At 69.8% G+C, this 56643-nt stretch carries 54 protein-coding genes (2 of these 54 running past the window's edge); 31 read left to right on the top strand and 23 right to left on the bottom strand.

The features are described from left to right. The 5 genes in view from AB7I40_RS02235 to AB7I40_RS02215 are tightly spaced (at most 10 nt apart) and all read left to right on the top strand, a layout consistent with a single transcriptional unit that may run on beyond the window. Nucleotides 1-1976, top strand: partial view of an aerobic carbon-monoxide dehydrogenase large subunit gene (locus AB7I40_RS02235; RefSeq protein ID WP_428343410.1) — the 3' portion only. 433 nt of this gene lie to the left of the window's left edge; 1976 of the gene's 2409 nt are visible here — the last part of the coding sequence; its start codon lies off the left edge, out of view; its stop codon occupies nucleotides 1974-1976. A 9-nt stretch (nucleotides 1977-1985) separates the two neighbouring features. After that, complete coding sequence (locus AB7I40_RS02230; RefSeq protein WP_428343409.1) at nucleotides 1986-2876, top strand: XdhC family protein; 891 nt, start codon at nucleotides 1986-1988, stop codon at nucleotides 2874-2876. A gap of 10 nt (nucleotides 2877-2886) precedes the next feature. Next, on the top strand, nucleotides 2887-3462 hold the full coding sequence (locus tag AB7I40_RS02225) for a nucleotidyltransferase family protein (protein ID WP_428343408.1): 576 nt from the start codon (nucleotides 2887-2889) through the stop codon (nucleotides 3460-3462). Next, nucleotides 3459-4331, top strand: coding sequence for an AAA family ATPase (locus AB7I40_RS02220; RefSeq protein WP_428343407.1), 873 nt, complete (start codon nucleotides 3459-3461; stop codon nucleotides 4329-4331). The genes AB7I40_RS02225 and AB7I40_RS02220 overlap by 4 nt, the downstream gene beginning before the upstream one ends. Then, a complete protein-coding gene (locus AB7I40_RS02215; protein ID WP_428343406.1) occupies nucleotides 4331-5548 on the top strand; it encodes a vWA domain-containing protein in 1218 nt (405 codons plus the stop codon). Before AB7I40_RS02220 ends, AB7I40_RS02215 begins: the two co-directional genes overlap by 1 nt. Here the strand turns inward: AB7I40_RS02215 and AB7I40_RS02210 are convergent. After that, nucleotides 5532-6488 carry a LysR family transcriptional regulator gene (locus AB7I40_RS02210; RefSeq protein WP_428343405.1) on the bottom strand — a complete coding sequence of 319 codons (957 nt, stop codon included), beginning with the start codon at nucleotides 6486-6488 and terminating at the stop codon, nucleotides 5532-5534. The two genes, AB7I40_RS02215 and AB7I40_RS02210, sit on opposite strands and share 17 nt — an antisense overlap. 42 nt (nucleotides 6489-6530) lie before the next feature. Beyond that, nucleotides 6531-7163: a class I SAM-dependent methyltransferase gene (locus AB7I40_RS02205; protein WP_428343404.1), complete on the bottom strand. Its 633-nt coding sequence runs from the start codon at nucleotides 7161-7163 to the stop codon at nucleotides 6531-6533. A gap of 104 nt (nucleotides 7164-7267) precedes the next feature. Here AB7I40_RS02205 and AB7I40_RS02200 point away from each other — a divergent pair, with 104 nt between their 5' ends. The 3 genes from AB7I40_RS02200 to AB7I40_RS02190 are packed head-to-tail and all read left to right on the top strand — an operon-like array spanning nucleotide 7268 to nucleotide 10737. Then, complete coding sequence (locus tag AB7I40_RS02200) at nucleotides 7268-8269, top strand: YhjD/YihY/BrkB family envelope integrity protein (RefSeq protein WP_428343403.1); 1002 nt, start codon at nucleotides 7268-7270, stop codon at nucleotides 8267-8269. Between the two features lie 28 nt (nucleotides 8270-8297). After that, nucleotides 8298-8801 (top strand): hypothetical protein, encoded by a 504-nt coding sequence (locus tag AB7I40_RS02195; protein WP_428343402.1) that lies wholly within the window; start codon nucleotides 8298-8300, stop codon nucleotides 8799-8801. Nucleotides 8802-8805: 4 nt separating this feature from the next. After that, entirely contained in the window at nucleotides 8806-10737 is a 1932-nt protein-coding gene (locus AB7I40_RS02190) for a thioredoxin domain-containing protein (protein ID WP_428343401.1), read from the top strand. A gap of 159 nt (nucleotides 10738-10896) precedes the next feature. Here the strand turns inward: AB7I40_RS02190 and trhA are convergent, their stop codons facing one another. After that, the gene (gene trhA, locus AB7I40_RS02185) at nucleotides 10897-11616 is read right to left on the bottom strand and encodes a PAQR family membrane homeostasis protein TrhA (protein ID WP_428343400.1); all 720 of its coding nucleotides are present in this window, start codon (nucleotides 11614-11616) and stop codon (nucleotides 10897-10899) included. Between the two features lie 83 nt (nucleotides 11617-11699). Between trhA and AB7I40_RS02180 the strand changes: the two genes are divergently transcribed. From AB7I40_RS02180 to AB7I40_RS02170, 3 genes are all read left to right on the top strand, one after another. Next, entirely contained in the window at nucleotides 11700-12488 is a 789-nt protein-coding gene (locus tag AB7I40_RS02180; RefSeq protein ID WP_428343399.1) for an isoprenyl transferase, read from the top strand. A 314-nt stretch (nucleotides 12489-12802) separates the two neighbouring features. Beyond that, nucleotides 12803-14137, top strand: coding sequence for a PhoH family protein (locus AB7I40_RS02175; RefSeq protein ID WP_428344284.1), 1335 nt, complete (start codon nucleotides 12803-12805; stop codon nucleotides 14135-14137). A gap of 180 nt (nucleotides 14138-14317) precedes the next feature. Continuing rightward, a complete protein-coding gene (locus AB7I40_RS02170; protein WP_428343398.1) occupies nucleotides 14318-14965 on the top strand; it encodes a lytic transglycosylase domain-containing protein in 648 nt (215 codons plus the stop codon). Nucleotides 14966-14974: 9 nt separating this feature from the next. On the opposite strand, the gene AB7I40_RS02165 is transcribed toward AB7I40_RS02170, so the two are convergent. From AB7I40_RS02165 to AB7I40_RS02145, 5 genes are read right to left on the bottom strand one after another with little or no spacing between them, the layout of a single operon-like run. Then, a complete protein-coding gene (locus AB7I40_RS02165; protein ID WP_428343397.1) occupies nucleotides 14975-15679 on the bottom strand; it encodes a class I SAM-dependent methyltransferase in 705 nt (234 codons plus the stop codon). After that, on the bottom strand, nucleotides 15676-17028 hold the full coding sequence (locus AB7I40_RS02160) for a class II fumarate hydratase (RefSeq protein WP_428344283.1): 1353 nt from the start codon (nucleotides 17026-17028) through the stop codon (nucleotides 15676-15678). The genes AB7I40_RS02165 and AB7I40_RS02160 overlap by 4 nt, the downstream gene beginning before the upstream one ends. A gap of 26 nt (nucleotides 17029-17054) precedes the next feature. Beyond that, nucleotides 17055-17735 (bottom strand): spermidine synthase, encoded by a 681-nt coding sequence (locus tag AB7I40_RS02155; protein WP_428343396.1) that lies wholly within the window; start codon nucleotides 17733-17735, stop codon nucleotides 17055-17057. A gap of 28 nt (nucleotides 17736-17763) precedes the next feature. After that, nucleotides 17764-19452, bottom strand: a complete 1689-nt coding sequence (locus AB7I40_RS02150; protein ID WP_428343395.1) for a fumarate hydratase — start codon at nucleotides 19450-19452, stop codon at nucleotides 17764-17766. Between the two features lie 9 nt (nucleotides 19453-19461). Next, the gene (locus tag AB7I40_RS02145; protein WP_428343394.1) at nucleotides 19462-20502 is read right to left on the bottom strand and encodes a LacI family DNA-binding transcriptional regulator; all 1041 of its coding nucleotides are present in this window, start codon (nucleotides 20500-20502) and stop codon (nucleotides 19462-19464) included. Nucleotides 20503-20794: 292 nt separating this feature from the next. Here AB7I40_RS02145 and AB7I40_RS02140 point away from each other — a divergent pair, with 292 nt between their 5' ends. The 6 genes from AB7I40_RS02140 to AB7I40_RS02115 all read left to right on the top strand — a co-directional run bounded on the left by AB7I40_RS02140 (nucleotide 20795) and on the right by AB7I40_RS02115 (nucleotide 28491). Further along, nucleotides 20795-22150 carry an ABC transporter substrate-binding protein gene (locus AB7I40_RS02140; protein ID WP_428343393.1) on the top strand — a complete coding sequence of 452 codons (1356 nt, stop codon included), beginning with the start codon at nucleotides 20795-20797 and terminating at the stop codon, nucleotides 22148-22150. After that, nucleotides 22147-23310, top strand: a complete 1164-nt coding sequence (locus AB7I40_RS02135) for a carbohydrate ABC transporter permease (protein WP_428343392.1) — start codon at nucleotides 22147-22149, stop codon at nucleotides 23308-23310. Before AB7I40_RS02140 ends, AB7I40_RS02135 begins: the two co-directional genes overlap by 4 nt. After that, complete coding sequence (locus AB7I40_RS02130) at nucleotides 23307-24170, top strand: carbohydrate ABC transporter permease (RefSeq protein WP_428343391.1); 864 nt, start codon at nucleotides 23307-23309, stop codon at nucleotides 24168-24170. The genes AB7I40_RS02135 and AB7I40_RS02130 overlap by 4 nt, the downstream gene beginning before the upstream one ends. Nucleotides 24171-24189: 19 nt before the next feature. Next, complete coding sequence (locus AB7I40_RS02125) at nucleotides 24190-26343, top strand: alpha-galactosidase (RefSeq protein ID WP_428343390.1); 2154 nt, start codon at nucleotides 24190-24192, stop codon at nucleotides 26341-26343. Further along, a complete protein-coding gene (locus tag AB7I40_RS02120; protein ID WP_428343389.1) occupies nucleotides 26336-27295 on the top strand; it encodes a hypothetical protein in 960 nt (319 codons plus the stop codon). The genes AB7I40_RS02125 and AB7I40_RS02120 overlap by 8 nt, the downstream gene beginning before the upstream one ends. 104 nt (nucleotides 27296-27399) lie before the next feature. Further along, a complete protein-coding gene (locus AB7I40_RS02115) occupies nucleotides 27400-28491 on the top strand; it encodes an ABC transporter ATP-binding protein (RefSeq protein WP_428343388.1) in 1092 nt (363 codons plus the stop codon). Nucleotides 28492-28527: 36 nt separating this feature from the next. On the opposite strand, the gene AB7I40_RS02110 is transcribed toward AB7I40_RS02115, so the two are convergent. Then, on the bottom strand, nucleotides 28528-29454 hold the full coding sequence (locus tag AB7I40_RS02110) for an alpha/beta fold hydrolase (RefSeq protein WP_428343387.1): 927 nt from the start codon (nucleotides 29452-29454) through the stop codon (nucleotides 28528-28530). Between the two features lie 78 nt (nucleotides 29455-29532). Between AB7I40_RS02110 and AB7I40_RS02105 the strand changes: the two genes are divergently transcribed. Further along, nucleotides 29533-30348, top strand: coding sequence for a lipase family alpha/beta hydrolase (locus tag AB7I40_RS02105; protein ID WP_428343386.1), 816 nt, complete (start codon nucleotides 29533-29535; stop codon nucleotides 30346-30348). Nucleotides 30349-30367: 19 nt separating this feature from the next. On the opposite strand, the gene glpX is transcribed toward AB7I40_RS02105, so the two are convergent. From glpX to AB7I40_RS02080, 5 genes are read right to left on the bottom strand one after another with little or no spacing between them, the layout of a single operon-like run. Beyond that, entirely contained in the window at nucleotides 30368-31375 is a 1008-nt protein-coding gene (gene glpX, locus AB7I40_RS02100) for a class II fructose-bisphosphatase (RefSeq protein ID WP_428343385.1), read from the bottom strand. An 18-nt stretch (nucleotides 31376-31393) separates the two neighbouring features. Beyond that, a complete protein-coding gene (locus AB7I40_RS02095; RefSeq protein ID WP_428343384.1) occupies nucleotides 31394-32383 on the bottom strand; it encodes a sulfate/molybdate ABC transporter ATP-binding protein in 990 nt (329 codons plus the stop codon). Continuing rightward, nucleotides 32380-33207 (bottom strand): ABC transporter permease, encoded by an 828-nt coding sequence (locus AB7I40_RS02090; RefSeq protein ID WP_428347911.1) that lies wholly within the window; start codon nucleotides 33205-33207, stop codon nucleotides 32380-32382. The genes AB7I40_RS02095 and AB7I40_RS02090 overlap by 4 nt, the downstream gene beginning before the upstream one ends. Then, on the bottom strand, nucleotides 33204-33965 hold the full coding sequence (modA, locus tag AB7I40_RS02085) for a molybdate ABC transporter substrate-binding protein (RefSeq protein ID WP_428346584.1): 762 nt from the start codon (nucleotides 33963-33965) through the stop codon (nucleotides 33204-33206). Before modA ends, AB7I40_RS02090 begins: the two co-directional genes overlap by 4 nt. A 1-nt stretch (nucleotide 33966) precedes the next feature. Beyond that, nucleotides 33967-34362, bottom strand: a complete 396-nt coding sequence (locus AB7I40_RS02080) for a TOBE domain-containing protein (RefSeq protein WP_428346585.1) — start codon at nucleotides 34360-34362, stop codon at nucleotides 33967-33969. Between the two features lie 109 nt (nucleotides 34363-34471). On the opposite strand from AB7I40_RS02080, the gene AB7I40_RS02075 reads away from it, so the two are divergent. After that, the gene (locus tag AB7I40_RS02075) at nucleotides 34472-35020 is read left to right on the top strand and encodes a DUF4245 domain-containing protein (protein ID WP_428346586.1); all 549 of its coding nucleotides are present in this window, start codon (nucleotides 34472-34474) and stop codon (nucleotides 35018-35020) included. 7 nt (nucleotides 35021-35027) lie between these two features. On the opposite strand, the gene AB7I40_RS02070 is transcribed toward AB7I40_RS02075, so the two are convergent. Together AB7I40_RS02070 and xseA are read right to left on the bottom strand one after the other, a co-directional pair. Then, the gene (locus AB7I40_RS02070; RefSeq protein ID WP_428346587.1) at nucleotides 35028-35234 is read right to left on the bottom strand and encodes an exodeoxyribonuclease VII small subunit; all 207 of its coding nucleotides are present in this window, start codon (nucleotides 35232-35234) and stop codon (nucleotides 35028-35030) included. Continuing rightward, on the bottom strand, nucleotides 35227-36486 hold the full coding sequence (xseA, locus tag AB7I40_RS02065; protein ID WP_428346588.1) for an exodeoxyribonuclease VII large subunit: 1260 nt from the start codon (nucleotides 36484-36486) through the stop codon (nucleotides 35227-35229). The genes AB7I40_RS02070 and xseA overlap by 8 nt, the downstream gene beginning before the upstream one ends. Nucleotides 36487-36557: 71 nt before the next feature. Here xseA and AB7I40_RS02060 point away from each other — a divergent pair, with 71 nt between their 5' ends. Continuing rightward, nucleotides 36558-37568 carry a 4-hydroxy-3-methylbut-2-enyl diphosphate reductase gene (locus AB7I40_RS02060; protein ID WP_428346589.1) on the top strand — a complete coding sequence of 337 codons (1011 nt, stop codon included), beginning with the start codon at nucleotides 36558-36560 and terminating at the stop codon, nucleotides 37566-37568. Beyond that, nucleotides 37568-38191, top strand: coding sequence for an L-threonylcarbamoyladenylate synthase (locus tag AB7I40_RS02055; RefSeq protein WP_428346590.1), 624 nt, complete (start codon nucleotides 37568-37570; stop codon nucleotides 38189-38191). The genes AB7I40_RS02060 and AB7I40_RS02055 overlap by 1 nt, the downstream gene beginning before the upstream one ends. A gap of 3 nt (nucleotides 38192-38194) precedes the next feature. Here AB7I40_RS02055 and AB7I40_RS02050 read toward each other — a convergent pair whose 3' ends face one another. The 4 genes from AB7I40_RS02050 to AB7I40_RS02035 all read right to left on the bottom strand — a co-directional run bounded on the left by AB7I40_RS02050 (nucleotide 38195) and on the right by AB7I40_RS02035 (nucleotide 41863). Beyond that, the gene (locus tag AB7I40_RS02050) at nucleotides 38195-38608 is read right to left on the bottom strand and encodes a DUF6542 domain-containing protein (protein ID WP_428346591.1); all 414 of its coding nucleotides are present in this window, start codon (nucleotides 38606-38608) and stop codon (nucleotides 38195-38197) included. Nucleotides 38609-38629: 21 nt separating this feature from the next. Continuing rightward, on the bottom strand, nucleotides 38630-39700 hold the full coding sequence (locus tag AB7I40_RS02045; RefSeq protein ID WP_428346592.1) for a DNA recombination protein RmuC: 1071 nt from the start codon (nucleotides 39698-39700) through the stop codon (nucleotides 38630-38632). Between the two features lie 35 nt (nucleotides 39701-39735). After that, nucleotides 39736-40791: a lysylphosphatidylglycerol synthase domain-containing protein gene (locus AB7I40_RS02040; RefSeq protein WP_428346593.1), complete on the bottom strand. Its 1056-nt coding sequence runs from the start codon at nucleotides 40789-40791 to the stop codon at nucleotides 39736-39738. Between the two features lie 97 nt (nucleotides 40792-40888). After that, a complete protein-coding gene (locus AB7I40_RS02035) occupies nucleotides 40889-41863 on the bottom strand; it encodes an NAD(P)-dependent alcohol dehydrogenase (protein WP_428346594.1) in 975 nt (324 codons plus the stop codon). Between the two features lie 89 nt (nucleotides 41864-41952). Here AB7I40_RS02035 and AB7I40_RS02030 point away from each other — a divergent pair, with 89 nt between their 5' ends. From AB7I40_RS02030 to AB7I40_RS02020, 3 genes are all read left to right on the top strand, one after another. Next, on the top strand, nucleotides 41953-42615 hold the full coding sequence (locus tag AB7I40_RS02030; protein WP_428346595.1) for a TetR/AcrR family transcriptional regulator: 663 nt from the start codon (nucleotides 41953-41955) through the stop codon (nucleotides 42613-42615). 37 nt (nucleotides 42616-42652) lie between these two features. Further along, nucleotides 42653-42997, top strand: a complete 345-nt coding sequence (locus tag AB7I40_RS02025) for a cupin domain-containing protein (RefSeq protein ID WP_428346596.1) — start codon at nucleotides 42653-42655, stop codon at nucleotides 42995-42997. Nucleotides 42998-43066: 69 nt separating this feature from the next. Continuing rightward, nucleotides 43067-44413: a DUF222 domain-containing protein gene (locus tag AB7I40_RS02020; RefSeq protein ID WP_428346597.1), complete on the top strand. Its 1347-nt coding sequence runs from the start codon at nucleotides 43067-43069 to the stop codon at nucleotides 44411-44413. A 15-nt stretch (nucleotides 44414-44428) separates the two neighbouring features. Here AB7I40_RS02020 and AB7I40_RS02015 read toward each other — a convergent pair whose 3' ends face one another. Beyond that, on the bottom strand, nucleotides 44429-45205 hold the full coding sequence (locus tag AB7I40_RS02015) for an exodeoxyribonuclease III (protein WP_428346598.1): 777 nt from the start codon (nucleotides 45203-45205) through the stop codon (nucleotides 44429-44431). Between the two features lie 71 nt (nucleotides 45206-45276). Between AB7I40_RS02015 and AB7I40_RS02010 the strand changes: the two genes are divergently transcribed. From AB7I40_RS02010 to AB7I40_RS01995, 4 genes are all read left to right on the top strand, one after another. Then, entirely contained in the window at nucleotides 45277-46020 is a 744-nt protein-coding gene (locus AB7I40_RS02010; RefSeq protein ID WP_428346599.1) for a CDP-alcohol phosphatidyltransferase family protein, read from the top strand. 101 nt (nucleotides 46021-46121) lie between these two features. Continuing rightward, nucleotides 46122-46697 (top strand): hypothetical protein, encoded by a 576-nt coding sequence (locus tag AB7I40_RS02005; protein ID WP_428346600.1) that lies wholly within the window; start codon nucleotides 46122-46124, stop codon nucleotides 46695-46697. Nucleotides 46698-46791: 94 nt separating this feature from the next. Continuing rightward, on the top strand, nucleotides 46792-47877 hold the full coding sequence (locus AB7I40_RS02000; protein WP_428346601.1) for an oxidoreductase: 1086 nt from the start codon (nucleotides 46792-46794) through the stop codon (nucleotides 47875-47877). A 62-nt stretch (nucleotides 47878-47939) separates the two neighbouring features. Then, nucleotides 47940-49793 carry an NAD-binding protein gene (locus AB7I40_RS01995; RefSeq protein WP_428346602.1) on the top strand — a complete coding sequence of 618 codons (1854 nt, stop codon included), beginning with the start codon at nucleotides 47940-47942 and terminating at the stop codon, nucleotides 49791-49793. On the opposite strand, the gene AB7I40_RS01990 is transcribed toward AB7I40_RS01995, so the two are convergent. After that, a complete protein-coding gene (locus AB7I40_RS01990; RefSeq protein ID WP_428346603.1) occupies nucleotides 49676-52576 on the bottom strand; it encodes a BTAD domain-containing putative transcriptional regulator in 2901 nt (966 codons plus the stop codon). The two genes, AB7I40_RS01995 and AB7I40_RS01990, sit on opposite strands and share 118 nt — an antisense overlap. Then, entirely contained in the window at nucleotides 52527-53138 is a 612-nt protein-coding gene (locus AB7I40_RS01985) for a GNAT family N-acetyltransferase (RefSeq protein ID WP_428346604.1), read from the bottom strand. Before AB7I40_RS01985 ends, AB7I40_RS01990 begins: the two co-directional genes overlap by 50 nt. Before the next feature lie 94 nt (nucleotides 53139-53232). On the opposite strand from AB7I40_RS01985, the gene ychF reads away from it, so the two are divergent. The 3 genes from ychF to AB7I40_RS01970 form a co-directional block, all read left to right on the top strand. Continuing rightward, the gene (gene ychF / locus AB7I40_RS01980) at nucleotides 53233-54309 is read left to right on the top strand and encodes a redox-regulated ATPase YchF (RefSeq protein WP_428346605.1); all 1077 of its coding nucleotides are present in this window, start codon (nucleotides 53233-53235) and stop codon (nucleotides 54307-54309) included. Nucleotides 54310-54396: 87 nt separating this feature from the next. Then, nucleotides 54397-54966: a VOC family protein gene (locus tag AB7I40_RS01975; protein WP_428346606.1), complete on the top strand. Its 570-nt coding sequence runs from the start codon at nucleotides 54397-54399 to the stop codon at nucleotides 54964-54966. Between the two features lie 76 nt (nucleotides 54967-55042). Further along, a protein-coding gene (locus AB7I40_RS01970; RefSeq protein ID WP_428346607.1) for an MMPL family transporter crosses the window boundary here: on the top strand, nucleotides 55043-56643 show its 5' portion. It continues 565 nt past the right edge of the window; the window shows 1601 of its 2166 coding nt (coding positions 1-1601); it begins with the start codon at nucleotides 55043-55045; its stop codon lies off the right edge, out of view.

The following is a 56643-nucleotide window of genomic DNA, read 5'->3' as shown; positions in this document are numbered from 1 at the left end:
ACGACATGCTCCAGCCCGTGATCGACGTACGCCAGGCGCTCGCGCCGGACGCCCCGGTGATCCGGACCGACCTCGAGGGCAAGAGCGACAACCACTGCTTCGACTGGGAGACCGGTGACGAGGCAGCGACCGAGGCGGTCTTCGCCAGCGCCGACGTGGTCGTGACCGAGGACATCGTCTATCCACGCGTGCACCCGGCGCCGATGGAGACCTGCGGCTGCGTGGCCGACTACGAGCGGGTCAGCGGCCAGCTCACCCTGTGGACCACGAGTCAGGCGCCCCACGCCCACCGCACCGTCTACGCCCTTGTGTCCGGACTGCCCGAGCACAAGATCCGGGTGATCGCTCCCGACATCGGCGGCGGGTTCGGCAACAAGGTGCCGATCTATCCGGGCTACGTCTGCGCGATCGTGGCCTCGCTGGTGATCGGCAAGCCGGTCAAGTGGGTGGAGGACCGCACCGAGAACCTCGTCTCCACCGGCTTCGCGCGCGACTACGTGATGCGTGGCGAGATCGCGGCCACCAAGGAGGGCAAGATCCTCGCCATCCGGACCAACGTGCTGGCCGACCACGGCGCCTTCAACGGCACCGCGGCTCCGATCAAGTATCCGGCCGGCTTCTTCGGGGTCTTCACCGGCAGCTACGACCTGGAGGCCGCCTACTGCAAGATGACGGCCGTCTACACCAACAAGGCGCCCGGCGGCGTCGCCTACGCGTGCTCCTTCCGGATCACCGAGGCCGTCTACCTCGTCGAGCGGATCGTCGACTGCCTTGCCTACGACCTGAAGATGGACCCGGTCGAACTGCGTCGCAAGAATTTCATCCAGCCCGAGCAGTTCCCCTACACCACCAAGACGGGCTGGGTCTACGACTCGGGGGAGTACGAACGCGCCTTGGACCTCGCACTCGAGATGGCCGGCTACGAGGACCTCCGGCGCGAGCAGGAGGAGAAGCGCGCCAAGGGTGAGCTGATGGGCATCGGTGTCGCGTTCTTCACCGAGGCCGTGGGTGCCGGTCCCCGCAAGGACATGGACATCCTCGGTCTGGGCATGGCCGACGGCTGTGAGCTTCGGGTGCACCCCACCGGCAAGGCCGTCGTACGCGTGTCGTGCATGAGCCAGGGGCAGGGCCACGAGACCACGTTCGCGCAGATCATCGCCGAGGAGATCGGGATCCCCCCGGCCGACATCCAGGTGATCAACGGCGACACCGACCAGACCCCGTTCGGCCTCGGCACCTACGGGAGTCGTTCGACGCCGGTCTCGGGGGCGGCAGCCGCGCTGGTGGCGCGCAAGGTGCGCGACAAGGCCCAGATCATCGCCTCAGGGATGCTCGAGGTGTCCGTGGCCGACCTGGAGTGGCAGAAGGGCTCCTTCCACGTGAAGGGGGATCCGAGCAGGACGGTCACGATCCAGGACATCGCCATGCGCGCCCACGGCGCCGGTGACCTGCCCCAGGGGGTGGAGGGCGGGCTGGAGGCCCAGATCTGCTACAACCCCGAGAACCTCACCTACCCGTTCGGTGCCTACATCTGCGTGGTCGACATCGACCCGGGCACGGCCGCGGTCAAGGTACGGCGCTTCATCGCGGTCGACGACTGCGGCACCCGTATCAACCCGATGATCATCGAGGGTCAGGTGCACGGTGGCCTCACCGACGGCGTGGGCATGGCGCTGATGGAGATGATCGCCTTCGACGAGGACGGCAACTGCCTGGGTGGATCCCTGATGGACTACCTGATCCCCACCGCCCTGGAGGTGCCGCACTGGGAGACCGGACACACGGTGACACCGTCGCCGCACCACCCGATCGGCGCCAAAGGCGTGGGCGAATCGGCCACGGTGGGGTCGCCGCCAGCGGTGGTGAACGCGGTCATCGACGCCCTGAAGCCGTTCGGCATCCGCCACGCCGACATGCCGCTGACGCCGTCGCGGGTGTGGGACGCCATGCAGGGCCGACCCATGCCGCCGATCTGAGGAGGGCACGTGACGACAGCGACGATCTCGGCACGGGTCGAGGAGCTGACCCGCTCCGGGGTGGCGTTCGTCCAGGCGACCGTGGTGCGCGCCCAGGAGCCCAGTTCGGCCCGCCCCGGGGACCGGGCGATCATCCTGGCCGACGGCTCCATCGAGGGCTTCGTGGGCGGGCACTGTGCTGCGGGATCGGTGCGCACCGCGGCCCTGGGTGCTTTGGGGACCGGGGAGAGCCTGCTGCTGCGGGTCCTCCCGGACGGCGGCGACGGGTTCCCTGATTCGCCGGGTGCGAGCATCGTGGTCAACCCGTGCCTGTCCGGAGGAGCGTTGGAGATCTATCTCGAGCCCTTGCTGCCCTCTCCGTTGCTCCATCTCGTCGGCAGCTCGCCCACCGCGGAGGCGGTGGCCGCGCTGGCGCCCGCACTCGGCTTCGTCGTCGAACGCGCCCCGGACACGGCCGTCCCGCGGGGCGCGACGGCCGCGCTGGTGTCCAGTCAGGGCGGTGACGAGGTCCGGGCGATCCGGGCTGCCCTCGACGCAGGTGTGGGCTTCGTGGGCGTGGTGTGCAGCCGCACCCGGGGCGCAGCCCTGCTCGCCGAGCTCGACCTGACCGAAGGCGAACGCGCCCGCGTGCATCCGCACGTCGGCATCGACATCGGTGCGCGCACGGCCCCGGAGGTGGGGCTCTCGATCATGGCCGCGATCGTGCGTAGCATCCGGCTCGAGGGCTTGCAGCCGGCTGACCTCCGCGAGCCGCCGGCCCAGGCGGCACAGGCAGTGGACCCGGTGTGCGGGATGACGGTCACCATCGGGCCGGACACCGCCCACGCGGTGGTCGACGGCGTCGAGCACTGGTTCTGCATGTCCGGCTGCCGCGACCGCTTCCTGGCGACCGGTCCGTGAGGCTGGCCGGGTGAAGGTCGCGGCGCTCGTCCTGGCGGCCGGCGGTTCCCGTCGGCTCGGGACCCCCAAACAGGTGCTGCCCTACCGAGGTGCCACGCTGCTCGACGCGGCCGTCAGCACAGCCCGGGATGCCGGCGTGGACCAGGTCGTGGTGGCCCTGGGTGGTGCCGCCGACGAGGTGCTGGACCAGGTCGAGCTCCGCGGCGTCGACGTCGTACTCAACCCGGACTTCGGGGCCGGCTGCGCGACCTCGATCCGGTCCGCACTGACCGCGGTGGGCCCATCGGTCGACGGCGTCGTACTCCTGCTGGGCGACCAGCCCGGCGTCAGCGCGGCCACGGTCCGGGCCCTGGTCGACGGTGCCGCAGGCGTGCCCGTCGGGGTCTGCGAGTACGACGACGGCCGTGGTCACCCGTTGTGGTTCGATCGAAGCATGTTCGAGACGCTCTCGGGCCTCCACGGCGACAAGGCGGTGTGGAGGCTGGTGGAGACTCCCGCTGCTGTGCAGGTGCGGGTCAGGGGCCCGGTGCCGAGGGACGTCGACACCTGGGACGACTACCACCAGCTCCTGGAGGCGGACACATGACAGAGATCTCGTCGGCCGACGAGGTACGGCGACTCTTCGATGAGCAGGGGTACTTGGCCGACGAGGGTACGGCGACGGCCGTCTTCCTCACCCTCCGGCTGGGTTTGCCGCTGCTCCTGGAGGGCGAGCCGGGGGTGGGCAAGACGGCAGCCGCCCAGGTGCTCGCCCGGGTCCTGGACGCCCCGCTCGTCCGGCTGCAGTGCTACGAGGGTCTGACTGCCAACGAGGCGCTCTACGACTGGAACCACCAGCGCCAGCTGCTCGCGATCAGGCTCGCCGAGGCCCAGCACGAGCGGCTCACCGAAGCGGACCTGTTCAGCGAGGAGTTCCTGATCGAGCGCCCGATCCTGCGTTGCATCCGCCACACCGGTCCGCGAGCGCCGGTGTTGCTCATCGACGAGGTCGATCGTGCCGACGACGAGTTCGAGGCGCTGCTGCTGGAGGCACTCGGCGAGGGGTCGGTCACGGTGCCGGAGCTCGGCACCTTCACCGCCGCCCGACCGCCGATCGTCGTCCTGACCTCGAACCGCAGCCGTGACCTGCACGACGCCCTGCGGCGACGGTGCCTCTACCACTGGTTGGAGTACCCCGAGCCCGAGCGGGTCGTGGCCATCCTGCGGCGCAGCGCCCCCTCGGCCACGGCCGCCCTGATCGAGTCCGCTGCGCAGTTCGTGGGCCACGTGCGCAACCAGGAGGTCGACAAGCCGCCCGGTATCGCCGAGGCGATCAACTGGGTGGCCGCCCTCTCGGCCCTGGGGGCGACCGAACTGGTCCGCGAGGTGGTGGTGCCGACCCTGGGCGCGCTGGCGAAGACCCCGGACGACCGTGACGTCGTGATCGACTCGCTGACGACCTACGCCTTCGGATGATGACCCCCCACGACACCGCCGGACCGCTGCTGCGCGGGGTGGATCGCGCGGCGTTCATCGCGGCGTTGAGCCAGCGCCTGCGCGCAGCTGGGATCCCGGTGACGCTGACCGCGATGTCGTCGTTCGCCGAGGCCCTCCAGGCACTCACCCCGGACCGGCTGGACCGGCTCTACTGGCTGGCCCGGCTGACCCTCGTCAATCGTCAGCACGACCTGGAGACCTTCGACCGGGTCTTCGACGCCGTGTTCCGCGATGCCCTGCTGCCGGTCGATCCGCACGCCCGCCGGAAGCCGTCACCGGCGGTGGCGGAGCCCGAGGACGACGCCTTGGCCCCCGTGGCCGGTGACCCCGGCGGCGGAGAGGTATCTGCGAGTCTGCCCTGGCACACGCTCCCGCGCATGGCCAGAGATGAGAGCACCGACGAGACACGGGTGCTGCCGGAGCTGCTGCCCAGTGCGGTGGCCCGGCTCGCCGACACACCGCTGGACACCTTGGACGAGGCCGAGCTCGCGTTGCTGGGCCGCTGGCTGGAGGCGTCGGCCCACCGCTGGCCCACCAGGCGGAGCCGGCGGCAGACAGTCCGGTCCACGGGTCAGCGGGTGGCGCTCCGCGAGACGATCATGGCCTCGCGTCGTACCGGGTGGGAGCCCATGGAGCTGCGGCGCTACCACCAGGTCAGGCGGCCGCTGACGGTGACCCTGGTGTGCGACGTCAGCCAGTCCATGCAGAGCTACGCCACGGCCTACCTCCACCTGATGCGTGCCTTCGCCCGCACCCGGCGAGCTGAGACCTTCGCGTTCTCCACGTCGCTGACCCGCCTGACGCCCGCGCTGACCCATCAGTCGGCTGCTGCCGCAGTGGCCCAGGCCAGTGACCAGGTGGTCGATCGCTTCGGGGGCACGCATCTGGCCTCGTGCCTGCGCGAGCTCCTGGCCTCCCGGCACGGCAACACGGTCCGGGGCGGGGTGCTCGTGATCGCCTCGGACGGGTGGGACAGCGATCCGCCGGCCGAGTTGGCGGCGGTGATGGCCCGGGCCGCCCGCCGGGCCCGCCGCGTGGTGTGGCTCAATCCCCGTGCTGCTGCTGAGGGGTTCGAGCCGCTGGTCGGTTCGATGGCCGCCGCGTTGCCCTACTGCGACGCGTTCCTGCCTGCCGACACCCTGAGGTCACTGCCCCAGGTGTTCGACGCGATCGCTGGGGTCAGCTCCAGAGGGTGACGTGCACGGCCGGTTTGAAGCGACCGAGGTGCACGCCGGCACCGCGCACCATGGCCTGGATCGCCCGAGGGGTCGTGATGAACCGGAGCAGCTCGGAGGCGACCGGGGTCTGGCTGTGTGGGGGCAGGGCCATCGCCGCCCACCTGCCCTGGGCCCGCAGGCCCGGCCCGTCCAGGGTGACCAGGCGCTTGGCGGACAGGTCGCCGGCCACCGCGAACCTGATGGCGAGCGCGGCGCCGTCCGAGCGCTTGGTCTCCTCCAGGGCCGCGGCGTCGCTCTGGAAGATCCGCTGGTTCTTCTCCGGGACCCGCAGCTTGCGCAGCATCATCGGCACGACACCCTCGGCATCGATGGCAGACGGACCGAGGTGCCAGATCTGGTGACGGATCTGCTCGGCACCCACGGCCTTCCCCGCCAGCGGATGGTCCGGCCGGGCCACGGCGAGGACCTCGTAGATGAGGAAGGGCTGGTGCACGAGGCCGGCCGCCGGCGTGCTCATCGCCGGGCCGACCACGATGTCGACCGTGCGGGCGGCCAGCAGGGTCGGGAACTGTTCGGGGGAGCGCACGCTGAGCTCGACGGCCAGGTCGTCGGCGCGTCCGGCGAACAGGTCGATCAACCCCGGGGCGGCGTGCTCGGCGAACAGGTTCGACGTGGCCAGGCGCAGCACGCGTCGTCCGTCACCGGCTTGGCTGACCTCGCGAGCCGTGCGGTCCTGCAGGCCGAGGATCTCCACCGCGCGGCTGGCCAATCGCAACCCACCGGGGGTGAAGGCGAGTCCGGAGGCACTCCGGGTGAAGAGCGGGTCGTCGAACTCCTTGCGCAGCTGACCGACGTGCATGGAGACGGCCGCCTCGCTGACCTGGAGCTCGACCGCGGCAGCCTTGACCGAGCCCAGCCGGACCACACACGCGAATGCTCGAAGTTGCGTGGGCGTCACGCTGGCAGCCTACAAGCGGTTGTTGAAACGCGGACCAGTTCGTCAGGTTCGTCGTACCAGCCGGACCAGCGCGTCGTACGCCGTGCGCTCCTCACCGTCGCTCGCCCCGACGAGCCGGGCCACCCGCTCGGCCCGCACCACCTCGAAGTCCTCACCGGCCAGATCACCCAGCACGTCGGCGGCGGTCATCAGCACGTCCGGCTCCTGCGGTCCTCCGGTGCCCTCGGTGAGATTCGTCGAGTCATGGGCGACCAGCAGGAACGTGCCCCCGGCCCGCAGGAGCGAGTAGGCCCGGCGCAGCGCCGCCCGGCGCTCGGAGGCCGTGAGCTGCAGGTAGGCGATGACCACCAGGTCGAACCCCCGGTGGTCGAGTGACTCTCGCTGGCCGAGCTTGTCGAGACCACGTCCGGTCACCGCGTCCCCGCACACCCAGTCGATCTGGGCATCGCCGGCCAGGCGGCGACCCTTGTCCAGCCCTGCTTGCGCGAAGTCGACGGCGGTGACCTGCCAGCCGTGCTGAGCCAGCCAGATCGCGTTGCGCCCCTCACCGGCGGCGAGGTCGAGGGCCCGTCCGGCGGGGAGGTCGGCGCACTCGACTTCCACGAACTGGTTCGGGCCACTCGACCAGATCAGGTCCGTGGCGGCGTACCGCTCGTCCCAGGCCTTCGCATCCATGAGGCCACTGTCGTGCGGGGACGGGGTCTTCGCAAGTGGCGGGTCCTCGTGCGGCGGGAGTGCCGTGCCTGCGACGATGGTGCTCGTCGCGACAGGAGGCGCAGGTGTCAGAGTCCCCGGAACCCACCCCAGCCGCGGCGCGCCCCGGCATCGAGGCCGGTCTCGAGGCGTTGCCACCGGAGATCCTCGATCGCATCCCGCCGCGCTTCCGGGCGACGGTGGTCGGCCTCCAGGGGCTGTGGCCGGGGCGGATCGTGCTCCGCAGCATGGCCAAGTTCGCCAAGCTGGAGCTGTTCGACCGGTCGATGACCATCGCGGCGCAGTTCTTCACCTCCGTCTTCCCGGTGCTGATCCTGTTCGGCATCGTGCTCGGCCACCAGGAGAGCGGCACCCTCGCCGAGGTGCTCAACCTCCCGAGCCAGACCCGCAACGTCCTCGAGGACGCCACCGAGGGCACCAGCACCAGCACCTTCGGGGTGATCGGCGCCCTGATCGTGTTCATCTCCGGGACCAGCCTGTCCCGCGCGCTCACCCGGGCGTCGGCCGTCATCTGGCGGGTGCCGCGACCCAAGAACCGTCTCGGATCGGTCTGGCGGTGGCTTGCGGTGCTCCTGGTGGTGGCGGTCTTCCTGGTGCTGCCCCGGGGGCTGAGCATCGCGGTGCAGGGCTTGCCCCCACCCGGCCTGTGGCTGACGGTCGTGCTCTTCATCGCCAACACGGCGTTGGCGATCTTCATCCCGTGGTTGCTGCTGGAGGGACGTGTGGGGATCCGGCTCATGGCACCGGGTGCCGTGCTGTTCGCCACCGTGATGGCCCTCATCCGCCCCGTCTCGCGGGTGGCCCTGCCGCGCGCGCTCGACTCGAGTGCCGAGCACTACGGCTCGATCGGGGTCGCCTTCACCTATCTGACCTTCCTCTACATCATCTCGTGGATCTTCCTGGCTGCTGCGGCGCTCGGGCAGGTCATCGCCACCGACCGGGGCGCGTTCGCGGCCTGGATCCGCCACGGGGCGCCCATTCCTGGGGCTCCCGTTCCCGGCAGCCCGACTCCTGGCCCCCCGGGCCAGGAAGAGGCGGCGAGAGGTGAGTATCCGGGCTCGCGCTGATGCCCTCCGCCCGGGGGAGACTCGGGACATGGTCACCCCACCTCGCCTGCGAGCTGTCCTGCTCGCCCTCGGTCTGGCAGTGGTCGGCGGTGGCTGCGGCAACGCTGTCAGTGCCGACATCATCGGCACCACCGCACTCACGGTCGATGGACGTGGGGCGCCGGTGGTGCTCGTTGCCGTGTGCGACCAGCACGTCGACACGATCGAGATCTACACCGGACGCGAAGGCCTCGAGGACGACGAGCCGAACCCGTCCGTGGCGTCCTGGACCAGCTCCTCGCCGCAGACCGGCACCGTCACGCTGGCGCTCGATCGAGTGTCGGCAGCCTGGACCGGCCCGGGAGCGGTGCGCTTGGCCGACGACACCCTCTACATCGTCTCCGCGAGCAGGTCCGATGCCGACGCCGAGACCACCCAGGTCAGCTTTCGCGGTCGGGCCATCGCAGCCCTCGGACCGGACCAGGTGATCGTGCGCGACGGCCGGGTCTGGACCCGGGAGAGGTTCGATGCGCAGGCCTGCGTGACAGAGTGAGGACGTGCCCAACCGCCTGGCATCCGCCACCTCGCCGTACCTGCTCCAACACGCCGACAATCCCGTCGACTGGTGGGAGTGGGGCCCCGACGCCTTCGAGGAGGCCCGGCGTCGCAACGTGCCGGTCCTGCTGAGCGTCGGGTACGCCGCCTGCCACTGGTGCCACGTGATGGCCCACGAGTCCTTCGAGGACGCGGCCACCGCCGCCTACCTGAATGAGCGCTTCGTGAGCGTCAAGGTGGACCGCGAGGAGCGCCCCGACGTGGACGCGGTCTACATGAACGCGACCCAGGCCATGACCGGCCACGGTGGTTGGCCGATGACCTGTGTGCTGGACCACGAGGGCACCCCGTTCTTCGCCGGCACCTACTTCCCCGACCAGCCGCGGCACGGCCAACCGTCTTTCCGGCAGTTGCTGACCGCGCTCAGCGAGGCCTGGGTGAGTCGGGGCGAGGAGGTGGCTGCGTCGGCGAGCAAGATCCGTGCCCATCTCCAGCAGTCGATGCGGATGCCGCCCGGCGTCTTCAGTGCCGACACCCTCGACACCGCGGTCACCACCCTGGCTGCCGAGTTCGACCAGGTGAACGGCGGATTCGGGACGGCACCGAAGTTTCCGCCGTCGATGGTGCTGTCCTTCCTCCATCTGCGCTCGGACGCGACTTCGAGAACGATGCTCGACGCCACCTGCCAGGCGATGGCCCGCGGCGGCATCTACGACCAGCTCGGGGGTGGGTTCGCGCGTTACGCGGTGGACCACCAATGGGTGGTGCCGCACTTCGAGAAGATGCTCTACGACAACGCCCAGCTGCTGGGGGTCTACAGCCGCTGGGGCGGACAGCTCGGTGAGCGGGTGGCGCGGGAGACCGCCGACTTCCTGCTCCGGGAGCTGCGCACCGACCAGGGTGGCTTCGCCTCCGCGCTGGATGCCGACACCGAGGGGGAGGAGGGCCGCTTCTACGTCTGGACGCCGCAGCAGCTGCTCGACGTCCTCGACGCCGACGACGCGGACTGGGCCGTCAGCCTGTTCGAGGTCACCGGCACCTTCGAGCACGGCAGCTCGACGCTTCAGTTGTTGCGCGATCCCGACGACTGGTCGCGCTTCGATGCCGTGCGCAGCGCGTTGCTCGCGGCCCGGGACCTACGGACCAGGCCGGCTCGTGACGACAAGGTCGTCGCTGCGTGGAACGGGTTGGCCATCACCGGGCTGTGCGAGGCCGGGACGCTGTTCGCGAACCCGGGGTACGTCGAGGCGGCGGTGCGGGCCGGCGAGCTGCTGGTCGACCTGCATGTCGTCGATGGTCGGCTTCGGCGGGTCTCGCGCGACGGCAAGGTCGGACGCCACGAGGGGGTGCTGGAGGACTACGGCTGCGTCGCGTCGGGGTTCCTCTCCCTCCTCCAGGCGACCGGTGACGTGGGGTGGCTCGAACGCGCACAGGCGCTGCTCGACGTGGCGCTGGCGCACTTCAGGGCCGACGACGGTGGCTTCCACGACACGGCCGACTTCGCCGAAGCGCTGGTCGCCCGCCCCCGCGAGTTCTCCGACAATGCGAGTCCGTGCGGCCAGTCGGCGATGGTGCATGCCTTGTCGACGTACGCCGCCCTGACCGGGGCGGGCGACTACCGCAGCGCTGCCGAGCAGGCCCGTGACGCACTGGCCCAGCTGGCCCAGCGGGCCCCTCGGTTCGCCGGATGGACCCTGGCGGCTGCCCAGGTGATGTCCGAAGGTCCGGTCGAGATCGCGGTGGTCGGGCGCCCGGGAGAGGCTCGCGACGTGCTGGAGTTGGCGGCCCGGCGTCGACCGGGAGCGGTGGTCGTCGTGGGGGAGCCCGGGGCGAGTGCCCTGCCGCTGCTGGTGGGGCGTTCTGAGGTCGACGGTCGCCCGGCGGCGTACGTCTGTCGCAACCTCGTGTGCGAGCGCCCGGTCACCTCGTTGTGAGCTGTGCGCCCGTCGACTGCGGTTGTGCTGCCGCAGGAATCCCCGGTCGACCGGGGAAACTCGCGGTTGTCAGCCATTGCAACGACTGACAACCGGGGGAAACCCCGGTCAGCCGGGGATTCCCGCCACGGGGCAGATGGACGTCCGGTACGGCGCGCGTCAGCGCAGGCTGTACGTCGCCACGGAGACGCCGACATAGTGCACGATGAAGGCGGCGACGACGAGGGTGTGGAACACCTCGTGGAAGCCGAACCAGACCGGGAACGGGTCGGGCTTCTTGAGCCCGTAGACGATGCCGCCGAGGGTGTAGAGCGCGCCTCCGGTGATCACCAGGGCCAGCACGGTGGCGCCGACTCCGACGCCCAGACGCCCGGCGCCCTCGGCGAACGCGGGCAGGAAGAACACCGCTGCCCAGCCGAGGGCGAGATAGATCGGCACGTAGAGCCACCGTGGGGCGGAGGTCCAGAAGATCCGGAACAACACTCCGAGCAGGGCGCCGGTCCAGATCACGGAGAGCAGGACGACGCGTTCGCGGCCCTCCAGCAGCATGAGCGTGAACGGTGTGTAGGAGCCCGCGATCAGCAGGAAGATGTTGGAGTGGTCGAACCGCCGCAGGAAGGCCCAGACCCGTGGCGACCAGTTCCCGCAGTGATAGATCGCCGAGACCGTGAACAACACCAGGGCCGTGCCCGCGAACAGGGCGGATCCGACGCGCGTCGACGCGGTGGGCGACAGGGCGATCAGCACGATCCCCGCTGCCAGCGTGAGTGGAGCGGTGATCAGGTGCAGCCAGCCGCGCAGTTTGGGCTTGACCTCGGCGACCACCTCGGCCACGCGTTCGGCCACGGTGTCCTTGGCAGAGCGCACGACATCGTTCATGCCTCCAAGTTACCTGACCCAAGGTTGCATCGACGTGTCGCGACTGACACATCCGGACCCGCCATCGCGGCTAGCATCTAGGGGTGGCGGACGTATGGGGGAACCTGAAGAACCAGGTGAGGCATGTCCTCTACCCCGCCTATGAAGCCCGGGTGCTCAGGCGGATGCCGTCGGAGAACCTGCCCAAGCACATCGGCGTGATGCTCGACGGCAACCGGCGATGGGCCAAGGCGGTGGGCCGCGACACCGCTCACGGTCACCGAGCCGGGGCCGCCAACATCGAGCCGCTCCTCGGCTGGTGCGACGAGGTGGGCATCGAGGTCGTCACCCTGTGGTTGCTGTCCACCGACAACCTGAACCGCCCCGCGGAGGAGCTCAACCCGCTCCTGGAGATCATCGAGGAGGCGGTGGACAGCCTCGCCTTCCAGCGGCGTTGGCGCCTGCACCCCGTCGGTGCGCTGGACCTGTTGCCGGCCTCCACGGCTGCCCGGCTCAAGGCGGCTGAGGAGTCCACGCGTGATGTGGAGGGGATGCTGGTCAACATCGCCGTGGGCTACGGCGGACGCCGCGAGATCGCCGACGCGGTGCGCTCGCTGCTGCACGAGCACGCGGCGAAGGGCACCTCGCTCGAGGAGCTGGCGGGCATCATCGATGTCGAGCACATCGCCGATCACCTCTACACCAAGGGCCAGCCCGACCCGGACCTGGTGATCCGGACCTCGGGGGAGCAGCGTCTCGGCGGTTTCCTCCTGTGGCAGAGCGCCAAGTCGGAGTTCTACTTCTGCGAGGCCTACTGGCCGGACTTCCGGCGCGTCGACTTCCTGCGCGCTGTACGCGCCTACGCCCAGCGTGAGCGGCGCTTCGGCAGCTGAGGCTCCCAGCCCGGCACGGCCGTAACACACCATTCACCCAGCGTTCGGGCGTGTCGCCGTCGAGCGGCCGGAATCGCGGCGTAATTTCCCAAGCAACGGCGAGTGGGGAAGCTTGCTGTATCGGGAGGCCCGTTCGTGAGCAGTCACGACTACACCGCACGACAGCCGGCTGATCGAGCCTGCAGGTGCGACGGAGGCCGGCACTCCGGCTTTCGGGCCCCATCCACGTGGTTGGGAGCCCGGTCCGTCTGCAAGAGCTGAGGGCCTGGGCGCTGAGTGCGCGCACCGGACTCGTGAGGGGTTTCGCCGTGGCGATGAAGCGCACCCAGTCCCCCGTAGGACCGGCCGGTCCCGGAATCCGCACCTATGTGCTCGACACCAGCGTCCTGTTGGCCGATCCCGGCGCACTGCGGCGTTTCGACGAGCACGAGGTCGTCCTTCCGGTGGTGGTCATCACCGAGCTCGAGGGCAAGCGACACCACCCCGAGCTGGGGTACTTCGCCCGGAGTGCGCTGCGGGCCCTCGATGAGTTGAGGGTCGAGCACGGGCGTCTCGACGAGCCTGTCCCGGTCACCGAGACCGGGGGGACCCTGCGCGTCGAGCTCAATCACACCGACGCCGCGTCACTGCCATCGGGCTTCCGCCTCGGTGACAACGACACCCGCATCCTCGCCGTGGCCCGCAACCTGGCCAACGAGGGGTACGACGTCACCTTGGTCTCCAAGGACCTGCCGCTGCGGATCAAGGCCTCCGCGGTCGGCCTCGACGCCCAGGAGTACCGCGCCGAGCTCGCCCACGAGTCAGACACCAGCTATTCGGGGATGGCGGAGCTCGAGGTCGGTTCGGCCGAGCTCGACGAGCTGTACGACGACGGCACGCTCGAGCTGGACGCGGCCCGTGAACTGCCCTGTCACACCGGGCTGGTGCTGGTCTCGGACCGCGGCACGGCGCTGGGCCGCGTCGGTGCCGACAAGCAGGTGCACCTCGTGCGCGGCGACCGGGAGGCCTTCGGCATCCACGGTCGATCCGCCGAGCAGCGGATCGCCCTGGAGATGCTGCTCGACCCCGAGGTGGGGATCGTGTCGCTGGGTGGGCGCGCCGGGACCGGCAAGTCCGCGATGGCGTTGTGTGCCGGGCTCGAAGCGGTGATGGAGCGCCGCCAGCACAAGAAGGTGGTCGTGTTCCGCCCCCTGTTCGCGGTGGGTGGCCAGGAGCTCGGCTACCTGCCCGGCTCGGAGTCGGAGAAGATGTCGCCCTGGGGCCAGGCCGTCTTCGACACCCTCGGGGCGATGACCTCCAAGGAGGTGATCGACGAGATCCTCGACCGCGGCATGCTCGAGGTGATGCCGTTGACCCACATCCGTGGCCGCTCGCTCCACGATGCCTTCGTGATCGTCGACGAGGCGCAGTCCCTGGAGCGCAACGTGCTGCTCACGGTGCTCTCGCGGATCGGTGCCAACTCGAAGGTGGTCCTGACTCATGACGTCGCCCAGCGCGACAACCTGCGAGTGGGCCGTCACGACGGTGTGGTGGCCGTGGTCGACAAGCTGAAGGGGCACCCGCTCTTCGCCCACGTCACCCTGACCCGCTCCGAGCGCTCGCCGATCGCTGCCCTGGTCACCGAGATGCTGGAGAACGTCGTCCTGTGACGGATGAGGTGGGGCGGATCTCGTGTGACACCAGTGATGGGTGTGACGAGATCTGCCTCACTGATTTGCGCGTTCGGTTTGCCTGAGTCCAGCAAGTCCTGCATGGTGGAGCCTTCGTGGCCGATCGGGGGGAACGACAGGTCGCGTGATTGCCCATGACGTCTAGCCGTGAGTCGATCCTTGTCGAAGCCACAGAAATACATCCCCAAACATCGCACCCCTCCCAAGCACGCCGCACCCACCAAGGTCCTGCGCAACACGCTGTTGCTGACCTCGGTGGCTGCCGCCGCGACCGGCGTCGCGGTGTCCGGTGGGGTCCTGTCCGGGACCGACGCGAAGACGGTCTCGGCAGCGACGTCGCTTGACGTGGCCGCCCGGGTGCCAACCCTGAGTGCGGCCCAGATCGCTGCTCGTCAGGACTCGGAGTCCTCGCGCGACGACCGCCGCCAGGAGCTCGACCCGGCCAAGAAGGCGGCGCTGTCGACCGACACCGGCGACGCGGTCACCATCACCGAGGACGTCACCGACGACGATCCGCGCTCGATCGCCCAGGCACTCCTGGCCGAGTTCGGGTTCAGCCAGGACCAGTTCGGCTGCCTCGACTCGCTGTGGACCCGCGAGAGCAACTGGCGGGTCAACGCCGACAACCCGAGCTCGTCTGCCTACGGCATCCCGCAGGCGCTCCCCGGCTCGAAGATGTCCTCGGCCGGAGCCGACTGGGCCACCAACCCGGCCACCCAGATCCGCTGGGGACTGGGCTACATCCAGGACCGCTACGGCAGCCCGTGTGGCGCCTGGAGCCACTCCGAGTCCAACGGCTGGTACTAGGCAGCAGGCTCAGCGCGCCGCGAAGACGGTGACCGCACCGGCGTACTCCCGGGAACCCTCGAAGGGCGGCAGCATCCAGACCCGGTCGGCCTCGGTGCTCTCCAGGTAGGCCAGCGCCGCTGCGTGGTCGCCGAAGTACGCCCGGGTCGCGATGTCGTCGCGACTGACGCTGTCGAAGTGACGCAGCAGCATGCTCTCGCCGTTCTCGCTGCTGAACGCCGTCACCAGGGCCTTGGCGCCCGCGTCGCGGCGCAGTCCCGCGAGGTGCTCGTCTCCGTTGGTGACGGCGACGAACAGCCCTCCGGGCCTCAACACCCGGCGTACCTCGCTCAGGGCCTTGTCGAGGTCCGGGACGTGATAGAGCATCCACATCGCGGCGACGACGTCGAAGCTGTCGTCCTTGAACGGCAGGTCCTGGACGTCGGCACGACGGGCCTCGACGCCACGACCCGCGGTCAGCTCGACGAACCGGGGGGACTGGTCGATGGCGGTGAGCCGGATCCCCGGATGGCTGGCCTGCACCCGGGCGGCGAAGCAGCCGGTGCCGCAGCCCACCTCGAGCACGTCGGTCGGCCGAGCCGACACGATGAGGTCGAGCGCCGTGGTGGACGGGTCGCGGCCGTCCAGGGAGGGGTGCCACACGGAGCGGCGGGTCTCGAGGTTCTGCTCCGTGGCGTACTGGGCACGCAGGGCCGCGGGATCGGTCAGGCTCACGGGTGAGTCATCCCCTTCAGGTCGAGCGCTTCGTCGAGCTCGTTCTCCGTCAGTGTGCCGTCGGCGACCAAGCCCATGGCCAGAACGGTCTCGCGGATGGTGGTGCCGTCGGCGATGGCACGCTTGGCGACCTTGGCCGCCGTCTCGTAGCCAAGGTGGCGGTTCAGCGGTGTGACCACGCTCGGGGACGACTCGGCGTAGCGACGCATCCGCTCAGCGTCGGCGGTGATGCCGTCCACGCATCGGTGGGCCAGGAGCCTGCTGGAGGCAGCCAGCAGCCGGATCGACTCCACCACGTTGCGGGCGAGCACCGGCATCATCACATTGAGCTCGAAGTTGCCCGACGCCCCCGCCGTGGTGACCGTGACGTCGTTGCCGATCACCTGGGCGCACACCATCAGCGTCGCCTCCGGGAGCACCGGGTTGACCTTGCCGGGCATGATGCTCGACCCAGGCTGCAGGTCGGGCAGGTGGATCTCGGCAAGTCCGGTGGTCGGGCCGCTGGACATCCAGCGCAGGTCGTTGCAGATCTTTGTCAGCCCGACCGCGATGGTGCGCAGCACGCCACTCAGCTCGACCAGCGAGTCCCGGGTCCCTTGGGCCTCGAAGTGGTTGCGCGCCTCCGTGAACGGCTGTCCTGTCGTCTCCGAGAGCACCTCGATGACCCGGGCCGCGAAGCCGGCGGGGGTGTTGATCCCGGTGCCGACCGCGGTGCCCCCCAGGGGAAGCTCCCGGACGCGGGGGAGTACGCCGTCCAGACGCTCGGCGGCCAGCCCGAGCGTCGCGGCATAGCCGCCGAACTCCTGGCCCAGCATCACCGGGGTGGCATCCATCAGGTGGGTCCGACCGGACTTCACCGTGTCGGCGAACTCGGTGGCCTTCGCAGCCAGACTGGCTTCGAGGGTGGCGAGCGCCGGTCGGAGGTCAGTGGCGACCGCCGAGGCCGCGGCGACGTGGATCGCCGTCGGGAAGACGTCGTTGGACGACTGACTGGCGTTGACGTGGTCGTTGGGGTGGACCTCGACCCCGGCCCGTCCGGCGAGCTCGGCGATCACCTCGTTCATGTTCATGTTCGAGCTGGTTCCGGACCCGGTCTGGAAGACATCGATCGGGAACTGGTCGTCGTGGCCGCCCTGCGCAACCTGCATGGCGGCCGTGATGATCGCCTGCGCCCGATCGTCGGCCAGGACCCCGAGCTCGCCGTTGACCCGCGCGGCTGCTGCCTTGACCTGGGCCAGCGCATGGATGAGGGCCGGCTCGAGCGGCGTGCCGCTGATCGGGAAGTTCTCGACCGCGCGTTGGGTCTGGGCTCGCCACAGCGCCGCCACGGGCACCTCGACGTCACCCATGCTGTCGTGTTCGATGCGGAATTCGCTCACGCGGGTGACGGTACCCGCGAAACGTAGAGCCAGTAGTGCTCTTGGCGATCCTGCAGCTCGACCTCGCAGGATCGGGCGCGGCAGTTGCCGAACACGCCCTTCATGGCGGCCTCCAGCTCGGGGGCCTCGTCGGCCGACCAGATGGCCAGCACCCCCTCGTGGTCCAACACGCGGCGGCAGGTGGCCAGGAAGGGCTCGCGATAGAGCGCCGCGTTGGCGTCGTACACGAGGTAGCCGGGGCCGTTGTCGACGTCGAGCACCACGAGGTCGTACGACGCCGGGCGCGTCTCGGCCAGCGCGACTGCGACATCGGCCACCGTGACACTCAGCCGGGCGTCGGCGAGCACCGCCGGCCCGTGGCCGATGGTGCCGTCTCGCATCCACCCCACCAGGGCGTCCTCGATCTCCACGACCGTGCAGTGCTCGACCCGGTGGTCGGCCAGGACCGCCGACAGGGTGTAGCCGAGACCGAGCCCACCGATGAGCACCCGGCGGGGCTCCTCCAGGAGTCGCAGGGCCTGGCGCGCCAGCGTGGTCTCCGACGAGGTCTCGACGGTGTCCATCACGAAGATCCCGTTGACCCGCAGCTCGAGGGCGGTCGGCCCGTCGCCGGCGCGCTCGCGCAGCACGACGTCGCCGCGATCAGACTCGGCTCGGGCCAGTTCGGCGTACTCCATGCCGCCACACGTTAGAGGACGCCGGACCTCACTGCGCCGAGCGGACCCGGATCCCGGTGATCGGCACGGTGACGGCACCGGACGGATCGGTGAAGAAGTCATTGCCCTTGTCGTCGACCACGATGAACGCGGGGAAGTCCTCGACGTCGATCTTCCACACCGCCTCCATCCCGAGCTCGGGGTATTCCAGGACCTCCTGGCTCTTGATGCAGTCCTGGGCCAGTCGGGCCGCGGGACCCCCGATCGAACCGAGGTAGAAGCCGCCGTGGGCGGCGCAAGCCGTGGTGACCTGCTTGGACCGGTTCCCCTTGGCCAGCATCACCAGGGAACCACCGGCGGCCTGGAACTGCTCGACGTAGGAGTCCATCCGGCCGGCCGTGGTGGGACCGAACGAGCCCGAGGCCATCCCGGCCGGGGTCTTCGCCGGGCCGGCGTAGTAGACGGGGTGGTTCTTGAGGTAGTCGGGCAGCTCGCCACCGGCGTCGAGCAGTTCCTTGATCTTGGCGTGGGCGATGTCGCGGGCCACGACCAGCGGACCGGTCAGGGACAGCCGGGTCTTGACCGGGTGCTTGGTGAGCTCCGCGAGGATGTCGGCCATCGGCTGGTTGAGGTCGATCGGCACGACGGCGCCGCCGGAGATGTCCTCGGCGACGCCGGCATCGGGCATGTAGTGGGCCGGGTCGGTCTCCAGCTGCTCGAGGAAGACTCCCTCGGCGGTGATCTTGCCCAACGCCTGGCGATCGGCGGAGCAGGAGACCGCGATGGCCACCGGGCAGGAGGCCCCATGGCGGGGAAGCCGGACGACGCGCACGTCGTGGCAGAAGTACTTGCCGCCGAACTGGGCACCGATGCCGAACGACTGGGTGAGGGCGAAGACCTCCTGCTCGAGCTCGACGTCGCGGAACCCGTGGGCGCTCATGGAGCCGGACGTGGGCAGGTTGTCGAGGTAGTGCGCGCTAGCGTACTTCGCGGTCTTGAGGGCGAACTCCGCGCTGGTGCCGCCGATCACGATCGCGAGGTGGTACGGCGGGCAGGCGGCTGTGCCGAGCGATCGGATCTTCTCGTCGAGGAAGGCCAGCATCCGCGAAGGGTTGAGCACCGCCTTGGTCTCCTGGAAGAGGAAGGACTTGTTGGCCGAGCCGCCGCCCTTGGCCATGAAGAGGAACTTGTACTCGGGTCGACCGTCCTTCGAGGGCGTGGAGTAGAGCTCGATCTGGGCAGGCAGGTTGGTCCCGGTGTTCTTCTCCTCCCACATCGTCAGCGGCGCCAGCTGCGAGTAGCGCAGGTTGAGCTTGGTGTAGGCGTCGTACACGCCACGGGAGATGGCCTCGCCGTCGTCGATCCCGGTCAGCACGCCTTCGGACTTCTTGCCCATGACGATCGCGGTGCCGGTGTCCTGGCACATCGGGAGCACACCGCCGGCGGAGATGTTGACGTTCTTCAGCAGGTCGAGCGCCACGAACCGGTCGTTGCCGGAGGCCTCGGGGTCGTCGATGATCTTGCGCAGCTGGGCCAGGTGGGCTGGACGCAGGTAGTGACTGATGTCGTGCATCGCCTCGGAGGTCAGTCGTTGGATCGCGGCCGGGTCGACGCGCAGGAACGTCTGCCCGTCGGCCTCGAAGGTGGACACCCCCTCGGTGGTGAGGAGCCGGTAGGGGGTGTCGTCGGCCCCGGTCGGCAGCAGGTCGGAGTAGCGGAATTCCGGTTCGGTGCTCACGGACGAAGGTTAATCCAGCCGGGCGAGGGTGAGTGCACTCGGTGGGGCGGTCGATCCCCGCAGCTCCAGCCGCGTCGGGACCACCACGTGGCGCTCGGGCAGTGCGACGCCGGCGAGGAGGTCGAGCACCATGCGCCCGGCCAGGCGTCCCTGCTCGCCCACGGCCTGGACGATGCTGCTCAACCCGAAGAGCTCCGCGAGCGGGTGGCCGTCGACGCCCACCAGCGACATCTCCTCGGGCACCCGGATGCCTTCGCGGAGCAAGTGCTGGTAGGCGCCCAGAGCCACCTCGTCGGAGTAGGCGAACACCGCGGTGGGTGGGGACTCGAGTGCCAGGAGCCGGGCCATGCCGGCGGCTCCGGCCCGGGGCCCGAACGGCTCGGTGACCAGGTAGCGGGGATCGGGCCGGATGCCGGCGGCTTCGAGGGCGGTGCGGTAGCCCCGGCTTCGCTCGGAGTCCGCCGACCAGTAGGCACCGTCGGTGTCGCTGGTGCGCAGCATGGCGATGCGCTCGTGGCCCAGGGAGAGCAGGTGTTCGATCGCCGTCACGCCGACCGCGTGGTCGTCGACGCGCACATGGGGGAACGTGCCGATCTCGCCGCCGGCCACGACCACCTCGACCCCCATGAGGTCGAGCCTCTCGACCTCGTCGTGCAGGACCGGGAGCGCGATGAGCACCACAGCGTCGACCTTGCGCCGGGCCGGGAGGTCGCGGAAGAAGCGGTTGCGCTGTTGGAGCCCGTCGACCTGGTACATCAGCACGTCGAGATCGGCGTCGGAGAGCACGCTCTCGATGTTGGCCAGCATCTTGGAGTAGAACCAGACGTCCATGCGAGGCGCCACCACGGCGATCCGCCCGGTCGCACCGCGCGCCAACCTCGAGGCCTCGGGGGAGATGACGTAGGCGAGCTCGTCGGCGATTTCCTTGATCCGCTGCCGGGTGCCCTCACTGACTCCGGGGAGGTCCCGCAGGGCGCGCGAGACGGTCGCGGTGGAGACGCCTGCGCGCTCGGCCACGTCGGCCATGTTGATCTCGGACGAACCGGACAAACCCCCTGCTCCTCCCGTGGTGTGTCCTCGGCCTGTGGAAATCCGGCTTTGAACAAGCGTTACACAGTCGCAACATAGCGCAGCGCCAGCCGGTCATTGACTTCTCCTGTGACGTGCATCACGATAAGCGCAAACGTTTACGTAATCCAGACCAACGCGGCAGAAATGCGTGGTCGGAGTGCATCAGGGCGTGGACACACACCGCGCCAGCGCAGTATGAAGGGCCTACGACGTGACGCGAGTCACTCGGGAGTCAGCGGCCGATCAACCGAAGTTGAACAGGGAGATTTCAATGGCTAGAAGTTCACTTCGTCGCGTTGCGGCGATCAGCTTGGGGTTGGGCCTGGCACTGGCCACCTCCGGCTGCCTCTCGTCGGGCGACGACGGTGGCGGCGGCGGTGGCGGCGATGGCGACAGCGTTGCCGACGGCGGCACGAAGGACGGCGACAAGGTCGTGACGGTCCTGGGTGCTTTCGGTGGCGCCGAGGAAGAGGCCTTCAATGCCTCCCTGGAGGCCTTCGAGAAGGACTCGGGCATCGACATCCAGTACACCGCCGACACCGACTTCACCACCACGATCAAGCTCAACGTCAACGCCGGTGACGCCCCCGATATCGGACTGTTCCCGCAGCCGGGCGGTCTGCTCGAGCTCGCCGCCGACGGTGCCATCGAGCCGATCGACAACTTCCTCGACCGGGACGCGCTCGAATCGACGCTGATCCCCGGCTTCCTCGAGGCCACGACCGACTCCAGCGGCGACACCTTCGGTGCGCCGATGCGCATGGCCGTCAAGAGCATCGTGTGGTACCCGAAGCCCGCCTACGACGACGCCGGCTACAACACCGCCCCGGCGACGCTCCAGGAGCTCACCACGGTGACCGACGACATCAAGGCCGACGGCACCGCCCCCTGGTGCATGGGCTGGGAATCCGACCAGGCCACCGGCTGGGTCGGCACCGACTGGCTCGAGGAGTACGTCCTGCGGATGTCCGGCCCCGAGGTCTACGACCAGTGGGTCACCCACGAGATCCCGTTCAACGACCCGCAGATCGTCGCGGCCCTCGATGAGTTCGGCAAGCTCGCACTCACCGACGGCAACGTTCTCGGCGGCACCAAGGGCATCTTGAACACCGGCTTCGCCGACGCGATGACCCCGGCGTTCAAGACCCCGCCGTCGTGCTACCTGCACCGCCAGGGCAACTTCGCCACCGGCTTCTACCCCGAGGACGTCCAGGCTGACCTGGACGGCACCGTCGGCACCTTCGTCTTCCCGCCCTACGAGGGTGGCTACGACGGCCAGCCGATGCTCGGCGGTGGTGACCTCGCGGCCCTGTTCAACGGCAACGACGACGACGCCCAGAAGGTCATGGAGTTCCTGACGTCCGACCAGTTCGGTGCCGAGTGGGCCCAGGCCGGCGGTTGGCTCTCGCCGCACAAGACGTTCGACGAGTCGAACTACCCCAACCAGACCACCAAGGACATCGCCAAGCTGGCCACGAGCGCGGACGTGTTCCGCTTCGATGCCTCTGACCTGATGCCCAAGGAGGTTGGCTCCGGGACGTTCTGGACCGGCATGGTCGACTGGGTCGGAGGCAAGTCCTCCGAGGACACCCTCACGGCCATCGAAGAGTCCTGGCCGACGTCGTGACCGATCTCTCCAAGGGAGGGTCCAGCACCGGTACGCCGGTGCTGGACCCCTCCGCGGGGGACGCCAAAATCGGGAAGGCTCAGCCGGGCAAGATCGTCATCGGCCTCGTCGGCATGGTGGTGGTCGTCTGGTTCATCCTGCAGGTCTTCCTGGCTTTCGGTCTCCGCCCGGAGTGGTTCCTGGACAGCAAGATCGTCATCGGTGTGGTGGCGGTCATCGTCGGAGTCGGCGGCGCAGGGGTGTTCTTCTACATGCTGAACATGGCAGTGGAGGGCCTGCCGGCCAAGGTCTCGGCCAAGGTCATGCCCTACGCCTACATCCTGCCCGGCTTCGCCCTGATCACGCTGATGCTGCTCTATCCGACCGTGCAGACGATCAACTACGCGTTCGCCAACAAGGACGCCACTGCCTACGTCGGATTCGAGAACTTCAGCTACATCTTCGGCAACGAGGCCTTCCGTCAGTCGCTGCTCAACAACGTGCTGTGGCTGATCCTGGTGCCAGCGGTGACGGTCGGGATCGGCATCGTGGTCGCGGTGCTCGCGGACAAGTTGTCGCAGCGTGGTGAGAAGGTCGCGAAGAGCTCGATCTTCCTGCCGATGGCGATCTCGTTCGTCGGTGCCTCGGCGATCTGGAGTCTGATCTACGACTACACCGCCGACGGCGACCAGACCGGGCTGCTCAACGCCATCTGGGTCAAGCTCGGCGGAGAGGCCCAGACCTGGTTGCAGATCCCGGACTTCAAGCTGAACTCCATCCTGCTCATGGTGATCCTGGTCTGGCTGCAGACCGGCTTCTCGATGATCCTGCTGTCCTCGGCCATCAAGGGCGTCCCGGAGGACACCATCGAGGCCGCCCGGATCGATGGGGCCTCGGAGTTCAAGATCTTCTCGCGCGTGGTGATTCCGCAGATCAAGGGCACCATCATCACGGTGTTCATCACCGTCACCATCCTGGTGCTGAAGGTCTTCGACATCGTCTACGTGATGACCAACGGACGCTTCGAGACCAACGTGATCGCCAACCTGTTCTTCAACGAGCTGTTCGCCAACGGGCAGTCCGGTCGGGCGTCGGCCATCGTCGTGGTCCTGCTGATCGCGGTCATGCCCATCCTGATCTACCAGGTGCGGCACTTCAGGGCAGAGGAGGCAGGACGATGAGTGCTGGACTCATGAAGGACGGGCGGCGTCGCAGTCCCTTCGCGATCGCCACCATGGTGGTGCTGTGCATCGCCTGGACGGTCCCGACCGTCGGCCTGCTGATCACGTCGTTGCGCTCGCGCGACGACACGGTGTCCTCGGGCTGGTGGACGGCGTTCCTGCACCCCTTCTCCACCGAGTGGACGCTCGACAACTACCGGGGTGTGATCGACGGGACCGACATCGGGACCGCCTTCATCAACAGCATCGTGGTGGCCATCCCGGCCACGGTGATCCCGATCATGTTCGCGGCGTTCGCTGCCTACGCGTTCTCGTTCATGGACTTCCGGGGCAAGGACGTGCTGTTCATCCTGATCGTCGGGGTGCTGGTGGTGCCGATCCAGGTGGCGCTGGCGCCGATGCTCAACCTGATGGGCTCCAACGGCCTGGGCATCCGTGGCGACTACCTGGCGGTGTGGTTGCTGCACACCGGCTTCGGGATGCCTCTGGCGATCTACACGTTGCGCAACTACATGGCGACGTTGCCGAAGACGGTGATCGAGTCGGCCAAGATCGACGGAGCGAGCCACTACCAGACCTTCTGGAAGCTGATCGTCCCGATGTCTGTGCCGGTCATCGCGGCCTTCGCCATCCTGCAGTTCCTGTGGGTGTGGAACGACCTGCTGATCGCGAAGCTCTTCCTGAGCGCGGAGAACTCGACGGTGATCGTCGAGCTGCAGGGTCTGCTCGGGACCCAGGGTCAGGGCCGCGAGCTCCTCACGGCGGGTGCGTTCATCTCGATGATCGTGCCGATGATCGTGTTCTTCACCCTCCAGAGGTTCTTCGTCCGCGGACTGACCTCCGGTGCGGTCAAGGGCTGATGGGCCTCACCATCATCCAGTGACCCAAGAGCCCCTTCACCTGACGCGGGCGGGTGTGAGCCTCGTGCTCGCACCCGCCCCGTCCGGTGTTCCCGTGATCCTGCACTGGGGCGCCGCCCTCGGTGACCTCGATGCCGCGGCCCTGCGCGGCCTGACAGCACTGCACGAGCCAGGCGTCCCGCACTCGGCGCTCGACCAGCCGAGACATCTCGGCCTGCTGCCCGATCCGGCCTCCGGCTTCACCGGCACCCCCGCGCTCGAGGGATGGCGACCGACGGCGGTCTCCGATGGCGTGGGCGCCTGGTCCCCCCGACTGCGGGACTGGACCTGGTCGCTCACCGACGCCGAGGACGCCGTACTCCTCCTCGAGGGCACGGACCCCGAGGCGGGCTGGTCGGTGGCCGTCGACCTCGAACTGACCCGCGAGGGTGTCGTGCGGACCCGGGTCCGGGTCACCAACACCGGTCCGGGTGACCTGGCGGTCGGCGCCGTACGCAGCGTCCTTCCGGCCGGCTCCGACGCCGCAGAGCTGCTGGACCTCACGGGGCGTTGGTGCCGCGAGCGTTCGCCCCAGCGCCAGCCGTGGCAGCAGGGCACCCACCTGCGCGCCGGGCGCCACGGCCGCACCGGGCACGACGCCACCCTGGTCCTGGTCGCCGGAAGTCCCGCCTTCTCGTTCCGTTCCGGCACCGTGTGGGGGGTGCACCTGGCGTGGAGCGGCGACCACGCGACGTACGCCGAGCGCACCGCCGAGGGCGAGTCCGTCCTCGGCGGCGGCGAGCTGCTGGGCCCCGGTGAGGTCGTCCTCACCGCGGGGGAGGAGTACGCCGCCCCGTGGCTGATGGGGGCCTGGTCCGGGACCGGCCTCGACGGCATGAGCGCCCGCCTGCATGCCTGGACCCGCCGGCACTCCCCCCTGACCCGGGGCCCCCGGCCGGTGGTGCTCAACACCTGGGAGGCCACCTACTTCGACCACGACCTGGGTCGGCTCACGAGGCTCGCGGACGCCGCAGCCGAGGTGGGCGTCGAACGGTTCGTGCTCGATGACGGGTGGTTCACCGGGCGTCGCCACGACCGCGCCGGTCTGGGGGACTGGACCGTCGACACCGAGGTCTGGCCAGACGGCCTGCACCCGCTCATCGACCACGTCCACGATCGAGGCATGGACTTCGGCCTGTGGGTCGAGCCCGAGATGGTCAACATCGACTCCGACCTGGTCAGGGCCCATCCGGACTGGGTCCTGCGTGGCCGCGCGGAGCACCCCGACACCTGGCGGCACCAGCAGGTGCTCGACCTCCAGGTGCCCGAGGCCTACGCGCACGTGCGCGATGCACTCGTGGCGCTGCTCGACGAATACGACATCGCCTTCCTGAAGTGGGATCACAACCGGGACCTGATCGACGTCAGCCACGGTGGTCGCCCTGCCGTGCACGGACAGACCCTGGCCCTCTACCGCCTGCTCGACGACCTGCGCACAGCCCACCCGTCGTTGGAGATCGAGACCTGCGCCAGTGGCGGTGGCCGGGTCGATCTCGAGATCCTGACCCGGACCGACCGCATCTGGCCCAGTGACACGATCGACGCGCTCGAGCGCCAGCACCTGCAGCGGTGGACGGCGTTGCTGGTGCCACCCGAGCTGATCGGCGCGCACCTCGGGGGACCGGTGGCCCACACCACCGGGCGCAGCCACCGGCTGCCGTTCCGGGCCGCCACGGCCCTGCTCGGGCACTTCGGCATCGAGTGGAACCTCACCACCCTCGACGAGGAGGACCGCGCCTCGGTCCGCGCCTGGGTCGCCCTCTACAAGGAGGTCCGGGAGCTCACCTCGAACGCGAGCGTGGTGCGTGGTGACCACGCCGACCCGGCGGTCCTGGTCAACGGGCTGGTGGCGCAGGACCGCGGACAGGCGTTCTACACGGTCGCCACGGTCGCCTCGACGCGCACCCAGTCGCCCACGCCGGTCCGGCTGCCCGGGCTCGACCCGGAGCGGCGCTACCTGGTGCGCGGCGTGACACCGCCCGGTGGCCGCCACGTGGTCGACCTGGGCACGAGCTGGCTGGACGGACCAGGCGTGGAGGTCCCGGGCAGCGTGCTCGCCGAGGTCGGCGTACGCCTTCCGGTGCTGGCACCCGACTCGGCCGTGGTGCTGCGGGCGGAGGTCGTGGGTGCTTGACCTCGACGACGACTGGGTGTGGGACTTCTGGATCGCCGACGACGGGGTGCTCTTCCACGCGTTCTTCCTGGCCGCCCCCCGGTCCCTGGGGGACCCCGATCTACGCCACGAGAACGCCAGGATCGGGCACGCGACCTCATCCGACCTGGTCACCTGGACCCACCTGCCCGACATGGGCGGGCCGGGAGAGGAGGGCTCCTTCGACGACCTGGCCACCTGGACGGGCAGCGTGGTGCGCGACCCGTCCGGCCTCTGGTGGCAGTTCCACACCGGCATCACCCGGGCCCGGGCCTTCAGCCTGCAACGCATCGGCGCCCACACCTCGCCGGACCTGCAGCGATGGCGCGCCGAGCCGGGTCTGGTCACAGCGGACCCACGCTTCTACGACACGCTGGCCGGGGGACACCCCGAGGAGCACTGGCGCGATCCCTGGCTGGTGCAGGACGACGCCGGCCTGTGGCACATGTACGTGACGGCCCGGGCCGGTGACCGAGCCGGGGGCCGGCCGGGTGCCGGGGTCGTGGGTCATGCCACCTCGCCCGACCTGCGCTCCTGGGCCGTCCAGCCGCCCCTGAGCGAGCCCACGGGGCGCTTCGACTGGCTCGAGGTGATCTCGGTGCAGCAGGTCGAGGGCCGCTGGGTGGCCGTGTTCTCGTGCCTGTCCGCGGAGATGCCGGGGGCCGCGAGGGACAGCGGAGGGGTCTGGTCGGTGCCGGTCGAGGGTCCGGGCAGCCCGGTCGACGTCGCGCGCGCCGTACGCCTCACCAGCGAGGACCTGTACGTCGGGAAGGTGGTCGCGCTGCGCGACGGCAGCCATCGGTTCCTCGCCTTCGAGAACCGTGGTCCCGACGGCGCGTTCCGCGGCGGCATCATCGATCCGCTGGCTGTGCGCTGGAACGCGGACGGCACCGGACTGGAACTGCCCGATGCGCCCGAGCGCTGGAAACCCTGAGACGCAACCGTCGACCTGAGACGCTCGGGCCGCTACTGTGATCGCTGTCACTTCTACAACGGATCGTCCGGCTCGTTCCAGCCGGTGGAAGGAATTACCTCACCATGGCATCAGTAACTTTCGACAAGGCTCAGCGCTGGTATCCCGGAGCTGACAAGCCCACCGTCCCAGGCATCGACCTGGAGATCGCAGACGGCGAGTTCATGGTCCTGGTCGGGCCCTCCGGTTGTGGCAAGTCCACGACCCTGAGGATGCTCGCGGGGCTCGAGGAGATCAACGCCGGCCACATCTTCATCGGCGACCGCGACGTCACCAAGGTTCCGCCGAAGGACCGCGACATCGCGATGGTCTTCCAGAACTACGCGCTCTACCCGCACATGACCGTCGCGGACAACATGGCCTTCGCGCTCAAGACGGCCAAGGTGGCGCCCGCTGAGCGGCAGAAGCGCGTGGAGGAGGCGGCCAAGATCCTGGGGCTGACCGAGTTCCTTGAGCGCAAGCCCAAGGCCCTGTCCGGTGGCCAGCGCCAGCGCGTGGCGATGGGCCGCGCGATCGTCCGCAACCCGCAGGTGTTCTGCATGGACGAGCCGCTGTCGAACCTCGACGCCAAGATGCGCGTGCAGACCCGCACCGACATCGCCAAGCTGCAGTCCGACCTCGGCGTCACCACGGTCTACGTCACCCACGACCAGGTCGAGGCCATGACGATGGGCGACCGGGTCGCGGTCATGAAGCTCGGCGAGCTCATGCAGGTCGACACCCCGCTGCGGCTCTACGACAAGCCGGTCAACCTGTTCGTGGCCGGCTTCATCGGCTCCCCGCAGATGAACCTGATGGAGGCGCGCGCCGTCGAGGGCAAGGCTCAGATCGGCGACTACCTCGTCCCGGTCGACCCGGCCGCTTCGAAGCAGCTCGGCGCCGGACACAAGAACATCACCGTCGGTGTGCGTCCCGAGGCTTGGCGCCTGGTCTCGCAGGCCGAGGGTGGCCTGCCGGTGAAGGTCACGGTGGTCGAGGAGCTCGGCTCCGACGGCTTCGTCTACGGCACCAGTGGTGTCGAGGGCACGCCGGCCAACATCATCGTGCGCGTCAGTGGCCGCGACAAGGTCCACAAGGGCGACACGATCTACGTGACCACCGACCCGACGAGTGTCCACGTCTTCGACACCGACACCGGAGAACGCCTCAGCGACTGACCCGCTGCTGGAACTGCCGAACGGCCGGCCGCCCCGTCACCGGGAGCGGTCGGCCGTTCGTCGTACGACGTCGGTGATCTGCTCGAACAGGGCGTCCGGCACGTCATGTCCCATGCCCGGGATGAGCACGAGCTCGGAGCCGCGCAGCGCCTTGGCGGTGGCTCGCCCTCCCGAGACGTGCACCATGCGGTCACTCAGGCCGTGGATCACGGCACTGGGGGCGCTCACGGCTCCGAGGGCCTGGGTGCGGTTGGGCTGGGTGAGCACGGCCAGCATGTGGCGGACCACGCCGGTGGCGCTGAAGCCCCGGTCCCAGGTGACCGCGGCGCGGTCGAGGGCGTGCTGCGGCGACTCGGGGTAGCCGGGTGAGCTGATCTTCTTCCAGAAGCCGGCCGAGTTGGCCATGTAGACCTCGCGGCCGCCCTTGCGCGGAGCGAGCAGGGCCGGCATCAGCTTGGGGTCCTGCCAGCCGACTCGGCGACTTCCGGTGGTGGACATGATCGAGACCAGGGACTGCACCCGCTCGGGGTGCTCGACAGCCAGGGTCTGGGCGATCATGCCGCCCATCGAGATGCCGCACACGTGTGCCTTCTCGATGCCGAGCTGGTCGAGGATGGCCAGGCCGTCCTCGCCCATCCGGCCCAGGGAGTACGGCGCGGACACCGGCCGACCCGCGAAGGCGCGCAGCACATGGGCCTTCGTCACGTGGTGCTGCTTGAGCTTGGTGGAGCGACCGGTGTCGCGATTGTCGTAGCGGATCACGAAGAAGCCCTTGGAGGCCAGGAGCTTGCAGAACCCGGGGTCCCACCAGGTCATCGGTCCGCCGAGGCCCATCACGAGCAGCACGGCTTCGTCCTCCGGCGTACCGAAGGTCTGGTAGCAGATCTGCACGCCATCGCTGACGGTGACGAACTGCTCCTCGGAGACGGCGGGTTCGGCTGGTATCCGGGACGGCGTGGTCATGCTCCTAGTGAACACGATCCAACGTCTGGGGTGACTAGATGCCTGCATTTTCCACCTATTGGGCTTAGCGTTGAGCCTGTGAAAACGCCGACCGCGTCCTTTCTGCTGCCCAGCGGATTCGCTCCGCCGGGAGCCGGCGCGGTGCTGCGTGAGCTGAGTTCGCTCTCCGAGGTGGGCCGCGCCAGCGTGCGCCGGGCCTCCGACGTCGTCACGCGCGGGTCGGCGATCTCCGGCGGGGACGGTGGGCCGGTGTTGCTGATCCCGGGGTTCATGGCCGGGGATCCGACGCTGTCGGTGCTGGCCCGCCACCTGCGCGGCCAGGGGTATCGGACCTACCGCTCCAGCATCCTGGCGAATGTCTCGTGCACCTGGCGCACCTCGCGCCTGATCGAGACCCGCCTGGAGTCGATCGTCGAGCGGCGCGCCACGAAGGTCCGCATCGTCGGCCACAGCCTGGGTGGCATGCTCGCCCGGGTCCTCGCCGTACGACGGCCCGACCTGGTCTCCGGCATCGTCACCCTGGGCAGCCCGGTGCTCGCTCCCGCGGCCCATCACGCGGTCCTGGGCTCCCACCTGGAGTTCCTGCTCCTGCTGAGCCGCTACGGCGTCCCCCAGGTGATGACGCCGGACTGTGTGGGCGGCGACTGCGCCCGCCAGAGCTTCAGCGAGATGAGCTCCCCGCTCGCTGAGGACATCGGGTTCACAGCCCTGTACTCGCGGCGCGACGGCATCGTGGACTGGCGGGCTTGCCTCGACCCGTCAGCCGAGCACGTCCAGGTGCCCAGCTCCCACATCGGGATGGCGTTCGACCCGCGCACCCACGACGCGGTCACCCGGGCGCTGGGCGCTCAGGGTGCCGGTGAGTCCGGCGCCGCCCTGGGCGACGTCGGCTGAGCGACACCTGCGCGGTTGCCTATTCGAAGTCGATGGCGGCGTAGGCCTGCAGCTTCGAGAGCCGGTGCTCGGAGAGGATGTTGCGGATGGTGCCGCTGCGCGAGCGCATCACCAGCGAGTGGGTCGTGGCGCTGCCGCCGCGGTAGCGGACTCCACGCATGAGCTCGCCGTCGGTGATGCCGGTGGCGACGAAGAAGCAGTCGTCCCCGGTCACCAGGTCGTCGGTGGACAGCACGTGGTCGGGGTCGAGGTTGTGGCCGGCGTCGAGGGCGCGCTGCCGTTCGTCGTCGTCCTTGGGCCACAGCCGGCCCTGGATGGTGCCGCCGATGCACTTCATGGCACAGGCGGCGATGATGCCCTCCGGGGTGCCCCCGATGCCCAGCAGCAGGTCGATGCCGGTGTCGGGGCGGGCCGCCATGATGGCGCCTGCCACATCGCCGTCGAGGATGTACTTGATCCGTGCGCCCGTGGCCCGGATCTCGGCGGCCAGCGGGGCGTGCCGCTCCCGGTCGAGCAGGACGACGGTCACGTCGAGCGGGGAGGATCCCTTGGCCTTGGCGACCCGGTGGATGTTCTCGGCCACCGGCAGCCGGATGTCGACCACGTCAGCGGCTTCGGGGCCGGTGACGAGCTTCTCCATGTAGAAGACTGCCGAGGGGTCGTACATCGAGCCGCGTGGCGAGACCGCCAGCACCGAGATGGCGTTGTTCATGCCCTTGGCGGTCAACGTGGTGCCGTCGATCGGGTCGACGGCCACGTCGCACTCCGGACCGGTGCCGTCGCCGACCTTCTCGCCGTTGAACAGCATCGGGGCGTCGTCCTTCTCGCCCTCGCCGATCACGACCGTGCCGGCCATGCCGATGCTGGAGATCATGACGCGCATGGCGTTGACCGCGACACCGTCGGCGTCGTTCTTGTCGCCCCGCCCGACCCACCGGCCGGCGGCCATGGCGGCAGCCTCGGTGACGCGGACGAGCTCCAGGGCGAGGTTGCGATCGGGCGACTCAGGCGCGGGGGAGAGGGGCATGGCCGCATCGTAACGGAGTCATTGCCCGTTGCCCGACGGGTAGCGACGCACCGCAGTCGCCTTGACCGAGAGCCAGACCTCACGTCCTGGGGTGAGCGCGAGCTCGGTGGCGGCCTCCGGGGTGACATCGGCGATGAGGTCCGGCTCGGCATGCACGAGCACCCGGATCGCGGCGCCGTGGGGAGCGATGTCGGCCACGGTGCCACGCCAACGCAGCCGGGGCGAGCCGACCGGTTCCTCGATGGACACGTTGACCGTGTCCGGGGTGAACGCCATCAGATCCGCCTCGAGGTCCTCCTCGCTCGAGGCGGCTGAGACGACGTTCAGGCCCACGAGGCGGGCCACGTGCTCGGTGCGTGGCCGCTGGGCCACCTCGCTCGGGGTGCCGTACTGCGCCACCGAGCCTGCGTCGAGCACCAGCACCCGGTCGGCGATGGTCAGCGCATCGATGGCGTCGTGGGTGATCAGCAGCGTGATCCCGGCGTACGAGGCGAGGTGGTGCGCAAGCTCGATCCGCAGGGCGGTGGCCACCTTGACGTCGAGGCCGGCCATCGGCTCGTCGAGCAGGAGCAGCTGCGGCTCGGTGGCCAGGGCCCGCGCGATCGAGACCCGTTGGGCCTGTCCGCCGGAGAGCTGGCCGGGCTTGCGTCCGGCGAGGTCGGCGATGCCGAAGCGCTCGAGCCAGCCCAGGGCCCGCGCCTCGGCGTCGCGTCGCGGGACTCCTCGGGCGCGCGGGCCGAAGGCGACGTTGGCGAGCGCCGTGAGGTGCGGGAAGAGCAGCTGGTGCTGGAAGACCAGCCCGATGTTGCGCTCACGGGCTGGAAGGTCGAGCAGCTCGACGCCGTCGAGCTCGGCCCGACCGGTGGCCGGCACGAGGCCGGACAGAGCGCGGACCAGGCTGGACTTGCCGGCGCCGTTGGGTCCGATGACGGCGATCGTCTGGCCCGCCTGCGCTGTCAGGTCGACCTGGACCCGGCCAGGGACGCTGAGCGACACCTCCAACGTCATGGGGTCCCCAACCATCGCTCGCGCAGCGCGAGCAGGACGCCGATCGACACCACCAGCATCACGAGGCTGAGCGCGAGGGCGGCGTCCTGGTCGGACTGCCGGGTGACGTAGATCAGCGTGGGCATGGTCTGGGTGGTCCCGGGGTAGTTGCCGTTGAACGTGATGGTGGCGCCGAACTCACCCAGCGACCTGGCCCAGCCCAGGACCATCCCGGCCAGGATCCCGGGCAGCGCGAGCGGCACGGTCACCCGGCGAAACGTCGTCCACCGGGTGGCGCCCAGCGTGGCGGCGGCGGCGTCGTACTCCCGGTCGGCCGAGCGGAGCGCCCCCTCGATCGCGATCACCACGAACGGCATGGAGACGAAGACGTGGGCCAGCACGACACCCCAGGTGGTGTAGGGGAAGCTGAACCCGGTGACGTCCAGCAGCGGCTCCCCGAGGAACCCGGTGCGGCCGAACGCGGTGCGCAGCGCCACGCCGGCGACGACGGGGGGAAGCACCAGGGGCACCGTCACAGTGGCGCGAAGGACGGCGCGTCCGCGGAACTCGACCCGGGCCAGCAGCCAGGCCAACGGCAGGCCGAGCACCAGACACACCACCATGGCCACCGTCGCGGTCACCAGCGAGAGCCACAGGGCATCGCGGAGGGGTTCGGAGCGCAGCTCGGTGCCCAGCTCACCCCAGTTGGTGGCCGCCACCATGGTGGCCAACGGGATGACGAGCAGGGCGACCGCGATGCCGGCGGGCAGCAGGAGCAGTGCCGGTGGTCGGCCGAGCGGGTCGTGCCCGACCCGGACCGGCGCGAGCCTCGTGGAGGACCTCACGGCACGGTGAACCCGGCGTCGGTCATCGTCTGCTGACCGGCCTCCGAGGTGACCAGGTCGATCCAGTCGGAGGCCAGCGTCGCGTCGGAGGACTGCGCGAGCGCAGCGATGAAGTACGTCGTGAGGGCGTCCTCGGCGCCGTCGATCTCGACGACGTCCACCGCGGCGCCGGCGGCGATCGCGTCACTGGAGTAGACCAGGCCGGCGTCCGCCTCCCCAGAGGTGACCTTCTCCAGGGTGGACTTCACGTCGGGCTCGAGACTGGCGGCCTTCGCGGTGACCGACTGGGCGTCGAGCAGCGCGACCGCCACGCGACCGCACGGGACGTCGTCTGCGCACCGCACCCACGTGGTGCCGTCGAGGTCGGCGAGGGACGCGATGCCGTCGGGGTTCCCCGGCGCCGTCACGATCACGAGCTTGTTGGTCGCGAACGGGACCGGGTCCTGCGCGGTGACCTGGGCGTCCTGGGCGACCTGCATGGACGCCTCGTCCGCGGTGGCCAGTACGTCGCCAGGGGCTCCGTCGGCCGCCGACTCGGCCAGGTCGGTGCTGGAACCGAACGACAGCACCACCTCGACCCCGTCGTGATCAGCCTCGAAGTCGGACGCGAACGCCGTGAAGACCTCGGTCAGCGACGACGCGGCCAGCACGGTGAGCTTGTCGGAGCCGCCCCTGCTCCCCGAGTCACCACCGTCGTCGCCTCCGCACCCCGCCAACGCCAGCAGCACGACGAGGGGCAGCAGTGTGAGCTTCTTCATCTCACGGCCTCTCGACGACGACGTTGGTGGACTTGACCGAGGCGAACGCGCGAGCACCGGGAACCAGACCGAGCTCGTCGGCGGCGTCACTGCTCATCAGCGACACCATCCGGAACGGTCCGCAGATCAGCTCGACCTGGGCCATCACGGTGTCCTTCTTGACCCGGACCACGATCCCGGCGAGCCGGTTGCGTGCACTGACGGCGGCCGCACGCGTGCGCTCGCGATCGGGATGATCGGCCAGCGACTCCGCCAGCGAGGCGAGGGCGACGCCGTCGATGACGGTCAGGTTGCCCTCGTGCTCTGCTGGCAGGCGACCTGCCTCGACCCAGCGCCGTACGGTGTCATCGCTCACGCCGAGCAGCTCTGCTGCTTCGGCAACTCGGTAGGAGTTCACGCCTCCAGTGTGCCGCATGTGCGGCGTGATCGCACTCGATGACCCGCGAATGCGGAAGTTGGCACACCCTGGCGCTGTCGATGTGGCACCGGTTGCGAGGATGGTGGGCGTGAGTGAACAGTCAGGGCGCTACCAGCGGTCGATGTCCGGCATGGTCGGTGCCCTCGTCGTGACCCTGGTGGCCATCGCCGCGTTCGTCGCCTGGCGGGCGCTCAACCGCAACGACGTCGACGTCCGGCCCGAGGCGGTCGACTACCTGGCCAGCGTCAGCTACCTGCAGGAGGCCGGCAGGACGATCGTGTATCCCCCGAGCCTGCCGAAGGGCTGGACGGCGACGAGCGCGAACTACGGGACCGGCCGCGACCTCAGCTGGGACATGGGTGCCCTGACGGCTTCGGACGAGTTCGCGGGCGTGCGTCAGGAGGACGCCTCCGTGGACCAGCTCGTGAGTGACTATGTCGACCCCAACGCCGAGGAGGGCGAGGCGGTGCAGGTCGACGGCGCGGTGGCCACGACCTGGCGCTCGTTCTCCGACGACGGTGGTGACTTCGCGCTCGTCGCGGAGCTGCGCGAGGAGACGGTGCTGGTCTACGGCAGCGCCGACCCGGATGAGATCGAGGCTCTCGCTGCCTCGCTGGTCACAACGCCCCTGCAGTGAGCGGTCCTCAGCCGTCGGGCTCGATGGCGGCATCGAGACGTTTGCGCGCACCGTCCAGCCAGTCCTGGCAGATCCGGGCGAGCTGCTCGCCGCGCTCCCACAGGGCCAGCGACTCCTCGAGCGTCGTGCCGCCCTGCTCGAGACTGCGCACCACCTCGATCAGCTCGTCGCGCGCGGCTTCGTAGCTGGGGGGTGCGGTCTGCTTCTCAGCCATGCTCTTCTCGGCTTTCGTCTGGGACATCGATCAGTTCGCTCGTCGTGCTGGTGGCATGGATCCGGCCGTCCAGGACCCGGACGGACAGGGCCTGGCCCGACCCGACCCCGGCTGCACTTGTGATGACCTGCCCGTCGGCGTCCTGCAGCACGGAGTAGCCCCGTTGCAGGGTGGCCAGCGGGGACAGGGCTCGCGCACGGGCCAAGTGGTGACCTATGTCGTCGGCGGCCCGGTCGAGGTGGTGCGACAGGGTGCGCCGGGCGCGGTCGACCAGCAGACCGACCTCCACGGAACGCTCATCGAGCAGGGTGCGCGGGTCAGCCATCGACGGCCGGGAGCGGATGGCGTCGAGCGAATGCTGCTCGCGGGCGATCCGCTGGTGGATGGCCGCGCGGCTGCGCGCCACCATCGCCGCCACCCCGGCGGTCTCCTCGGCCATGTCCGGCACCACCCGCTTGGCGGCGTCGGTCGGGGTCGAGGCCCGCCAGTCGGCCACCAGGTCCAGCAGCGGGGCGTCGGGCTCGTGGCCGATCGCCGAGACGACCGGGGTGCGCGCGGCATGCACGGCGCGCAGCAGGGCCTCGTCGGAGAACGGCAGCAGGTCCTCCACGGACCCGCCTCCCCGGGCGATCACGATGACGTCGACCTCGACAGCCTTGTCGAGGCGGGCCAGGGCGTCGATCACCTCGGCGGCCGAGCGCGGCCCCTGCATGGCGGCGTGGGCGACCACGAAGCGGACCGCCGGCCACCGCCGTGCGGCGTTGTCCAGGACGTCTCGCTCTGCGGCGGAGTTGGGCGCCGTGATGAGGCCGACCCGCGTGGGCAGGAACGGCAGGTCCCGCTTGAGGGCGGGGTCGAACAACCCCTCAGCCGCCAGCAGTTGACGCCGCCTCTCCAGGCGCGCCAGCAGCTCGCCGAGCCCGACCATCCGGATGTCGCGGGCGTAGAGCGACAGGGTGCCGCGGTTGGCGTAGTACGACGGCTTCGCATTGACCACGACGCTGGCCCCCTCCACGACCGGAGGGTTGAGGGAGTCGAACAGGGTGCGCGAGCAGGTGACCGGGATCGAGATGTCGGCGACGGTGTCGCGCAGGGTCATGAAGACGGTGTTCATGCCTTGGCGACGGTTGACCTGGGCGATCTGGCCCTCGACCCACACCGCGCCGAGCCGGTCGACGTACTGCGAGATGGCGTTGGCCACGGCCCGCACGGGAGCGGGTGCCTCGAGGGTGGCGTCGCGCAGCGTGGGCATGCAGGCGAGCCTAGAGGAGGTGGCCGACAAGGAAGCGGGCCTGCGCCCGAGGAGTCACTAGACTGGGGACTATGACCACCCAGCTCGGCACCCCCTCCATCCTGTCGCCCGATGAGGCCAAGGCGGTCCTGCTCGCGGCCCCTCGCGGCTACTGCGCGGGGGTGGACCGGGCCGTGATCACGGTGGAGAAGGCTCTGGACCTGTACGGCGCCCCCGTCTACGTGCGCAAGCAGATCGTCCACAACAAGCACGTGGTGGCCGATCTGGAGAGCCGCGGCGCGATCTTCGTCGAGGAGATCGAGGAGGTGCCGACCGGCGAGACCGTCGTGTTCTCGGCCCACGGGGTGTCGCCGGAGGTGCACCGGCAGGCCGAGGAGCGCGAGCTCAAGACCATCGATGCGACCTGCCCGTTGGTCACCAAGGTGCACCACGAGGCCAAGCGCTTCGCCGCCGACGACTACGACATCCTCCTCATCGGGCACGAGGGCCACGAGGAGGTCGAGGGCACCGCAGGTGAGGCCCCCGAGCACATCCAGCTCGTGCAGAGTCCCGACGACGTCGCCGGCATCGTGGTGCGCGACCCGGCCAGGGTGGCGTGGTTGTCGCAGACCACGCTCTCGGTCGACGAGACGATGGCGACCGTCGAGGCCATCCGCGCCCGGTTCCCGCTCCTGCTCGACCCGCCCAGCGATGACATCTGCTACGCGACCCAGAACCGGCAGCTCGCGGTCAAGGAGATCGCCCCCGGAGCCGACCTGGTGATCGTGGTGGGGTCGGGCAACTCCTCCAACTCGGTGCGGCTGGTCGAGGTGGCGCTGGAGGCGGGTGCCGCGGCCTCCTACCGCGTCGATGACGCCTCCGAGATCGACGAGGCCTGGCTCGAGGGGGTGTCGACGGTCTCGGTGACCTCCGGCGCCTCTGTGCCCGAGGCGCTCGTCGACGGGGTGCTGCAGTTCCTTGCCGAGCGCGGCTTCCCCGATGCGAAGGCGGTGCACTCCGCCGAGGAGTCCCTCATCTTCGCCCTGCCGCCGGAGTTGCGCCGCGACCTCAAGGCGGCCCAGAGTGCCGCGCGTGACAGCTGATGGCCCGCTACCTCGATCTGCACCCGGAGAACCCTCAGCAACGAGTCGTCGACCAGGTCGTGGCTGCACTGCGCGACGATGCCCTGATCGCCTACCCCACGGACTCCGGCTACGCACTGGGCTGCCAGCTGGGAAACCGGGACGGCCGTGACCGGATCCTGCGGATCCGCGATCTCGACGAACACCACCACTTCACGCTGGTCTGCAAGGACTTCTCCCAGCTGGGGCAGTTCGTGCACGTGGACAACGCCTCGTTCCGGGCGATCAAGTCCGCGACCCCCGGGCCCTACACATTCATCCTGCCGGCCACCCGCGAGGTGCCCCGCCGACTCATGCATGCCAAGAAGAAGACCGTCGGGGTCCGCATCCCGGACCATGTCGTCGCGTGCGCGATCCTCGAGACGCTGGGGGAGCCGCTGCTGAGCTCGACCCTGATCCTGCCGGGTGAGACTGAGCCCCGGACGTCAGGCTGGGAGATCAAGGAGGAGCTCGATCACGTGGTCGACATCGTGATCGAGGCGGGGGAGACCCCCGCCCAGCCGACCACCGTCGTGGACTGGTCCGAGGGTGTGCCGGAGATCCTTCGGTACGGCGCCGGTGACCCGAGTCGCTTCGAGGTGTGAGCCTCAGCTCGTGAGCGTCGAGCGGGACAGGAACCGCTGACGGGTCGCGAGCGTGGCCAGGCACAGCGCATAGCCGATGATCAGGGCTCCGGCGTGCGTCGCGAGGCCGGTGATCACCGCCTGGACCAGGCTGTCGCCCTGCTGGGCGACCGAACCGGGGGAGACCACCCCGAGCAGGGCGAAGACGGCCACCATGAGAAGTGGAGGCAGCACGCCGACGGTGAAGAAGTCACTGGGCCGCACGGCCAGGGCAAGGCCCAGGCACAGGGCGACGAAGCACAGGTCGAAGAAGAGGCTCAGGTGGTCACCCAGGGCCAGATCGATCACCACGGCAGTGAGCGTGCAGGCAAGGCCGAGGACGATGACCTGTCGTCCCGGCTCGCTGCCTTCTTCCCACAGGGTGCGCGCGTGGCTCACGAGCCCACCGTAGGCATTTCGTCACGCTCCGTGGGCACGGCGCGCCGCATCGAGGTCGACAGGGCTGTCGGGGGCAGTGCCGACGGCGCGTGCCGCGACGTCGAGCTGGCGGGGCGCGGGGAGGTCGTCGCCGGTGACCCCGAGCTCGCTGAACCTGCGGGCACTGACCAGCACCCGGCTCTCCAGGGACCCCACGGCCTGGTTGTAGTGACCCACGGCCGCGTTGAGCGAACGGCCCAGGGCGTCGACGTGCGAGCTCATCCGCACGAGCCGCTCGTGCAGCTCGCGACCCAGGTCGTGGATCTCCTGGGCCTGAGCGGCCAGGGTCTCGTGCTGCCAGCCGTGGGCGACCGTCTTGAGCAGGGCGATGAGGGTGGTCGGCGTCGCCAGCACGACGCGGCGCTGCGCGGCGTACTCGATCAGGGCGGCGTCGGCCTCGAGGGCCGCGGACAGGAACGACTCGCCGGGCACGAACAGCACCACGAACTCGGGGCTCTGCGGCAGAGAGCGCCAGTAGCGCTTGGCGCCCAACTGGTCGATGTGGGTGCGGAACTGGCGGGCATGGCGCACCAGGTGCAGCGCGCGGGTCTCGTCGTCATCGCTGCCGGTGGCATCCAGGAAGGCGTCGAGCGGGACCTTCGAGTCGATCACCAGGCACTTGCCGCCGCTGAGACGCACCACCATGTCGGGGCGGAGGGCGCCGTCGTCGAGCTGGACCTGCTCCTCGAAGTCACAGCGCTCGACCAGCCCGGCCAGCTCCACGGCCCGCTTGAGATGGAGCTCGCCCCACCGGCCCCGCACCTGCGGGCGGCGCAGTGCCGTGGACAGGGTCACGGTCTCTCGGCGCAACGTCTCGGTGGAGGCCCGCATGTCCTGGACCTGCTGGTTGAGCTCGCCCTGCCAGCTCGAACGCTGGTGGTCGAGCTCGCGCATCTGGTCACTGATGCGGTCGAGGCTCTGCAGCACCTCGGCGGTCTCGACGGCCGGCCCGATCCCGTCCTCCGCCGCCCGGGCTCGTGACCACAGCAGGCCCACGACGGCGCCCAGGGCGACTCCCAGCACCAGGGCCAGGAACAACGACACGATCTCCATGCGTCGAGCATGACGCAGGCCACCGACAGTCCGGGTCAGGCACGACCCGTCGGGAGGGCGGGACTGGCACCGGTCTGCTTCTTCACGCTGCGCCGCCACACCGCCAGTGACCCGGCCCCGAGAAGCACCGGTCCGATCAGGGTGAAGGAGCGCCAGACCACCAGAGCCGCGACGGCACTGGGCTCGAGCTGGTCCCCACCGACCTCGACGATCGTCGCCAGGAGGACGGCATCGGCGATGCCCAGGCCCATGAACGGGAACATGGTCAACGGGTAGACACAGAGGAACGCCGCGTAGATCTCGATGGCGGGCACCTCGCCGGCGCTCACCCCCACGAACCGCAGCGAGAGCAGCAGGATGGTCGCGTCGGAGAGCACCAGGCAGACCAGCCCGACCGCGCTGCGTGGGAAGCCGGCGGCGAAGGTGTCCTGCATGTCGAGGCGGAACTGCACGATGGAGGCGGCCCAGGCGTCCGGGTCGACGTTCTTCTTGATCTTTCGGGCCAGCCGGCCGGCATACAGCCCGGTCCGGCGGGCGAACTCCTCTGAGCGCAGGCCCAGGACGATCAGCGCCACGATCGTGCCGGCCACCGCGGCGCCGAGCGCCGCCGTCACGGCGTACCCGCCGTCGAAGCGGACAGGCAGGATGAGCAGGAAGCCGAGGATGGGCACCGAGAAGCGGGTGATGTAGAACGCGAGCATGTTCATCAGCGACCCGGCGATGGCTCGCGACGCCTCGATGCCCCAGGAGGTGAACATGCCGACGCGCATCACCATGTCGCCGGGAGGCGGCACCGCCACGGCTAGCAGGTGCGAGGCGAGGTCGTTGACCACCGCCCGGTAGACGCCGAGACCCCGGATGAAGAAGGCCAGGGGGAGGGCGTTGAGGAGCTGGCGCACGAACAGCATGCCGACCAGGACCAGCAGTTGCCACCAGGCGAGCTGGCCCAGTGCCTGGCCGACCGCAGACCAGTTGATCCGACCGACGAGCCGGATGATGAACCAGGCCCCGACGAAGCACACGGCCATGATCAGCAGGCGCGACAGCCAGGCGTTGCGCTGCGACCAGGTCTGCCCGGTGGTCTCGCTCATGGTGGATCTCCTCGTTCCGGCACGACAGGTTATCGCCTCATCGACCGGAACGTGACCACGCTCGCGGTGACCGTGATCGGCGGCCTGCACGAGCCGGTCAGCTCGAGCTGACCGTGATCACCACCTTGCCCCGGGCCTGGCCGTCGACGAGGCGGCGTACGGCGTCCGCAGCCTCACTGAGCTGGTAGGTCCGATCGACGGCCGGGGTCAGCCTGCCTGCCTCGATCAGGGTGGTCAGGTCCTCGAGGCTGGAGTGGTGCTCCTTGGCGACGAACATCGCCAGGCGCTGCCGGATGAACGGGGAGAGCACCACGGCCCGCAACTGCCGCCCCAGACCGGTCCACCGGCCGCCACCCTCGCCACCGACGATGACGAGCGTGCCGCTCGGGGTCAGGATCCGACGCAGGGCAGGCAGCGGCGTGTTGCCACCGGTGTCGAGGATGAGGTCGTAGCGCTCCGGGTGGCTGGTGACGTCGTCGCTCTGGTAGTCGAGGACATGATCGGCTCCGAGCTCGCGCACCAGGTCGAGCTTGGCGGTGCTGGAGACCCCCGTGACCTCGGCACCGAAGGCCTTGGCGAGCTGGACGGCAAAGGAGCCGACGCCGCCTGAGGCGCCGATCACGAGGACCTGCTGACCGGCAGCGATGCGCCCGACATCCCGCAGCCCCTGGAGGGCGGTCGGACCGGACACGGGCACCGCCGCGGCCTGTTCGAAGCTGAGGTTCGCCGGCTTGCGGGCGAGCTTGTCCTCACGGGCCGCCGCGAACTCCGCGAAGGTGCTCCTGCCGATGCCGTAGACCTCGTCACCCGGGCCGAAGCGGGTGACGTCTGCCCCGACGGACTCCACCACCCCGGCCAACTCGAGACCGCGGATCCGGTTGCGTGGAGCGCGCAGTCCCGTGGCCAGGCGAACGGCGTAGGGCTGGCCGGCCATGAGATGCCACACACCCCGGTCGACGCCGGCGGCACGGACCCTCACGAGCACCTCGCCAGGAGCGATCTCCGGAGTCTCGCTCTGCTCGAGACGCAACACGTCGGCTTCGCCGTACTGGTCCTGGACGATGGACTGCATGCTGGACTCCTGCTCGGTTCTTACGCTGTAAGGTTGACGCGAACACTAGCCATACGCTGTAAGGTTGTCAAGAACGACAGGAGTGGTGGATGCCGGGACGAACGACGGGTGCACGGGCGCCGTTGAGCCGCGAGCGGGCGGTGGCGGTGGCCGTCGGCTTGGCCGACGGAGGTGGGCTCGCGTCGCTGACGATGCGCAAGCTCGCAACCGAGCTCGGGGTGGAGGCGATGTCGCTCTACCACCACGTCGCCAACAAGGAGGACATCCTCGACGCGATGGTCGACTTCGTGTTCAGCGAGATCGAGCTCCCGGCCATCACCGCAGCCTGGCGCCCGGCCATGTGGGACCGAGCCCAGTCGGCACGCCGGGTCCTGCTGGCCCACCCGTGGGCGATCAGCCTGATGGACTCGCGTACGACGCCGGGGCTGGCCACGCTGCGTCACCACGACGCGGTTCTCGGATGCCTGCGTACGTCGGGCTTCACCGTCGCGATGGCGGCCCATGCGATCTCGCTCCTGGACAGCTATGTGCACGGCTTCGTGCTGCAGGAGGTCAGTCTGCCGTTCGACACCTCAGCCGAGCTCGACGACGTCGCGACCGGGATCCTGGAGCAGATGCCGCTGGGCGCCTTCCCCCATCTGGTGGAGATCGCCACCGAGCATGTGCTCAAGCCGGGCTACAGCTACGCAGACGAGTTCCCGTTCGGGTTGGACCTGGTCCTGGATGGGCTGGAACGGGCCCACGTCGGTTGAGGTCGGGCCTTCGTGGGCCCTTGGAGAGGAGAGCACGATGAGCAGCGAACAGGCGGCACCGCAGACGAAGGGGGTCACGGTGGAGTTCCTGTCCGCGGTCGACCTCGGCCCCGAGCTCCCGGGCCTCGAGGGGCGGCAGCTGCGGATGCGGCGGGTGACCATCGAGCCGGGTGGCGTCTTCGGCCCGGTCCACGACCACAAGGGGCGACCCGGGATCGTCTACGTGCTTGCGGGCACCATCACCGACCATCGGGACGGGATCGCCACGGACTACGGGCCGGGCGTGGGCTGGCCGGAGGACCGGAACACCCTGCACTGGCTGGAGAACAGGGGGACGGTCCCCGCGGTCGAGGTCTCGGTCGACATCGTGCTGCCGGGATAGGCGGACGGAGTTGTGCACAGGTCCGATTTGTCCATGGCATCGAACAGGCGTTCGAACTAACATCAGGGCATGACGTCCGCCGCGATCAGCGCACCCACCCAGCCTTCGACCGTGCTGGCGCGGGTGCGGGCGGCCCGGCGGGCAGCCGACGCCGCGGAGGTCGAGGTGTTGGTCGGGGCAGCGGAGTGGGCCGACAGTCATCCCACACCCCCCAACAGCGCAGGGGCGCTGGGAGATCTCCTTGTCCCAGACCTCGACTGGGATGCCCCCGCGGAGTTCGCCGCCGCCCTCGGGATGTCGACCGGGGCGGGGACCCGGTTGATCCACCACGCGTTGGAGCTGCGTCACCGCCTGCCCCGACTGTGGGCCCGGCTGCTGGCTGGTGAGGTCCAGGTCTGGCGGGCGCGCCGGATCGCTGAGCGCACCCTGCACCACCCCGACGACGTCGCCACGGGCGTTGACGCCAGCCTCTCCGCGATCGCCCACCGCATCGGCATGCTGACCGTGGACCGGCTCATCGATGAGGCACTCATCCGGCTCGATCCCGAGGAGCACGAGCTGGCCCAGCTAGAGGCTCTGGACGCGCGCTATGCCCGGTTGCACGAGGCGTCGATCAATCACACCGGCATCGCTGAGATGACTCTGCGCGCGGAGTGGAAGGACCTCAAGGACTTCGACGACACCCTGTCCGAGATCGCCGCTGCGCTGATCCCTGCTCTGGCGGCCCAGGACGTCACCGAGTCCCTGGATGTACGCCGCGCGATGGCCGTCGGCGTGCTGGCCGACCCGCGGACGGCCCTCGACCTGCTCACCCAGGTGCGCGAGACAGCCCGACCCGCTCGCCCACGCCGCGAGATGACGCTGGTCGTCCATCTCACAGACGCAGCGCTGCTGGGCAACGACCCCGTCGGTCGCTGCCAGGCGGCCCAGGGAGGCACCCGGCCCGTGCTGGAGGCCCAGGTCCGTGAGTGGTGTGCTCGCACCGACACCTTCGTGCGCGTCCAGCCCGTCATCGACCTCAACGACCACGTCCACGTCGATCAATACGAGGTTCCCGACCGGCTCAAGACCAGGCTGGAGCTGTTCCACCACCACTGCATGTTCCCGTGGTGCACCCGCCCCGCCCGCTCCTCCGACTGCGACCACGTGATCCCGCACGGGGCCGGCGGCGCCACCTGCGACTGCAATCTCGCCCCTCTGTGCCGACGACACCATCGGCTCAAGACCCTCACCCGATGGACCTACACCTGCATCGAGCCGGGCGCCTTTCTCTGGACGACACCCCAGGGCTACCGGCTGCTCCGCGACCACACGGGCACCACCGATGTCACACAGCGCCACCCCGGACGCGGGACCCGACGCCACCGTCACCGCCCGCGAGCCCCCGAGCCCACCGGCTGCCATGACGTCGCTTGAGCCGCCCGGGGGCTGCTAGTCGAGGTCGACGATCACCGGGGCGTGGTCGGAGGCACCCTTGCCTGCCCGCTCCTCGGTGTCGATGAACGCATGCGTCACGCGGGCTGCCAGGGACGGGGAGCCCAGCACGAAGTCGATGCGCAGTCCGCGGTTGCGTTCGAACCGTTGACGGTAGTAGTCCCAGTAGGTGTAGACGTCCGGGCCCGGCGTGTGCGGCCGGACCACGTCGACGTACCCGTCGTCGAGGAAGTGCTGGAAGGCGGCGCGCTCGCGCGGTGTCACGTGCGTCGAGGTCGCGAACTGGGCCATGTCGAACACGTCCTCGTCGCGCGGGGCGATGTTCCAGTCACCCACCAGCGCGGTGTCCTCCTCCAGCCAGTCCGCGGCAGCGGCCCGCAGCCGTTCCAGCCACTCCAACTTGTAGACGTAGTGCGGGTCGTCGACCTTGCGACCGTTGGGGACATAGAGGGACCAGACCCGCACGCCGCCACACACCGCACCCAGCGCCCGGGCTTCGGCAACGGCCGGCTCACCGAACAACGGCATCGCCTCGAAGCCGACCTGCACGTCCACCATGGGCAGGCGACTGATCAGCGCCACCCCGTTCCACTGGCTGACTCCGGCGGCGGCGACGTCGTATCCCAGCGACTGCAGGCCCATCAGGGGCAACTGGTCCTCACGGGCCTTCGTCTCCTGCAGCGCGAGCACATCGATGTCGTGCCGTTGGAGCAATGCCTCGACGCGGTCGATGCGAGAGCGGATGGAGTTGACGTTCCACGTGGCGATGCGCACGGCTCGAGCCTAACGGCCCAGGATCGGCGGGTTTTGCCATCGCAGGGGCGTTCGGCCCTATCGTGGCTCAAATGGAGACCTATCCGCCCGGTGCGCGCCTCGCTGCTGGGCTGGTGCACACCTACACCGCGATCGGTTCCGTGCTGGCGCTGCTGATGGTGCACTACTCCTACGCCGGCAACGTCGAGGCAGTGCTCTGGCTCTTCCTGGCCGCCATGGTCGTCGACGGCACCGACGGCTTCCTGGCGCGGTACTTCCGGGTGAAGGAGGTCATGCCGAGCTTCGACGGTGCACTGCTCGACAACGTGATCGACTACATCACCTATGCCTTCGCGCCCATGGTCCTGCTCTGGGCCAACGGCTTCCTGCCGGACGGGTTCTTCGGAGGGGTGTGCGCGGCTCTACCGCTCATGGCCTCCTGCTACCAGTTCTGTCGCTCGGACGCCAAGACCGATGATCACTTCTTCCTCGGCTTCCCGAGCTACTGGAACATCGTGGCCTTCTACGTCGTCGTGGTCGGCTTCGGCCCGACGCCCACCGCAGTGATCCTGCTGGTCTTCACGGTGCTCGTCTTCGTGCCGGTGAAATACCTCTACCCCTCTCGCACGGTCACCCTGTGGGGGTTGAACATGACCCTCTCGGTGCTGTGGCTCGGCGCCTTCGCGCTCATCACCGCCCAGCTGCCCGACCCGCCGAGCTGGCTGGTCGTGGTCTCGCTGGGCTACCCCGTCTACTACACCGCCGTCAGCCTCTGGTTGACCGCGTCGACGGCTGCCAAGGTCCGCAGCAGCGAACGCCGAGCCGTCGGCGCCTGACCCACGCCGCCCCGGTCCTACGACCAAGGGACCATGGTGACCGTGACCTCGAATGCGAGACAAAGGAGTAGTCAACTCCTACAGCATGAAGAGGTCATCCCATGAAGAAGATCGCGATCCTCGGCGCCAGCGCTGCTCTTGTCCTGCTCCCCATTGGTGGCCTCGGCGCCGCCTTCGCTTCCGGCGGTGACGACTCCAGCGGTACGCCGAGCTCCCCGAGCAGCACCTCGGCGTCTCCCTCGAGCACCCCCTCGCCGAGCCATCACGCCGAGCCCGGCGATGACCATGGTCGCCACGGCGCCCGGCACCACGCTCGCCACCACGAGGCCGGCGACGACAACGGCCGTCACGGTGGTCGTCACGGTGGTCGTCATGGTGGCAACCACGCGGAGCCGGGCGACGACAACGGTGGCAACCACGCTGAGCCGGGCGACGACCACGGTCGCCACGGCGGCAACCACGCCGAGCCTGGCGACGACCACGGTCGCCACGGCGGCAACCACGCCGAGCCTGGCGACGACCACGGTCGCCACGGCGGCAACCACGCCGAGCCTGGCGACGACCACGGCGGCGATCACGGCGACGACGACGGTGGCCGCCACGGTGGCAACGACGACAGTGGCAACGACGACGGTGGCCGCCACGGTGGCAACGACGACGGCCCCGGTCACAGCTGATCCAGCCCCACGACCAGCTCCCGCCTGATCCGCCCCCCACGGATCGGGCGGGAGCTCTGGACACGGTAGGGCGGGCTCGGCCATGGTGGCGCCTATGCGCTTCCTTCTCGCCGCCCTCGCCCTGCCCCTGTTCGGGCTTCCTGCCGCGGTCGCCACCGGCACCGCGACCGCCACACCGCAGCCCGCGAGCGGGCCCGCAGCGACCGGGCACCACGCACTGTCCTGGCACCGGGTCGACGTCGCCACCGACCAGCAGTTCCGCGGCCTCGATGCCCTGGACGCACGACACGCCTGGGTCGGTGGCAGTGATGGCGGGGTCTGGAAGACCAGCAACGGTGGCCGGACCTGGCAGGACGTCAGCCCGCCCGACACAACCGGGCTGCTGTTCCGCGACGTCGAGGCCACCGACCGGCGGCACGTCCAGGTGCTGGCCATCGGCGAGAACGACGCGAGCCGGATCTACCGCACCCGCAATGGCGGGCGGACCTGGCAGCTGACCTTCGTGAACGACGACCCTGCCGCCTTCTACGACTGCATGGCCATGTGGCCCGGTGGTCGTCACGGGCTCGCGATGAGCGACCCCGTCGACGGGAAGTTCCGGATCATCGCGACCCACGACAGTGGTGCCACCTGGCAGGTCGTCGACCCGTCCGGCATGCCGGACGCGGTGCCAGGGGAGTTCGGCTTCGCGGCCAGCGGCACCTGTCTGGTCACCGCCGGCCATCGAGATGCGTTCCTGGCCTCGGGTGGCGCGGCGGCCCGGATCTTCCACACCACCAACCGCGGCCGGACCTGGTCGGTGGCCGACTCGACCATCCCGGCCTCCGACGCGGGGGGAGTCTTCTCGCTGGCGCTGCGCAACCCTCGCCAGGGCATCGCCGTGGGCGGTGACTTCCTGGTCCCCGACAACGGCGTCGACATGTCCGCCTTCACCCGCAGCGCCGGGCACAGGTGGCACAACGGCGGTGATCTGGGTGGCTACCGTTCCGGCGTGGCCTGGCTGCCGGGCACGCGCCGCGGGGCCGTGGCGGTCGGTCCCACCGGCACCGACGTCACCTACAACGGTGGACGCTCGTGGCGCACCTTCAGCGACCTCGACTTCGATGCTGTCCAGTGCACCCGCAGCGGAGCCTGCTGGGCCAGCGGTCCCGCAGGAGCGGTGGCACGCCTGGTGCGCTGATCCGTCGAGACCGTTAACCGGTCCGCAACATCCTCGTCACGCCGCCGCGGCACTCTGGGCACGTGCCGGACCCGACCAACGTGCCGCCTGACCTGTCGTCGTGGACGGGCCATGTGGTCGTGTGCGGGCTGCACGACGAGGGACTGCGGGTCGTCGAGCAGCTCGACCTCGCGGGAGTCGCGGTCGTGGTCGTGGACCACGCCCCCGACGTACGGCTGGTCGGCGCCCTGGATGCGCTGGGCGTGCCTCACCTCGCCGCTGATGCCCGGATCCCCGAGACCCTGGCCGCGGTCGGGTTAGGTGGAGCGGCCGCGCTGATCTGCGTGGAGAGTGACGACCTGACGACGTTGGCCGTTGCCCTCCTGGCCCGGGAGCTGAGCCCGCAAACGCGGGTGGTGGTGCAGTTGCGGAACCCCGCCGTCGGGCGAGCTCTGCAGGACATCGGCGTGGCCGTGCTCGACGTAGCCCGCCTCGCGGCACCCTCGATCGTGGAGGGTTGTGTGCGGACCGGGGTGCGGACCCTGCACCTCGGTGGCGAGGACTTCGTGGTCACCGAGAGCACGGCTCCCCAGGAGGGCTCGCTGCGGGACCTGTACGGCGATCTCGCACCCATCGCCGTCGTACCCGCTGGGGGAGCGAGGGTGGAGATGACTCCCGGGCGCGACCACCGGGTCCGCTCTGGCGACACCGTGGTGGTCCTCGGCACCCCTGCCGACGTCCGAGCAGCTGGGGTGGCCGGCCCGCGGCCGAAGCCAGCGGCGCCTGCCTTCGTGGGCGCTCGTGCCCCTCGTGCCTCCGCTCCGCGCCGCGCTGCACTCGTGGGCTACCTCGTGCGCAGTATCGACCGCCGGATCAAGCTCGTGCTGTTCGCCCTCGCAGTCCTGGCCACGGCCTCGGTGTCGATGCTGATGCTCGGCTACGAGGAGCCGAGCGGGCGCCGCATGTCCGTCGTGGACGCGCTCTACTTCACGGTGGAGACGATCGGGACGGTCGGCTACGGGGACTTCTACTTCCGCGACCAGCCGCTGTGGCTGCGGGTCTGGGCCATCTGCCTGATGCTGGTCGGTGCCACCTTGGCCACCGTGTTCTTCGCGCTGCTCACCAACGTGCTGATCAGCCGGCGGATCGAGGCCACCCTGGGGCTGCGCCGGATCACTGGTCTCAGCGACCACGTGGTCGTGATCGGCGCCGGATCGATCGGGGTGGTGGTCGTCAGCCAACTGCGAGCCCGTGGGATCCAGGTGATTGCGGTCGAGGCGGATGAGGACAACCGCTACCTGGCCCAGCTCCGCGAACAGGGGGTCCAGGTCCTGGTGGCCGACGCGACCCTCCCCGAGACCCTGGGGACGGTCCAACTCGAGCGGGCACGAGCAGTGGCGGTCCTGACCAGTGATGACCTGGCCAACATCGAGTCCGGCCTGGCGGTCCGCGACCTGTTGGGTGCCCGATGGGCCGATGTCCCTGTCGTGCTGCGCCTCTTCGACCGACGGCTTGCCAACACCGTCGAGGCCAGCTTCGACTTCCGCTACGTCCGCTCGCCCGCGGCGTTGGCGGCTCCCTGGTTCGTCGGTGCCGCGCTGGGCATCGAGGTCCTCGACACCTTCTACGTCGGTGACGAGCCACTGCTCGTGGCCCGGCTCCCCGTCCGCGGTGGGGGACGGCTCGACGGCCTGCCCATGCGGGAGCTCTCCGCCCGGATCCGGGTCGTTTCACTGGTGCGCTCCGACGGGACACGTCAGCACCCACCACGGCGCGAGACCCGGTTCGCCGCGGGAGACGCGGCGTACCTCGTCGGGCCCTACGAGGAGCTGCTGCTGCTGCTGCGCTCGGACCAGCCGACCGATCGCACCAGTCCGGCAAGGCGGGCACCCAACTCCTCGGTGGAGGCCACCGTGGCCGCGCGGCCGCCGTCCTGAGTGATCCGGTCGGTCATCCACCGGGGCAGCACCAGCCCCAGCCGTGCGGTCAGGTCCTGGGCTCCGCTGAGGATCGCCGACGCCTCGTCGCCCCGGCCCAGCTCGGCAAGCGCAGACCCGATCCCGATGTAGGACTCGGCGGCCCGACGGTCCGCCACGGCCTCCGGGCTCTGCTCCACGACCTCGCCGAACCGCGCCAGGGCACGGGCGGGGTCCCCGGTCACCAACAGGAGCCAGCCGGAGGTGTGGCGCAGGAACAGCGGCATGTCGAAGCCCTCCAAGCGGTCCTCGACGCTGGTGAGCACCTGCATGGCCTCGTCTGCCTGACCGATCTCGACCAGGGCCAGGCACACGTTGTTGGCCACCGAGGCCATGGCTGCCCGAGAGCCCGAGCCCCGAGCCAGCGACCAGGCCTCATCGACCGAGGCCCGGGTCGCCGCGACGTCTCCACGGGCGGCCTCGATCAGGGCCAGCACGCCGAGCGCGTCGGCGAGCCGTTCGTCGGTGGAATGGCGTGCCGCCGCCACGGAGCGGCAGGACTGGTCGTGAGCCGCCTCGAGGTCACCGCTGGAGTGGCGCTCGAGGGCCTGGATGAGGTGCGCGCCGACCAGCCAGGAGTGATCGGCGTGGCGCTCCAGGACAGGCACCGCCTCGGCCGCGGCGGCCCGAGAGGCGTCCGGGTCCTGGTGGATCAACAGGTTGGCCCGCATGACCATGAGGTGCGCGCGTTGCCGTTCGTTGAGCAGCCCGCTGGCCAGGCACCGCTCGGTCCAGCGCAGACCGGGGCCGATGCTGTCGGTGAACAACCACCACCGCCCGAGCGTCAGGACGAGATCACCGGTGGTGTGGGCGTCGCGGGTGTCCAGCGCGTCCTTCAGTGCGGCCAGGTAGTCGTCGTGGTGGCGTCGCAGATCGGTGAGGAGCCGGTCGTTGCGCAGCGCGCCCCGCCACCGGCTCGCGTGCCACTCGCGGTGCCGGGCGCGGGTCGCGGCCAGGTCGGGGCCGGCGGAGAGGCCCTCGAGAGCCAGGTCGCGCACCGTGCGCAGCAGTCGCCAGGTCAGGTCGCCGTCCGGCGTACGGCGAACCTGGATGAGCGCCTCGCGTGCCAGTGAACGACAGATCGCCGCCACGTTGCCCGAGCCCGCGCCGTCCAGGGGACCCACGACCGCGGCAGCAGCGCTCAGGTCGAACTCACCCACGAAGATACCGAGACGACGCAGGGTGGTGCGCTCGTCCTCGACGAGACGCTCCGCGCTCCACAGCACCGTGTCACGCAGGCTCCGGTGCCGTGCCGGCCGGTCGAGTTCTGAGGTGGTCAGGTCGAGCGGGGTGTCCAGCAGGCCGACGAGCTCGCTGACGGTGCGCGAGCCGGCGTACCCCGCCACCAGTTCGAGGGCCAGCGGCAAACCGTCGACCCGCCGCGCGACCTCGCCGAGCGCAAGGACCTCGGCATCGGAATGCGCGGCGGAGTCCCGGTCGGCGAGGCGTTCGAGGAGCAGGCGTACGGCGGGCGCGGCTCGGGTGGCCTCGACGTCGTCCTCGGGCGCGGGACAGGGCAGGGGGTCGAGCACCAGTCGGCTCTCGCCGACGATCTCCAGCGCCCGCCGAGACGAGACGACCACGCAGAGGCGGGGGCAGGCGCGGACCAGCCGGCTCACGACCGGCGCCAGGGCGGCCCCGGCCCACTCGGCCTCGTCGAGGAACAGGGTGAGCCGACGCTCGGTCAGCGAGGTGATCAGGGAGTCGAGCGGCTCGCGGGCACTCACCGTGACGCCGAGCGCCATCGCGACGGCCTCGGCGACCTCGTCCTCGGTGACCTCGCCGACGTTGGCGAGGTCGAGATAGCCCACGGGGCCCGACTCACGAGACCGCCAGTAGTGCTCGGCCAGCAGCGTGCTCTTGCCGACCCCGCCAGGACCGATGATCGTGACGATCCGACGAGACCCGAGGGTATCCAGCGTGCTGAGCTCAAGCTCTCGACCGATCAGGGCCGTGGTGGGTGCCGCTGGGGCACCGGGTGGGGGATCGGCGGTCGTTCCCGGTGCCGGCGCTCCCTCGAGATCAGTGTCGTGGGCCAGGATCCGGGCGTGCAGTCGCTGCGTGGACGGGTTGGGGTCCACGCCGAGCTCGTCACGCAGCGTCGCACGCAGTCGGTCGTAGGCGGCGAGAGCGTGGGCTTGGCGGCCACAGCGGTACGCCGCAAGCATCACCAGCTCGTGTGCGCGCTCGCGCAACGGGTCACGAAGGATCAGGTCCTCGGCGAGCGTGAGGGCCTCCTGCATGGCAGCGGCGTCGCCGCTGGCGAGGAGGTCGTCGATCAGCGCCTCCTGGGCGCTGTGGCGCAGCTCGGCCAGCCGAGGCTGTTCGGTGGCCGTGAGGTTCTGGCTCACGTCGGAGTACGCCGGGTCGGCGCGCCAGAGCGCGAGGGCGGAGCGCAGCTCGGCGGTGCTCTGCGTGGTGGGTGCGCCGCGGGCGCGGGTCAGGTGGTCCTCGAAGGCGACCTGGTCGATCGGTGCCTCAGCCAACCGGTAGCCGGTGCTCGTGGTCTCGATGGTATCCGCGCCGAGTCGATGGCGCAGCCGGGCCACCACGGTGTGCACGACAGTGGCGTCGAGACCCGTGGCTTCGGACTGCCAGACCTGGTCGAGCAGCACCTGCGGGTCCACCGACTGGCCCCGGCGCAGGATGAGCAGCGCCAGGACATCGCGCCCGCGCTGCCCGCGTGGGGTCACGTCACGGCCGTCGCGGAGCGCCCGCAGCGGGCCCAGTACGGCGTACTGCACGAGGCCATGGAACCACGATCTCCGGGGCCGGCGCGCGCTCGTTTCGGTCGGCCAGGGCTGTCACCGGGAGGTAGAGGTCGGCTGGCCGACCGGGGCGGGGACGGGCACCGAGGCGCCTGAGCGCACTCTGGACCAGGCGGTTCTCGGGATGCACCGTGGCCAGGAAGTGGGTGATCCCGGAGGTGGTGGCGCTGGCCGCGGCAGCGGCGACCAGCGCCTTCCCCAACCCTCCCCCTTGGTAGGAGTCACTGACGTCGACGGCGAGCTCAGCGGTGGCGGTCTCGTTGTGCAACCGGATCCACCGGGCCAGTCCGACGCCACGTTCGCGCACCCCCGCGCAGCCCGCTGCGGTGTCCCGCATGCGCCGTACCGCCACGACGACGGTGTGTCGTCCCGGCTCGACCGCCGAGAGGTGGCGCAGTGCCGCAGCGGTGAGGCGTGGGGTGACGGCGTGGTAGCGCAAGAACCGGGACTGTGCCGACATCTGGTCGAAGACGTCCTGGACGAGATGGCTCTCACCAGGTTGGAGCAGGCGCAGGTGGATGTGGTCATGGGTGTGCATGGCCATGACTCTGCGCAGCGGGGCTGTCACCGATCTGTCGTGTGCCTGTCGGTGATTCGGAGGGTGGTGCGGTGCGGCCGTAGACTCGCGCCCCGTGGCACTCACCATCGGCATCGTCGGACTCCCCAACGCGGGCAAGTCGACGCTCTTCAATGCCCTCACCAAGAACGACGTCCTGGCGGCGAACTATCCGTTCGCGACCATCGAGCCCAACGTCGGGGTGGTGGGTGTGCCCGATGACCGGCTGCCTCGGCTCGCCGAGGTGTTCGGATCGGCTCGGATCCTGCCGGCAACGGTCGAGTTCGTGGACATCGCCGGCATCGTGGCCGGCGCCTCACAGGGTGAGGGACTGGGCAACAAGTTCCTGTCCCACATCCGGGAGTCCTCCGCGATCTGCCAGGTGACCCGCGTCTTCCGAGACGAGGACGTCACCCACGTCGACGGCGAGGTCAACCCGGCCAGCGACATCACCACGATCCAGACCGAGCTGATCCTGGCCGACCTGCAGACCGTGGAGAAGGCGATCCCGCGCCTGGAGAAGGAGGCGCGCGGCAACAAGAGCGTCGTGGCCAACCTGGAGGCCGCGCGCGAGGCCCTGGCCGCGTTGGAGGCGGGTACGCCGATCATCGCCACCACGATCGACCGGTCCCTGATCCGCGAGCTGTCGCTGCTGACGGCCAAGCCGTTCATCTACGTGTTCAACTGCGACGCCGACGAGCTGGCTGACGAGGCGCTCAAGGACCAGATGCGCGCCATCATCGCCCCAGCCGAGGCGATCTTCCTAGACGCGAAGTTCGAGGCCGAGCTGGTGGAGCTCGGCGACGACGACGAGGCGCGCGAGATGCTGGCCGAGATGGGGGTCGACGAGCCCGGGCTCGACGTCCTCGCTCGGGTCGGGTTCGACACCCTCGGGCTGCAGACCTACCTCACCGCCGGCCCCAAGGAGTCCCGCGCCTGGACGATCCCCAAGGGCGCCACCGCCCCCGAGGCCGCCGGCGTCATCCACACCGACTTCCAGCGCGGCTTCATCAAGGCCGAGGTCGTGTCGTTCGCGGATCTCGTGGCGCTCGGCTCCATGCAGAAGGCCAAGGAGGCCGGCAAGGTCCGCATGGAGGGCAAGGACTACGTCATGGCGGACGGTGACGTGGTGGAGTTCCGCTTCAACGTCTGAATCGGCGCGTTTGCGCGGTTCAGAGCTGTGTCGGTGGTTGCGGTGCGCACCTGGGTCGCATGCCCTGCGGCGTCCTAGGGTGAAGGCATGTACTTCGAGAACGTCGTCTTCGACGCCACCGATCCGCAGACCACCGGCCGGGCCTGGGAGGCCGAGCTCGGCACCGAGACGCTGACCGACGAGGAGGCCGGGTTCGAGACGCGCCTCTCGGTGTCCGGCGGCCCCGAGCTCGACCTCTGTTTCCAGCGGGTGCCGGACGAGCCGACCGAGCGTCCACGACTCCACCTCGACGTTGAGGCCGGGCAGCTCACGGCGCTGCGGCTCGAGTCTGCCGACCCCACCCGGGACCTGGCCTTCTGGCAGTGGCTGACCAGCTGGGAGCCGGTCTCGGGCAGTGAGCTGGGCGGTCTCCAGCACCCGTCCGGCCGGGGGCCGGTGCTCGCGCTGGTGCCGGAGGAGGAACCCAAGCCGGAGGCCAAGAACCGGACCCACCTCGACCTCCGGCTGGAGTCCGACGACGATGCCGATGCGGTCGCCGCCCAGATCGCGGACCGAGGCGGGCGCGAGCTCCACTTCGGGTGGGGAGACCTGCCCTGGCGCCACTTCGCCGACCCATCGGGCAACGAGTTCTGCGTGCTGCCCGCGCGGAAGGGCTAGGTCGGCAGCGCAAGACGAATTGGGTACCCCTAGGGGTATTTGGACAACCCGACGTATACCCCCTAGGGTATGTGTCATGACGATCGCTGACGCACGCCGACACACCCGCACGACTGATCCCGACATCGGCTACCGCCCCGGCCCTCTGGGCCGGCTCGGCGTGTGGGTGAGTGACCACGCCAAGCTCACCACCGCGGTGTGGCTGCTCCTCATCGTCGGCCTCGGCATCTTCGCCCCCCGGGTCGAGTCCGAGCTCTCCGGCGCCGGCTGGCAGGCCAACGGCTCCGACTCGGTCACGGCTCGCGAGCTCGCCCAGGAGCACTTCGGCGGCAACGCCTCCACCGCGATCCAGGTCGTCGTGACCTCCACGGACGGCCCGGTCACCGAGGGGTCTGGCAAGGCGGTGCTGGCGGAGGCGACCGCGATGCTGGAGGCGGACCCGCGGATCGCGAACGTGGTCCAACCGCAGCCGGGCGCGACCCTGAGCCAGGACGGCGCGACCGCCGTCCTGCTGGCGGGAGCGGCTGCCGACCCCAATGAGATGGTCCGGGTCGCCGACGACCTCAAGGGACCGCTGCAGGACCTGTCGACCACGGGCGTTCAGGTGAACCCCACGGGTGCCTCGCTGCTGTGGTCGGACTTCAACGAGGCCAACCTGTCGGCCATGATGAAGTCGGAGATGGTCTCGTGGCCCGTGACGCTGGCGATCCTGGTGTTGGCCTTCGGTGCCCTGGTGGCAGCCGGCCTGCCGCTGATCCTCACCCTCGCCGGCCTGGTCGCATCGGCCGGCTCCCTGGTCCTGATCAACCACCTCGTGCCCGTCTCCATCTGGGCGATGAACTTCGCCATGATGTTCGCGCTCGCGCTGGGCATCGACTACGCCCTCTTCCTCGTGGTGCGCTTCCGGGCGGCCCGGATGGGGCACCACGAGAGTCCCCGACAGGCGATCGCCGAGACGATGGACACCGCAGGCAAGGCAGTGCTGCTCTCCGGGGCGACCGTCCTGATCTCGCTGTCGGCCGTGATGCTGGTTCCGTCGCCCTCCTTCCGCTCGATGGCCGGCGGGATCATGCTCGCCGTCGTCTTCGTCCTCGCCGCGACCCTCACCCTGCTCCCGGTGGTCCTGGCCAAGCTCGACCAGCGGATCAACAAGTTCGCGCTGCCGTGGGTGCACACAGGGGAGCACCGCTCGGCGAAGTTCGCCGCCTGGGGAGAGAGGCTCTGGAAGCGCCCGCTGGCCTGGGGGCTCGCCTCGCTGGTCGTCCTGCTCGCCCTGGCCGCCCCCATCGTCGGTCTCAAGACTGCGATGCCCTCGATCAAGGTCCTGCCCGAAACCGCCAGCGCGCGGATCGGCTATGACCAGGTCCAGGCCGCGTTCGGCGCCGGCGCCCCAGGCGCTCTGCAGGTCGTCGTACCCCAGGGCGATGCGGAGGCAGCCGCCGCCACCCTGGCCGATGACCCCGGCATCGCCGGGGCGATGCCCGGAGTCGTCGCGACCGACGGGTCGTCGTACGTGCTCATCCAGGCGGTGCCCACGGTCGACCCGTCCGACCCGGCGCTGAGCGACACCGTCGATCGGCTGCGCGCCGACCTGCCCTCGAGTGCGGTCGTCGGGGGTGCAGCGGTCGAGAATCTCGACCTCAAGGCCCAGCTCGACGACTCCACGCCCCTCGTCAT

This window comes from Nocardioides sp., from assembly GCF_050246775.1.
GTDB lineage: Bacteria > Actinomycetota > Actinomycetes > Propionibacteriales > Nocardioidaceae > Nocardioides.
This window is presented reverse-complemented; position numbering and strand designations above follow the sequence as displayed.

Bases quoted from the DNA above. Each gene is read 5' to 3' on its own strand.
- AB7I40_RS02220 (WP_428343407.1), top strand. From the start codon at position 3,459: ATGACAGAGATCTCGTCGGCCGACGAGGTACGGCGACTCTTCGATGAG.
- AB7I40_RS02215 (WP_428343406.1), top strand. From the start codon at position 4,331: ATGACCCCCCACGACACCGCCGGACCGCTGCTGCGCGGGGTGGATCGC.
- AB7I40_RS02205 (WP_428343404.1), bottom strand. From the start codon at position 7,163: ATGGATGCGAAGGCCTGGGACGAGCGGTACGCCGCCACGGACCTGATC.
- AB7I40_RS02195 (WP_428343402.1), top strand. From the start codon at position 8,298: ATGGTCACCCCACCTCGCCTGCGAGCTGTCCTGCTCGCCCTCGGTCTG.
- trhA (WP_428343400.1), bottom strand. From the start codon at position 11,616: ATGAACGATGTCGTGCGCTCTGCCAAGGACACCGTGGCCGAACGCGTG.
- AB7I40_RS02175 (WP_428344284.1), top strand. From the start codon at position 12,803: ATGAAGCGCACCCAGTCCCCCGTAGGACCGGCCGGTCCCGGAATCCGC.
- AB7I40_RS02160 (WP_428344283.1), bottom strand. From the start codon at position 17,028: ATGGGTGACGTCGAGGTGCCCGTGGCGGCGCTGTGGCGAGCCCAGACC.
- AB7I40_RS02155 (WP_428343396.1), bottom strand. From the start codon at position 17,735: ATGGAGTACGCCGAACTGGCCCGAGCCGAGTCTGATCGCGGCGACGTC.
- AB7I40_RS02140 (WP_428343393.1), top strand. From the start codon at position 20,795: ATGGCTAGAAGTTCACTTCGTCGCGTTGCGGCGATCAGCTTGGGGTTG.
- AB7I40_RS02130 (WP_428343391.1), top strand. From the start codon at position 23,307: ATGAGTGCTGGACTCATGAAGGACGGGCGGCGTCGCAGTCCCTTCGCG.
- AB7I40_RS02115 (WP_428343388.1), top strand. From the start codon at position 27,400: ATGGCATCAGTAACTTTCGACAAGGCTCAGCGCTGGTATCCCGGAGCT.
- AB7I40_RS02110 (WP_428343387.1), bottom strand. From the start codon at position 29,454: ATGACCACGCCGTCCCGGATACCAGCCGAACCCGCCGTCTCCGAGGAG.
- glpX (WP_428343385.1), bottom strand. From the start codon at position 31,375: ATGCCCCTCTCCCCCGCGCCTGAGTCGCCCGATCGCAACCTCGCCCTG.
- AB7I40_RS02095 (WP_428343384.1), bottom strand. From the start codon at position 32,383: ATGACGTTGGAGGTGTCGCTCAGCGTCCCTGGCCGGGTCCAGGTCGAC.
- modA (WP_428346584.1), bottom strand. From the start codon at position 33,965: ATGAAGAAGCTCACACTGCTGCCCCTCGTCGTGCTGCTGGCGTTGGCG.
- AB7I40_RS02070 (WP_428346587.1), bottom strand. From the start codon at position 35,234: ATGGCTGAGAAGCAGACCGCACCCCCCAGCTACGAAGCCGCGCGCGAC.
- xseA (WP_428346588.1), bottom strand. From the start codon at position 36,486: ATGCCCACGCTGCGCGACGCCACCCTCGAGGCACCCGCTCCCGTGCGG.
- AB7I40_RS02060 (WP_428346589.1), top strand. From the start codon at position 36,558: ATGACCACCCAGCTCGGCACCCCCTCCATCCTGTCGCCCGATGAGGCC.
- AB7I40_RS02055 (WP_428346590.1), top strand. From the start codon at position 37,568: ATGGCCCGCTACCTCGATCTGCACCCGGAGAACCCTCAGCAACGAGTC.
- AB7I40_RS02045 (WP_428346592.1), bottom strand. From the start codon at position 39,700: ATGGAGATCGTGTCGTTGTTCCTGGCCCTGGTGCTGGGAGTCGCCCTG.
- AB7I40_RS02040 (WP_428346593.1), bottom strand. From the start codon at position 40,791: ATGAGCGAGACCACCGGGCAGACCTGGTCGCAGCGCAACGCCTGGCTG.
- AB7I40_RS02035 (WP_428346594.1), bottom strand. From the start codon at position 41,863: ATGCAGTCCATCGTCCAGGACCAGTACGGCGAAGCCGACGTGTTGCGT.
- AB7I40_RS02030 (WP_428346595.1), top strand. From the start codon at position 41,953: ATGCCGGGACGAACGACGGGTGCACGGGCGCCGTTGAGCCGCGAGCGG.
- AB7I40_RS02025 (WP_428346596.1), top strand. From the start codon at position 42,653: ATGAGCAGCGAACAGGCGGCACCGCAGACGAAGGGGGTCACGGTGGAG.
- AB7I40_RS02020 (WP_428346597.1), top strand. From the start codon at position 43,067: ATGACGTCCGCCGCGATCAGCGCACCCACCCAGCCTTCGACCGTGCTG.
- AB7I40_RS02010 (WP_428346599.1), top strand. From the start codon at position 45,277: ATGGAGACCTATCCGCCCGGTGCGCGCCTCGCTGCTGGGCTGGTGCAC.
- AB7I40_RS02005 (WP_428346600.1), top strand. From the start codon at position 46,122: ATGAAGAAGATCGCGATCCTCGGCGCCAGCGCTGCTCTTGTCCTGCTC.
- AB7I40_RS02000 (WP_428346601.1), top strand. From the start codon at position 46,792: ATGCGCTTCCTTCTCGCCGCCCTCGCCCTGCCCCTGTTCGGGCTTCCT.
- AB7I40_RS01985 (WP_428346604.1), bottom strand. From the start codon at position 53,138: ATGCACACCCATGACCACATCCACCTGCGCCTGCTCCAACCTGGTGAG.
- AB7I40_RS01975 (WP_428346606.1), top strand. From the start codon at position 54,397: ATGTACTTCGAGAACGTCGTCTTCGACGCCACCGATCCGCAGACCACC.